Raw genomic sequence first — 42,801 nt, forward strand, 5'->3', positions numbered from 1 at the left:
ACGAGAGTGAGGGTGTGTTACAGGAACAGGAGTACCGGGTGTTGAAAGGGGAGATGTTGGCGGTGCGTGCTTTCTTGCATTTTGATATGTTGCGGTTATTCGGTCCGGTCTATAAATTGCATCCGGAGGCGGAGGCCATTCCCTACAATGAATCATCGAAAGTGGTTGCTTTACCGTTGATGACGGCAGATTCCGTGCTACATGAAAAGATTCTGCGGGATTTGGATGAGGCGGAAGAGTTACTGGCGGGTAGTGACCCGGTAATAGAGAATGGACCGATGGCTTCTCTTGAAAAAGACGAGGAGGTGTATCTGCGTTATCGTCAGTTACGGATGAATTATTATGCCGTGTTGGCGTTGAAGGCTAGAGTGTACTTGTACGCGGGAGAACAAGCGAATGCATTGGCCGCGGCTCGAAAACTGTTAGCGGATTCGAAAGTGAATGAACATTTCCCGGCGGTGGACCCGAATAAGTTGTTGGCGAACCAAAGTAATCCCGACCGGGTGTTCTCCTCGGAAGTGCTGGCAGGGATTTACAAGAAAGACCGGGTGGACATTTATACCAATTATTTCAGTGCCGAGCAAGCGGGGAATAATTACTTGCACCCTAGAAAGGATTTCGTGGGGACGAGCCTTTTTGCAGGTGAGACTCAGGATTACCGTTTCCAAACGTGGTGGCAAGTTGCCTCCGGTGTGGGGGAGAGCGGGCATTCTTTGATCAAATACAAGGGGATAGATAAGCCTAGCGGAACAACGGATACGGAATATTTCTATGCAGTCTTCATGTCGTTGATTCGGTTGAGCGAGGCGTATTATATAGCGGCAGAATGTGAACCCGTGTTGGCAGATCGTTATGGATGGCTGAACCAGATGCGAACCCGGAGAGGATTGCCCGAATTAACGGTTGTTTCGGAGGATGATTTCATGAAACGCTTGCGTTCGGAATATTTGCGGGAATTTATCGGAGAGGGTCAAATATTTTTCATGTACAAACGGCTGTATATTAATATTAACAGTGACGAGAATGGATATGATACCAACACGTATGGAGCTAAGGAAGAACGTTACGTGTTACCCTTGCCTTCCGGCGAAGTTGATAATCGTTAAATTGTAAGGTTATGAAATGGAAAATTATATTGTTTGTTTTAAGCTTGACATTTGTTTTCAGTGCTTGTGAAAAGCAAGATATTTCGGTCTTTACCACGGATGATTGCGGAATTTATTTCCAACGGGTGACCAGTTATATTTATAATAGTACCACGGAATATTACGGGGATTCGTTGGCCTATTCATTCGCCTCAGCCAAGGCGTCTATAAAAAGCGCTGTGCTGTCCGCCACGATACGGACAATGGGAAAGGTGGTTGATTACGATCGTCCTTTTAAAGTAGTGGTGGATCAAGAGGGAACAACAGCTATCGAGGGGAAACATTACGAGGTAAATTTGGATACGGTAGTTGTGCCTGCGGGAAAAAGCACGGCTTACGTGCGTGTTCGTTTCTTTCGCACGGATGATATGATGGAAAAGGCTGTTCGGTTAGCTCTTCGTTTGGAGGATAACGAGTATTTTAAGTGTTATTTTCCGGAGTATAAGAATACGAACGCTTATTCGGCCACAGGGGTGATGATTCACGGGGATGTGTTTGCCTTTTCGTTGAGCGAGATGTACACGGAGCCGAGTTACTGGGCTATGTTTGGGGGAAGTTTCTTTGGGGATTGGACGCCTAAGAAATATATCGTGGTTAATTCTGTTTGTGGGTTGACTCCTTCTGATTGGAGTAATGCCGGGTATGCAGGGACGAAGGTTCAGTATGGACGGTTCAATTTTTTTGCTACTGCGGTACAGAAATATTTACAGGAACAGGCAGATGCAGGAACTCCGGAGTTGGAGGCGGACGGGAGTTATATGCAACTTGCACCTTCTTACTCGGTTGACTATTCCCGGTATGAATAATATTAAAAATATAAGGTTATGAGAATAAATCCTATTATACTGTTTTTGTTTGTTTTTTCCTTTTGTAGTTGTTTTGACGATAAGGGAAATTATACTTATCATGAGGTGGCGGACATAACCATCGAGAACATTCCCGAAGTGGTGGAGGTGTTGGGAAATTCCGATCATATTGTTGTGAATCCGAAGGTCGTTTCTTCGCTAGAGGGAGAGATTGGTAAGGAGAATGCTAATTTTGAGTTTAGTTACAAGATTGAGAAAAAATCCGGTGGTGTATTGGTATCCGGACAACATTGGGTTGATCTGAATCCTTCGGGATCATTGGATTTGGACACGTTGGCAGCTTTTGCGGCAGACACGTATATTGCATGGTTCTCCGTGACGGACAAGCGTTCTGGTGTTCAGACGTCTAAGACATTTGATATTAAAGTTTCTTCTCCGACTTACGAGGGTTGGATGGTGCTTTGTGATGAAGGTGAGGAGGAACGTGTTCGGATGGATATGATTTCTGTGATTTCGGCAGAGCGAGTAATCCCGGCTTATGACCTGTTGACTTCTTTGGGATTGCCGGAGTTGAAACATGCCAAGGGAATCGGGTTTTATCCCAATCGATTTGCGAATCCTTCCGATCTTATTTACGTGATGTCGGCTGAGGGAACGTATATGCTGGATCGGGAAACGTTCAAAACGGATGAGTCTTTAGAGATTGGTAATATTGATTTTATTATTCCACCGGTAAATGAACATGTTGTGTGTTACACGTCGGTAAATAACGCTAGTACTGCAGGAGCTTTAGCTAATCTCTGCGTGACGGATGCCGGGAATGCTTATGCACAGGTGAGGGATTATTCCGGTCCTGCTTTTGAGTACCCGATCAACACGTCGGAACGGGGAAAGGCTCCGGAATATAAGGTCGCTCCTTACGTGGGGGTAAGTATGGCCCGTCCGGGGAATGGAGAAACAGCTTTATTGTATGACTCGGATAATAAGCGATTTGTGGGTTGGAAGTACGGGTATGTCGCTGATGCTATGCAGGCTTTGACTCCGGTTGCAGACACTGAAGACGGTTTGTTTAGTTTCAAAACGGGGATGGAATTGGTGTACATGGAAAGTACCCGGTATTCCGGTGGTTTGGTATATTCTATTTTGCAGGATGCCAGTGGAAAACGTTATATTTACGGGATCAATATGTCGAATAACGGTTTCGTACAGGAGGCGAAGTACGAGAATTTGAATGCACCCGATTTTGACAAGGCGACGATTTTTGCTTTCCATTCTCAATTCCCTTATATGTTCTATGCCGTGGGGAATAAGGTGTATTTGCATAATTTAGGAACAAACACGACATACCCGATGAATAATATTGCTTTAGGGGAAAACGAGACGGTTACGATGTTGAAATTTAACCTGTACAGGCAATGCTCGTTAAGCGATCTGAATAATCAGTCCGACGAGTTTATGGCTCGGCAGTATGAGTTGATGGTGGGTTCGTATGATACGGCGGCTCCGGATAACAATGGCGGGAAGCTAGGGTTCTATCCGGTGGATGGGGTGAATAATAGTGTGACGAAAAGGGCGGAATACAGTGGTTTTGCTAAGATAAAGGATGTCGTGTATCGTGAGCGGCGATAACGTGATAGAGAAAAAGTGTTAGAAGTCTTGTTTTAAATGACTACCCCCTCCAACTCCCCCTTACACAGGGGGAGGGATGATTACCAAGCGGTTCCCCTCCTGTGTAAGGAGGGGTTAGGGGAGGTAGTTGTTTAAAACATGATTTCTTTTCCTTTTGATAAATTCTCTTTTTACTCTTTGTTACGCGTGAGATCGGTCTACGGCTAAAGAGTGGGAAGAGATCTCTGCGAGGATGGGGGGAAATAAGGGCATACAGATTTCAGATAGGCGTGTCCCCGTCGGTGTAAAGACGTTCAATGGGAACGATTATCGAACGAGGACGAAACGTCTGTGATCTGTGCGTGTGGCCTTATTTCCCCCTGATCTGTTTTGTAACCGGGAATGTGATGTAAATAAAATGTGATGGAAGGGGAATTTGTTTTTTGTGGAAAGAAGGTTTGTTGAATAAGATTATGATTAAAATAAAAATATTTATCTTTGAACTGGACATGAGGAAAAAAGGATCGATGCAAAAAGTATGGATCAAATTGAAAGATTATAGTGGATAAAGAAAAGAGGGACACGTTTGAGTTATTGTATAAAACTCATTATAAAGAGTTGTATATTCATGCTTTAAGCTTTGTTCGGGATGAAGAAGAAGCAAAAGACATCGTGACGGATGTTTATGAATACGTGTGGAAGAATTTTGAAAAATTGGATTCTTCAGTTTCTCTGCGTCCCTTTTTATATTCTCTGGTTCGTTCCCGTTCTCTTGATTTTTTGAGGAAGGAAAAAACAAAAGAAAAGTTTTTGGCTTATAAAAAGACCTTTCCCGAAGAGGAGGAGGAATACGTGGAGTATGAGCAACTCATCGAAAAGGTGATGCATATTATTGAGAATATGCCCCAACAGACAGCTACCGTGTTCAAAAAATGTTTTATCGAGCGGAAAAAATATCAAGAGGCGGGGGATGAGTTGGGAATTTCTATTAACACGGTTCGTTGGCATATAACGAAGGCAATCAGTATATTAAGGGAACAAATGTCTGATGTCGAAATGATATTGTTATATGCGTTTTTCTTAAAAAAATAAAAAATATTGTTTTTTGACCCACATCATTTACCATGCTTTACGTGTAATAGTAAAATGAACGTGAAGTTATGAAATTCGAGAAAGAAGAAGATCGTTTAAATTTTGTCATCGAGATACTGAATCATCCTGAGTTATTGCAGGAAGTCCGGGTGCAGGAATGGTTGGCAGAACCCCGTAACAAGGATTTGTACGAGGAATGTCGGAGGTACTTGGAAGGAGGGCTTCGGCTGACCGTGGGTGATCAGTTGGATGTGGAGGGAGAATATCGGAATTTTACCCGGAAGATGAAATCCGGTGGTCGGTCTCGACGAATGACTTGGTTTTCTGTGGCTGCAGCCGTGGTTATACTTATTTCCGCCAGTTGGTGGTTGTTGGAAAATTCGTTGTCGTCGAAAAAGCAAGAGGTGATTCCGGTGGCAGAACACATTGTCCCCGGAAAAAATCAAGCTGTGTTGATTACGGAATCCGGAGAGGAACTTGTTTTGAGTGCATCCGGGAGTGAAAGTCGGGAGCTGGGTGAAGGTATCCGTGTGGAGTACGATAGTCTGAGAGGGATTAATTACAATTTGGCCAAGGGGGCTGTGGTCAGTTATCACACGCTTCGAGTACCCAAGGGGGCAGAGTATAAATTGACCTTGAATGATGGAACCGTTGTATGGTTGAATTCTGAATCGGAATTGCGTTACCCAACTTCTTTCGTGGGTGAAAAACGGGAGGTATTTTTGAAAGGAGAAGGTTATTTTTCCGTGGCTCACGATGAGAAACATCCTTTTATAGTCGTGTCTTCTGATATTTACACGAAGGTGTACGGGACAGAATTTAATGTACGTTCTTACGGAGAGGAGGATGTTCACGTGACATTGGTACAGGGCCGGGTTGCCGTGAAGAAAACGGAGAACGGTTCGGAGTATACGTTAAACCCGGGAGAGAATGCCCGCTTCACCGAAAGCATACCGGAGATCACGAAGGTGAACGTGAACAGGTATATTGCTTGGAAGGATGGGTATTTCTATTACGAGAACGAGTCATTGGAATCTATCATGGATGATTTGAAACGGTGGTATGATTTTGATGTCATGTACGTGGGGGATAAGGTTCGAGATTATCGATTTGAATTGTGGGCAAGTCGGGATAGCGAGATTTCGGTGATTACCGGTTTGTTGATGAAGACGAATCGAATTGGAGTAAAGGTAAATGGAAAGACGTTAGTCGTTTCCGAGGTAATTAGATAAATAAGTAATCATTTTAATTTATAACCAAAACTATCATTTATGGCAATACTTTTGAGTAAGAAGCGTTCCATTGACAGGAACGTTAGTAGGAGAATTGTGAAAATGTTTTTGATACAATTCGTGTTTTCCTTGTGTTTTTTCACGAGTATCGCATCCGGTGTGACTCAAAATCGGGTGGTGAGCTTGGACTTTGAAAACGTGGAATTGTCGCAAGCATTGAAAAGTTTGAGTGAAGCAGCTGATTGTAAGTTTATCTTCAATTATGATGACTTGAATAGTTATAAAGTGTCTGCAAAATTGGAAAATAAGAGTGTGGAGGAATGTTTGGATATTTTGTTAAAGGGAATGCCTTTTAAATATAGCCATGAGGGAGAATTAATTGTTATTTCCTATAAAAGTAATGACGAGAAGAAAATTTACACGGTTCGAGGAGTGGTGAAGGATGAGACAGGGATGCCTCTACCCGGTGTAGCGGTGATTCAGAAAGGTACGACGTTGGGAGCGGCTACCGATGTAGATGGGAGATTCGAGTTTAAATTAACAGAAAAGAACGTTACCTTGGTATTTTCATTTGTTGGAATGAAGACGAAGGAACTGTTGTATGATGGTTCGGATAAATTATTGGACGTGACAATGGAGGAAGAGGTTGAGATGTTGGGTGAAGTGGTGGCTACCGGTTACCAGACGATTTCTCGTGAACGTTCAACGGGTTCCGTGACGATTTTGAAAGCGGAAGATTTAGGAAAAGTACAAAGTACGAGTTTGGTTTCCAAGATTGAAGGTTTGACTCCCGGTTTGTCTACTTATGGGGATGAGTTGGAGATTCGAGGGGCATCTTCTTTCGCGGTGAGTTCAACCCCTTTACTTGTAGTAGATGGTGTGGTAATGAATCAAGCGCTGAGTTCAATTAACCCGGATGACGTGGAGACGATTACGGTATTGAAGGATGCGGCAGCTACTTCATTGTATGGAGTACGTGCTGCTAACGGGGTGATCGTGGTTACGACGAAAAGAGGTTCGAAAGAGGAAAAGTTAAATGTGAATTTGTCTGCAAATTTTTATTTCAATCCGGTTCCTAAAATAAGCTATATGGATTATGCATCGACAAGCGATATCATTGATTTCGAAATTGACTTTTTGAAAAATGAATCCTTGTACCAGAGTAATCCTGGTGAGTATTTCGATTCTAAGAATGATCCGAGTGCCTATAAAAATTATACCCGAATTGAACGTTACTATTATGAATTGTATAAAGGGAATATGACTCAGGCAGAGGTGGATGAGAAAATTAATGCCATGCGGAAAAATGATTATCGGAAAGAGGCTCAGGATATTTTAACGCATACGGCCATTACGCAGGATTATAACCTGTCACTTTCTCGCGGGGGTAAAAATTCTAATTTATTTTTCTCTTTGCGTTATCAGAATAACGGGAAATATTTGAAATCATCCAGTGCAGATAAATATAGTATTTATTTAAAAAATGAATTAGACCTGACGGATTGGTTTAAGTTGACCTTGGGGGCTAATACTTATATTACAAAGCAAGAGGCTTCGCAGGCTGGTGTTACTTATTTGGAGTTTATGCCTTATGAACGTGTGGTGACAGAATCCGGAAATCCGGTATACCAGTACAAGCATAATTTCTATCATAGTATGGAAATTAACGAGACCGAGGGGTTGGAATTTATGGGATACAATCTGAAGGAGGAGATGAACAAAAATATGCAAAAAACAAATTCTTTGTATGTAAGGTTATTTGCTCACACGGATTTCAAGTTGCTGAAAGGGCTGGATTTAGGATTGAAATTTCAGTATGAAAAAACCAACACAAGTATTATCCAATACGATGAAGCTGATTCTTATTTGATGAGGGAGATGGTAAATAGGTATGCGTCGGGGAGTGTGGGAGATTTCGAGTATAACATCCCGCAGGGAGGACATCGATCTGAACAGCATCAGAATGACGAGTATTTTAATTTCCGGGCTCAATTGAATTACCAGACTACGTTTGCCGAGAAACATGATTTAACAGTGCTTGCCGGAGGTGAGATTCGTCAAGATGCTAATGACGTGACTTATAGTGAGCGTTATGGATATGACGATCAGAAATTGACTTATAAACAAGTGGATTGGTTGACATTAAGTAATGGTGTATCAGGTCAATTGGTTAGTAGCTTACAGACGAAGAATGAGATGTTGCAAGTGTCAGATGTAAAGCATCGTTATGTTTCAGCTTATGCAAATGCAGGATACACGTATGATGCTAAGTATAGCTTGAATGCCAGCGTGCGTGTGGAGCAGGCAGACTTGTTTGGGTCAGACCCGAAGTATCGTTATCGTCCGTTATGGTCGGTTGGTGCAAGTTGGTTGATGACAAGAGAAAACTTTTTGAAGGATATAGCTTGGTTGGGTATGTTGAAGTTAAGAGCAACATACGGAATCACGGGTAATGTTGATCAATCTTCTTCACCTTATTTACTCGGGTCTTACTTTAATTCGTTATACACGCAAGCTAGTCTGACCGACATTTTGACACCGCCTAATAATATGTTGCGTTGGGAGAAGACTTCAACGTTGAATATTGGTGTGGATTTCGCTTTAATAAGTCGTTTAAGAGGATCGATGGAATTTTATCGTAAATATAGTTCTGATCTGTTAGCCAACAAGACATTGGACCCGTCACTTGGTTTCGAAACGGCAAGGGTAAATAATGGTGCAATGAGAAATATTGGATTCGAATTGTCACTTTCTTATGATTGGTTGAAAAATAAGGATTGGGATTTGAATACGACATTTACGGCAGCTAATAATAAGAATGAGATTCGGAAAGTTGGTTTCACGCCTTCTAATGCGATTGACATGTTTTTGTATCCTAATAGTAACTATTTAAAGGGGGATGCATTCAATTCTATCTATGCTTATAGATATGCGGGTTTGACGGAGAATGGCGATCCTTCCGTGTATGATGAGAACGGGGATATTAAGGCAAATGAACCGGTGCGTAATATAAATGCTCTCGTATGTGCCGGGCAGTTAACCCCAAAGTGGAATGGTGCTTTGACAGTGAACTTGAGATATAAAACATGGGAATTTTTCACGAAGTTTGTTTATTATACGGGACATTCTCTGAGAAATGATGTTACTCCGTTATATTCGATGTACAGTGATTTGAATGGTTCTTTGCATAAAGATATTGTGAATCGTTGGACAGAGGATAACAAAGATACTGATATTCCTGCAATCCGACCGGGAGGATCGAATGACCAAGAGCAACGTGAATATTTGTGGAAATATGCAGATGCCCATGTAAAGAGTGCTTCTTTTGTCAAGTGTCGTAATATAGGTATCGCTTATTCTTTACCTAAAGATTTGATTAAGAAGTGGAATTTACAAAACGTGAATATTCGGGCGCAGGTAGATAATCCTTTTTATTGGGCGGCTAATAACGAGGGAATCGATCCGGAATCGTTTAACGCAAATGGCGGTAAACGTACAGACTTTATGATGCCGACTTACAGTGTTGGTTTGAGTATTAATTTTTAAACGAGAGAAAGTATGAAAAAATATATATCAATCATTGGTTTGAGTCTGATTGTATTACTGACATCTTGTGACAACTATTTGGATTTAGTCCCGAAGGGAGAATCCGTGTTAAATACAACAGATGATTATTTGGGGTTAGTGGAATCGATGGATGCGGCTTATCCGACAGATGATTTTTGGTATTTTGCCGGTGATGCGACCTGGCCTTATAAGGATCAAATTGAAAATTACCAGTATCCATTACGTTCAATCTCTTTCTTATGGGATGAAACGGAAGGATTGCGGCAGCAAAATATGGTTTCTAGTGAACTCTACAGCAAGTGTTACTCCCGGATAGCCAATTATAATATTGTGGTGGAGAATATGAATGATGCAGAGGGGCCAGAAGCGGATAAGCGACTGGGTATTGCTCAGGCAAAGGCTATGCGTGCGTATAATTATTTCATGTTGGTGAATACTTTTGCTAAGCCTTACGTGAAGGAAACTGCTGCCACGGATAATGGTATTATTATTCACAAAAAGTTTGATTTGGAGGCGGTGAGTAAACAATACACGGTTCAAGAGGTGTATGATTTTATCATGGAAGATTTGAATTCGGCTATCGTTGATTTACCGGAAACCCCGTTAAACGAGTTCCGTCCTAGTAAGACGTTGGGATGGGCATTAAAAGCTAAGGTGCATTTGTACAAGGGGGAGCTTGATTCTGCCTTAAATGCAGGATTGGAGGCGTTGAAATCAACCTATCATAAGTTGTGGGATATGCGTCCGATGTTTTATAACGGTTTAGAGGAATTGCCTTTCGGGGATATGCAGTCGACAGGATGGAGTTCTGTTGCTATTCATTTGAAGAGTGATCCGGAAAATTTATTATATCAATTCTGTAATAATGATCAGGGAGAGCCTTCTCCTTTATTTATTCGCAAAGAGACGTTGGATCTGTTTGATAAACAGAATGATTTGCGTTACAAGACTTGTGTAAATTATGACACTCCTAATCGGCCGACAGGCGAGAGTGGGGCGAGAATGTTCGGTTCGAATCAGGTAAAGTGGAATTGTGGCGGGATACGTTTCTCTGAAGTTTATTTGATCGTGGCAGAGTGTTATGCCCGCTTAAATGATCCGGAGAATGCGATGAAGTATTTGAATGAGTTGTACGTGAATCGGGTAAAAAATAATACTCCGGAACTGACGGCTGCTAGTGCAGATGAGGCTTTCGAACAAGTACGTAAGGAGAGAAAGCGGGAGTTGATGTTCACTTATAACGGTTTCTTCGATATGCGTCGATTTAGCGTGCAATTGAACGAGACGTTTACTCGTACCTATGTTAATACAGCGGGTGAAACACAAGAGTTTACTTTGGAACCCGGTTCTCCTTTGTATGTATGGCCTTTTCCGCAGAATGCGATGGAAACAAGTAATTTGGTTCAAAATACAAAATGATGTCCCATATGAATAAAATATGTTGTGTATTTCTGATATTAACGGTTCTGGCTTTTGCCGGAACCGGATGTCAGGATAAGACGACTTCGGTTACGAAGGCGAGAGTGGAGTTTAGAAATACGGTTGAAGGAAACTTCTTTTTTATTCCGGAAGGGTCTACGGCCGGATATACGAAAATGGAACCGGATTCTTTAGGAAATTATATCTATGAGGTGGATTTGAAAGTGCCGGGGTACTTTCGTTACGTGGGGGTGAATAAAAAATTCTATTTGGTTTATTTGACTCCGGGCGCACGGATGGAGATACAGGAAGGAGCGGAAGGAGTTGTGTTTGCAGGAGATAATGCGGCCGAGAATATGTTTTTGTCTAAGAATGTATATCTAGGTTCTGTCCCAGAAGATATTCCGCTTTATTCGGCGGAATGGGAACGATTGAATACAGAAGAAGTGAATCGGTTGATTGCTAATCTGGATGTTTCTGGTTTAAACCCGGACTTTATCCGTTTACAGACATTGAAGTATCATTGCGATTTTTATTTACAAAAATTAAATGGCCCTGCTAATACTGCAATGTTTGCTCCTCAAGTGAAAATTGAACTGTCGGATAATTTTTATGATTTCGTGAAAGAGGTAAACTTCTCGGATTCTTCTCTTGTGCAGATACCGAAATGGTTTAATATGGTGTTGGGGACATTCGAGCAGATGGAAAAAAAAGGATGGATTGAGGTTTCTCCGGATAAATACATGGAAATTTATGCGAAAAGAATCGCCAACGAAAAAGTACGTTCCATGTTCTTGGTGGAGTTATTGAATTTCACGTTACAGAAAGGGTATTCTGATGATTTCCCGTCCTATCTGGAAGGGGTTCGTCAATACATAACTCACCCGGAGGCATTGGAGGCGTTACCAGCTTTGGAGGCTCGTTACCAAGAGTCCAAAGAAACTCATAAAACCATAGCAAGAGGACAGATGGCTCCGGAGTTTAAAGCGGTTGACGTGAAAGGAAAAGAATATACTTCTGCTGATTTTAAAGGCAAGGTGATGGTGTTGGATTTCTGGTTCACGGGATGTATTCCTTGTCGTGCAGAGATGCCTTACATGGAGAAATTAGCAGATGATATGCAAGGAGAGAATATTGTATTTATCTCAATGTCAGTGGATACGGGGGATGAGTTGATGGCTTTGTGGAGAAAGATGGTTAAAGATAAGAAGGGTGCCGAGTTACAGTTGAATGTGCCGGGTGGTTTTAAATCGGATTTGGTAAAGAAATATTTGATTCATGGGGTTCCGCGTATCGTGATTGTGGATAAAGAGGGGAAAATTGTGGATGCAAATGCCAAACGTCCTTCGGATCCTAAATTGCGGATGCAGTTGGAGCAATTGGTGAAATAATTGTCGAATTAATATAGAATTGATATGATGAAAAATATAAAAGCATTTGTATGTGGAACATTATTGCTTTCTATGGGCTTGATCCCATACGGTTGTTCTGATGATGATAAAAATACGTCACTTGCCGGAAATGATATTTTATCATTTTCAATTGAGGGGATTGATACGGAAGCCGTGATTGATACGGATAATAAAAGTATTTCGTATGTATTATCCGATATACCGGAGAATTACAGAGAAATTACACCTGTGTTTACTTTGTCGGAGGGGGCTTGGGCAAGTGTGAATGAGGATGAGGTGGTTAGTGGTGTGACTCCTGTGAATTTTTCAACTCCAGTAACATTTAAAATCACGGCATCAAATGGTGATCGTGCTTACTGGGATGTGAGTCTTTCTAACACGGATTACACGATAGCTTGGGGGTTGGGGGCTTGGTTGACAGAAGAGAAGAGTAACGAGGGGGTAGATCCCGAGGGCTGTTATTTGGATCAACAAAATACAGGTGATTATGCGGATCGGAATTGTGGACCGGCTGTTGGAGCGATGGCTGTTATATGGTACGGATCGCCCATGGAGGAGATGACCGTAGAGTGGGCTAGAAGTTATAGATATTTTAGTTACTATTCTTCTTCTTCAACGGATTTAAGCTGGTACCCGGGGGATGTTCGGGATTTCATTAATTTTTGTAGTAGAGGGGGAAGTCCTGCTTATCTGGAAGAAATTCCTAGTGAGAAGTATTTAGATAATACCGAGGAGGAAATGAAAGAAAAATTCCCCGTACAAGTGAAGGCTCATATCGATGCAGGGGAATTAGTGATAGTCTGTTTAAGTATGTCCTATATATCGAAGAATGAAACGGGAGATTCGGAGACTCGAGTTGATAAATATTATAGTGGAACGATGGGACATTTCTTGCTGATTAAAGGATACAAAGTAGTTGATGGAGAATTGTTCTTTGAATGTAATGATCCGTGGGGATTAGGATTGACTTATGAAGACGGTACTCCAGTAGGAGCAAATCGTTATTACCGGGCAGAGGAGTTGGCTTTAAGTGGAAATCATAATTATTATGCCGTAATCGTACAGCCTAAAGTATAGTTCGTCGTAAGAAAATGTGAATCCGCCTCAAGCTTCTGTTTCAGGCGGATTCTTTTTAATATGTAGGAAAATCATCCGTTTAGACTAAATTTTACCCGGTTTACTAGGGAGCGTCCCAGTGTGAGTTCGTCGGTATATTCGAGGTCATTACCTATGGCGATACCTTTGGCGAGGGTGCTAACCGTGATTTCATCCCGGCGGGGGAGTTTTTTGAAGATGTAGTAACCCGTGGTGTCTCCTTCTATGGTGGCTCGCAAGGCGAAAATAACCTCCTTTACGGAAGGATTGGCCACTCGCTCCAGTAGAGAGTTAATGTGAAGGTCGGATGGGCCTATGCCGTCCATGGGGGAAATAATCCCTCCTAAAACGTGGTAAAGCCCGTGGTATTGGCCGGTGGCTTCAAGGGACATGATGTCCTTTATGTTTTCCACGACACATATCGTTTGAGTATCCCGTTTCGGGTCGGAACAAATCTCGCAAGTGTCACTGTCTGAAATGTTATGGCAGTACTGGCACTCTTTGATAGATTCTTTCAAGGCGGTGATACTGGCTGTAAATTGCTTTACCTCTTCGGGGCTTTGGCGCAGCATGTGTAGCACGTAACGCAAAGCTGTTTTGCGTCCGATTCCCGGAAGGGAAGCAAATTGTTCTACTGCTTTTTCCAATAGTTTGGAAGATAAAGATTGCATGTTTTATTCCTCTTTGAATTTTAAATCCCGAATCATCATTTGAATGTCGCTTTTCCCCATGAATTCGTTTTCCTGAAGGGTGTAGCAAATATCGAAATATTCACCTTTACTGATACGGGAAAATGCCTCTCCCATACCGAAAGCTATACCACTCCGGTCGTTGCAGACTCTCGTGTCATCCACGACAACCAGTTTTAGGTGTTCGTTGTTACGTCCCACTTGTTTTGAACCAATGAAATTCGTCACGTTTTCAGTCATGAACACGGGGATCGTGTTGTTGGGACCAAACGGGGCGAACTTCTGAATCATGGCATAAAGATCCGGGGTGATGTCGTTTAATTTGATTTGGGCGTCAATATTGATCTGGGGTGTCAACATCTCTTCCGTGATCGTTTCACTCACGATTTTTTGGAATTTAGCCTTGAAAGGTTCGATGTTTTCAAGCCTTAATGTCAGTCCTGCCGCGTATTTGTGTCCCCCGTAATTTTCCAAGAATTCGCTACATTGTGAAATGGCGTAATACAGGTCAAATCCTTCCACGGAGCGAGCAGATCCGGTAGCCAAACCGTTGGATTCTGTCAGGATCACGGTCGGGCGGTAGTAATATTCCGTCAGACGTGAAGCAACGATTCCAATGACACCTTTGTGCCAGTTCGGGTTGTAAAGTACGGTTGCTTTTTGGGATTGGTCGTAGTGGGACTGATTGATGTATTCGAGGGCTTCTTCGGTGATGTCGTGATCCAGCTTTTTGCGTTGATCGTTGAAGTTGTTGATACTTGCGGCGACTTCCGTGGCTCTGGTCTCGTCATCGGCAATCAGGAGTTCAACTGATTTATTCCCCGATTCAACTCGCCCTGCCGCGTTGATTTTTGGGCCTATGCGAAAAACAATGTCATTTATCGTCAGGTCTTTACCGATTCCGGAGAAACTTAGTATCGTTTTTAATCCCAGGCTGGGTTTTCTGTTTAATTGTAATAAACCGAAATGGGCGAGGATGCGATTCTCTCCCGTGATCGGAACAATGTCACTGGCAATGCTGACACAAACCAAGTCCAACAATTTGTACAGGTCTGCCATCGGCAAGTTGTGTTTCATGCTATATGCCTGCGCCAGTTTGAAGCTGACACCGCAACCGCTTAACCACCGGTAGGGATAGTGACAATCTTTCCGTTGCGGGTCGAGGACGGCAACGGCATCCGGAAGTTCGTCCCCTGGGGTGTGATGATCACAGATGATAACATCCACTCCTTTGGATTTTGCGTAACGGACTTTCTCCACGGCTTTCACTCCACAATCGGTTACGATCATGAGTGTGATCCCGTTGCGGGCCGCATAATCGATGGCCAAGATGGAAACCCCGTAGCCTTCCGTGTACCTGTCCGGGATGTAATACTCCGGATTCTCGCATTTATTTTTCAGGTATTTATAGAGTAAAGCAACGGCCGTGGTACCGTCCACGTCGTAATCGCCGTAGATCATGACTTTTTCCTCGGTGCTGATTGCTTTTTCCAACCGGAGAACTGCTTTATCCATATCCTTCATCAAGAACGGGTCATGGAGCATGTTGAGGGTGGGATTGAAGAAAGCATGGGCCTCTTCTGCAGTGTCCACACCGCGTTGCAAAAGCAAGTTCGCGATAACATGACTGCAGTTAAGTTCTTTGGATAGTTTGTCAATTTTTTCCCACTCGGGTGGGGTGTTGATGACCCATCTTTTTTTCATTATCTCTTTCTCCTATTCTGCTACAAAGAAGCAGAAATTCCTTGGGATTTCAAAAGAATACTGATTATATTTTTTAACAGGTTTGTTCTAAATAAGGTTATACGGTTGTGTTTCAGTTGTATAAAAATAAGATTGAATTTTTGGTGATAAAATTTTAACAAAAAGCAGGGGAAATGTAAATAACGAGGGAGAGCAGCCCTTTTACTTTCTTCTTTGCACTTTATTTATTATCTTTGCACATTAATTTTTGAATAAAATTTAGAGCGGGCGTATGCCCGGTGATAAAATAGATTTTATATAACCTTTTAAAGCATATAAAAATGAGTCTTGCAGAATTAAGCGAACAGGAAATTATTCGCCGGAACTCTTTAAACGAGTTGAAAAATTTGGGAATAGATGCCTATCCGGCACCGGAATTTAAAGTAACTCACCTTTCTAAAGAGATCCTGGATAAATTTGAAAAATCACCGGAGGAATTGCAAGAGGTTGTGATTGCCGGGCGAATGATGAGCAGGCGGATTATGGGTAAGGCTTCATTTTTTGAATTACAGGATGCCGAAGGTAGGATTCAGGTCTACGTGAGTCGGGATGATGTGAGTCGGGATGAAGCTTGCACGATGTATAATACCGTTTTCAAAAAGTTAATGGATATTGGTGACATTGTGGGAGTCAAGGGATTCGTGTTCCGCACGAACATGGGAGAGGTCTCAGTTCACGCGAAAGAGTTGGTGATGTTGTCCAAGTCCTTGCGTCCACTACCGGTTGTGAAAGAAAAGGATGGTAAAGTGTTTGATGCTTTTACCGATCCGGAATTGAGATACCGTCAACGTTATTTGGATTTGATCGTGAACCCGCAGGTGAAGGATGTGTTTATCAAGCGTACGAAAATGATCAACGCCATCCGTCAGTTCTACACGGAAATGGGATGTTTGGAGGTGGAGACTCCGGTGTTGCAGGCTATACCGGGAGGGGCTTCGGCGCGTCCGTTTATCACGCATCATAATGCGCTGGATATTCCGTTCTATTTGCGTATCGCGAACGAGTTGTACCTGAAACGTTTGATCGTGGGCGGTTTTAACGGGGTGTTCGAGTTTTCCCGTAATTTCCGTAACGAGGGTATGGACCGGACGCATAACCCGGAATTTACTTGTATGGAGGTGTACGTGCCGTACAAGGATTATTTGTGGATGATGGATAGCACAGAGAGAATGATCGAGGCAGCGGCAATGGCCGTGAACGGGACAACTAAAGCTCCTTTCGGGGAGAACGAGGTGGATTTCAAGCGTCCGTTCAAGCGCGTGAAGATGTCCGAGGCGATTAAAGAATATACCGGGTTTGACATCACAGGTAAGAGTGAGGATGAGATCCGGGCATTCTGTTTGTCTATCGGCTTGAACGTGGACGAGACGATGGGTAAGGGTAAGTTGATTGACGAGATCTTCGGAGAGAAATGTGAAAGTCATTATATACAGCCGACTTTTATTTACGACTATCCGGTGGAGATGTCTCCGCTAACTAAGATGCATCGTTCAGATCCCGGATTAACGGAGCGTTTCGAGTTGTTCGTGAATGGTAAGGAGGTGGCTAACGCTTACTCCGAACTAAATGACCCGATTGATCAGTTGAATCGTTTCAAAGATCAGTTGGCACTTCAGGAAAGAGGGGATGATGAAGCCATGTTTATTGATTACGACTTTGTGCGTGCCTTGGAATACGGTATGCCCCCGACCTCGGGAATGGGTATCGGAATCGATCGGCTTTGTATGATCCTGACTAATAGCCCGTCTATACAGGATGTACTGTTGTTCCCGCAAATGAAACCGGAGAAAGTGGCTACCGTGGATACAGACGAGAAATTTATTGAGCTGGGAATCCCGGCTGATTGGGTTGCCGTGGTTCGTAAAGCCGGTTACCAGACCGTGGAAGCCTTGAAGGCGGTAGAGAATCCGAACAAGTTGCATCAGGAATTGAGCGGTTTAAATAAAAAAATGAAATTGGGCTTGAAGACCTTATCTCCGGACGAGGTAAAAAGCTGGATAAAATAGGTTCTAAGGCTTGTAAAGTTTATAAGGTCTATAAAGTTATTTTTTGGGCCTTATAAACTTTATAACTTTATGAACTTTATAAACTTATTGGTATCATGGAAATAGTTGAGAAACCAAGGATTGGAGTCGTAGGTGGGGGTAGTTGGGCTACCGCTATCGCTAAAATGCTGACAGAAAATAACGGGCATATTAATTGGTTCATGAGAAACATTGAATCGATAAAGGCCTTTAAAGTATTAAAACACAATCCGCGGTATTTGTGTGGTGTCGATTTTGATATAGACAAAATCTCGTTCTCGGATGATTTGGATTGGGTGATCATGAATTCCGATGTGATCGTGTTCGCCATCCCGAGTGCTTTCCTGCAAAACGTGGTAACTCCAAGGTTGCAAGTGTCGTTGAAAGATAAGATTATCGTTTCGGCTATCAAGGGAATGATTCCGGATGAGAATCTACTTATCGGGGAGTTCTTCCACCAGAAATATGAGGTACCTCTAGGACAGATTGTAATTATTTCCGGACCTTGCCATGCGGAGGAAATAGCTTTGGAACGTTTGTCTTATCTGACATTCTCCAGTGAGAACCTGCGGGTAGCACGGACTGTGGCTCAATTATTCGAGTGTTTCTACGTGAAAACCACGATTTCCGATGATATATACGGGGCCGAGTATGCCGCGGTGCTGAAAAACGTTTTTGCTATTGCGTCGGGAATCTGTCACGGATTGCGATATGGCGATAATTTTCAGGCCGTGTTGGTTGCTAATGCCATTCAGGAAATGGAACGCTTTGTGAATGCCGTGCATCCGATTCAACGAGATATTAAATTTTCTGCATACTTGGGTGATTTGTTAGTAACAGCCTATTCCCAGTTCAGCCGGAACCGGACATTCGGTACGATGATCGGGAAAGGATATTCTGTGAAGTCCGCGCAAATGGAGATGTTGATGGTTGCCGAGGGGTACTTTGGCGTGAAAGGAATTCATGAAATCAATCAGCAGTATAAAGTCCATATGCCCATCACGGAGGCTGTTTATAACATCCTCTACGAGCGAATCAGTCCGACAATGGAAATCAGATTGTTAACCGATGAATTGAGATAAAAATTAAAAGATAAAAGCTAAAAGTTTAATAAGAAAATTCGGAAAGTGTAAATGAGGTTTTATCATTTTCAATTTTCAATTTTCAATTTTCAATTTTCAATTAAAAAGTATGTCAAATTACAGTGCGAGGGTTTGGGAATGTGTGAAAAAGGCCTTACCCGTGGCGATAAAGACGTCAGTATGGTTTTTGAAAATCATGTTGCCGGTATCTTTGTTCGTGACCTTGCTGTCATACTTTAATATTCTGCCTTATATTTCTTCATTCGCATCCCCTTTGTTTACCTTGATCGGTTTGCCGGGAGATGCAGCCTTAGTGTTCGTTACCAGTATATTTACGAATATATATACTGTGATTGCTTTGCTTTCCACGCTTGATTTTTCCGTGCGGGAAAGTTTGATTATGGCGACGATGTGTTTGATTTCCCATAACTTTGTCGTGGAAACTATCGTGTTACAGAAGACCGGTTCGTCTGCGGTGTGGATGGTGATCTTGCGAGTCTTGGGAAGTTTCGTTGCGGCAATTGGTTTGAATTGGTTGCTGCCGGAAATGAACGGGAAGATGATGGCGGAAACGGCGGTTTCTCTCGGTTTCTGGGAGACGATGTTGCATTGGCTGGAAAGTAGTGTGATGCTGGGGCTGAAAATCGTGCTGGTGATTTCGGGGTTGATGATATTGCAACGGTTGTTGGAAGAGTTCGGTATTTTGAAAATATTGTCTGCCATGTTATCCCCGTTAATGCGCTTGTTCGGGCTGAATCCGGATGTGGCTTTCCTGTGGTTGGTGGGGAACACTGTCGGATTGGCTTACGGTTCCGCGATCATGATGGATTATGCCAAGACGGGGAAACTGGGACATCAGGAGGCAGATTTGCTGAATCATCACTTGGCGATTTCTCATTCGCAACTGGAGGATCCGTTGTTGTTTGCCGTGATGGGATTACCTGCGGGATGGTTGATATTTCCCCGTGTCGTGTTAGCCGTGATTGTCGTGTGGATTCGTCGGGGCATTTATTTATTACAGGTGCGTGTACACTCACCGGTAAAAGTTGAAAATATTAGTTTATAAAGATATGAAATACACTATTGAAGAGGTTTTGAACGAAAAGCAAGCAAAAGAATTTTTGCTGCTACCTGTATCCCTTTACAAGAATGACGAAAATTGGGTACGGCCTTTAGATAATGACATCACGAAGGTTTTCGATCCGGCAAAGAATCCGTTTTTCAAGCATGGCGAGTGTACCCGTTGGCTGTTACGGGATGAGAAAGGCCAATGTGTTGGGCGGGTGGCTTCTTTTATTGATAGAAGTTCCTGCCATTTGGATTCCTACTCGGTGGGGGGAATGGGTTTCTTCGAGTGTATTAATGATCAGGAGGCCGCTTTCATGCTGTTCGATCGTTGTCGGGCATGGCTGGAGGAACGGGGAATGGAGTCCATGGAGGGGCCGGTGAATTTCGGGGAGCGTAACGAGTGGTGGGGATTGTTGGTAGACGGTTTCAAACCGCCTGTATTCCAAATGCCCTACACGCATAAATATTATGTTCCGTTTTTCGAGAACTACGGGTTCCGTGACTATTTCAAACAATATATCTACCGGACTCGCTTGGTGGAGGAAAGTCTTTCCAAGGTAGTGGTCTGGAAGTCGGAACGGTTGTTGAAAAATGAAGATTACCGGATTATTTCCTATCGTGAAATGACTCCCCGGCAGGCGAAAGATTCTTTCCTGACGATTTATAATAAGGCGTGGAACTTGAACGTGCATGGCGTCGGGGGGATGGATAAGGAACAGGTGGAGGTGTTATTCAAGACCCTGAAACCTGTGCTTGATCCTGATTTATTGTATTTTGCTTACTATAAAGGGGAACCTATCGGTTTCTTTATCATGATTCCGGAATTGAACTATATCGTGAAACACGTGAATGGTAAGATTAGCGGGTTGGGTATTTTGAAATTCCTGTATTATCGTCATATCAAGCGGGGGCGTGTGGCCTTGGGATTGATCTTTGGAGTTGCATCCGAATTCCAGGGGCGTGGGGTGGAGGCTGCTATGATTTATGCTTTCTGTAAGAATATCATTTTGTCGAAGAAGACATATGATTGGTTGGATATGAGTTGGGTGGGAGATTTCAACCCACAGATGATGCACTTGATGGATTATATCGGAGCAAAACAATCTCAGACTTATATTACTTATCGTAAGTTGTTTCGGGATGATATTGAATTTTGCCGTTCTATCGATAAAAAGGTAAAAGACCCGGAGAGTGCTGAGTGATAAAATAGCGAGTTACTTAACTTGAAATCTAAAATTTAAAATCTAAAATAAGTATGTCTTGGTTAAGTGAGCTGTTTTTTGGACAGGGGGTTGCTCATTCGGTGTTAATGTTCGCAATCGTTATCGCTTTGGGGATCGTGCTTGGGAAAGTGAAAATTTGGGGAGTTTCGTTAGGAATAACCTGGATTCTTTTTGTTGGGATTATTTGCAGTCATTTCGGGATGCGGGTAGATGGGCATACGTTGCATTTCATGAAAGAATTCGGCTTGATCCTGTTCGTGTATTCCGTGGGATTACAGGTTGGTCCCGGTTTTTTCTCCTCTTTTAGGAAGGGAGGCTTAACTTTGAACATGCTGGCCACGGGAATCGTGTTGTTGGGGGTGGTTACCACGTATGTTATCCATGTCGTTACCGGGTTACCGATTACAACGATGGTCGGTATTCTTTCCGGGGCCGTGACTAATACGCCGGGATTGGGTGCCGCTCAACAAGCCTATTCGGATATGACGGGAGTGAATGATCCCACGATTGCTTTGGGGTATGCGGTGGCTTATCCGTTGGGCGTGATCGGGATTATCGGGTCGATCTTGTTGATGCGGGTGATCTTCCGGGTGAAGTTCGAAAAGGAGAACGAGGATTTGGAACGGCAGGACGGGGATCGGGCCAACGGGGCTCAACAGTTTTCCGTGCGGGTAACGAATCCGGCTTTGTTTGGTAAGGATTTGATGGAAATTACCCGTTTGATAAACCGAAAGTTCGTGTTTTCGCGGGTTTGCCACGAGGATGACCGGATTGAAATAGGTTCTTCCGAGACTTGCTTGCGCGAGGGGGATAAATTACTTGTCGTGGCTGCCTTACAAGATATTGATGCGATCACTGCTTTTCTCGGGGAACGGGTTGAAGTTGCTTGGGAACAGTTGGATAAGCAACTGGTGTCTCGTCGAATCGTGATCACCAAAGGAGAGGTGAACGGGAAAATGTTAGGAGAGATGCGGTTGCGGAATTGTTTCGGGGTTAACGTGACCCGGGTGAATCGAGCCGGGGTGGATTTGGTGGCTAAACCGAATTTGCAGTTACAGATCGGGGATCGCTTGACGATTGTCGGTCCGGAAGCTGCCGTTACGAATGTGGCAAAGGTGTTGGGTAACTCTTTACGTCGTTTGCGTGAACCGAATCTGGTATCCATATTTTTGGGTATATTCTTAGGAATTTTGCTGGGGAGTATTCCATTTACTTTCCCCGGTATTCCTCAGCCGGTAAAGCTGGGATTAGCGGGAGGTCCGTTGATTATTTCTATCTTGATCAGTCGTTTCGGTCCTCAATACGGTTTGGTGACTTACACGACTATGAGTGCCAATCTGATGTTGCGGGAAGTGGGGATTGCCTTGTTCCTTGCGAGTGTCGGGTTGGGTGCAGGCGATGGGTTTGTGGAGACCATTATTGATGGAGGTGGTTATGCCTGGATTGGTTACGGTTTTATTATTACCGTGGTTCCTTTAATTATTATCGGGATAATTGCCCGCACCATATATAAAGTGAATTATTTCACGTTGATGGGGTTAATGGCCGGAAGTATGACCGACCCGCCAGCATTGGCTTACTCCAATGGAATCGTGGGAAACGATGCTCCTGCCGTGAGTTACGCCACGGTGTACCCGCTCACGATGTTCTTGAGGGTACTGACGGCACAGATGTTGGTTTTATTTTTTGTTTAGCGGTGATGCTCGTGTAAGATTTATTTCAAATGAGCCCGAATTCGGCTTAATGACTGAGGCGTGATGTTTAGGTATGAGGCGATTTCTTTTAACGAAACTCGTTGTAAGAGTTGCGGGAATTCTTTTATTAGCATTTGATACTGGTGGCCTTTATCGGCCCAGTAGTACTCGATAAAATAATGTTCGTACTCCTGCATGGTCTTTTCCATCAGTTTGCGTCCCCAGTTTGCCAATTCCAGGGAATGAAGGAAGAGGTATTCCAAGTGAGAACGGGAGATTTTCACGAGCGTGGAAGATTCGAGGGTTTCTAGCGTGAATTTAGCTATCGGTGTTTGTGACAGGTCTGGCATGGTGGCGGCCATATCTCCCTCGAATGCAAACAATAGGGTAAACTCCTTACCTTCCCGTTCGATAAATCCACGGACAGAACCTTTTTCCACGAAATAAATATAATCATTGCGTTGCCCTTCCTGCACGATGGGTTCTTTTTTGTTGAAAGAGATGGTTATTGCATCTTTAAGGAGAAGGAGGATACTATCCGAGGATAGTTTGTATTGTTGTTGGAGTATATCTGAAAATGTCATGTCATGATGTTTTGAAAGGTTATAGGACGATCCCGCCACCGATTACCCGGTCTTCCCGATAAAAGACAGCCGGTTGTCCGGGGGCAATAGCCCATGCGGGAGAGGAGAGTTGTACGTGTAATGTCCGGTCGGGTTGGAAAGATAGTTGTACGAATCCTTCCGGGTTCAGCCCGATACCTCGTACTTTAACTTCTATGTCTTGTGAATGAATTTCTTCGGGATTAATAAAATGAACTTGCCCGAGAGTAAAGGTCCTTCGGTGTAGGCTTGCCTTATCTCCCACGACGATTTGGTTCGTGGATGGGGATAGGCGTGAAACATATTGTGGGAATTGTTCCTTGGGTGGGATTCCTCTCTTTTGTCCCACGGTGTAATTCACGATTCCGGTATGTTCTCCCACGTGATTTCCGAATTCATCCACGATCCGGCCGGGTGTGAAACAAGAGTCTGTCCCCGGCTGGCGGGCGATGAAATCCCGGTAGTCTCCTTTCTCAAGAAAACAGATACTCATGCTTTCCTGTTTTTCAGCCAAGTGGATAAACCCGTGTTCTTTGGCCATTTCCTTTACCTGTGTTTTCGTGTAATCTCCTAATGGGGGGATGGCCCGGCATAGAATTTCTTCCGGTACGCCCCATAAGAAGTACGATTGGTCTTTATTCGGGTCAACTCCTTTATGGACGTAATAATGGTTCGCGAAAGGGAGAATCCGAATGTAGTGTCCCGTGGCGACATGGTGTACTTTTAGTTCGTTTGCCAAGTCTCGAAGTAGATTCCATTTGACAAAGCTGTTACACGTGGCGCACGGGTTGGGGGTAATTCCCGAAAGGTAACCTTGGATGAAGGGTTGGACCACCTGTTCTTGGAAAAGTTGTCTACCATTTAACCGGTAGAGTTTGATGCCCGTTTGTTTACACAATTCCTCGACTTCCGGTTCTTGCGAGGAGCCGACCCGTGATTCCCATAATTGCAGGTGGACACCAATAACTTCAAAACCCTGTTGTTGTAACAGAAGTGCCGTAACGAAACTATCCACGCCTCCGCTGAGACCAACTACAGCTTTTTCCATGTTCCTTTTTATTGAAGTCGGGGGACAAAAATACGGTTTAATTTTAGAATTGTCATGAGGTTTTGTATTTTGTTGGATGAATTTGTTGCTTGAACTCCTGATACTTGTGGGATAGCAAGTATTTTTTAGGCAATATTTTTTACGTGTACTTCCGGATGGGACTTGTTTTTCTCGTTTAAATTACCTTAATTTGCAGCACGAAATACGGGAGTGGCTCAGTTGGTAGAGCATCGGTCTCCAAAACCGAGGGTCGGGAGTTCGAACCTCTCCTCCCGTGCTGAAAGAGGTTGTTACGGCAACCTCTTTTTTCGTGTGTTATGCCATTGGGATAATGTCTGTCGCTTGTTGATCATGACTTTTATCGTAGTTGCAAGCCTGTCTCGCCTGTATCTTGGCAGGAAGTTCAGGTTTGATTGACTATAACTTGTCGGCTGAGGATCGATGACTTATCGGTAACTTATCGATGACTTATCGTTAAGTTAGTAGTGAAGGTACGGCGGGAGACGGGAGAGAATGTACTGGAATATAGTGAAATAAGTGATGGAACATGATGGGAAACTGCGAACTTTACTTGTATTGTATTGAACATTAATTAAGAATCGTGTTAATGAATGTTGCGAATCGTGTCTATGCGCAACTCGATTTTGCCGTTTCCCCGGATATGTATACTTTTGTCATCACTAAAAAATAGAGGAACTATGACGAAGTTGGTAATTTTTGATCTGGATGGAACATTGTTGAATTCTTTACAGGATTTGGCGACGAGTACGAATTATGCTTTACGGCGACATGGGTATCCGACACATGAATTGCCTGCTTTTCGTTATTTCGTGGGAAACGGAATTGACAAGTTGCTTGAACGGGCATTGCCGGAGGCAGAACGCTCGCACGAGAATATGTTGAAGATCCGGAAAGATTTCATGGCTTATTATGCCGAGCATAAAGCTGACTTTACGGCTCCTTATGATGGGATTTGTGAGTTACTGAAGACGCTGAAACGTCGTCATTTATTGTTAGCCGTGGCTTCTAATAAATATCATGCGGCTACAAAAGAGTTAATTCCGGAATATTTCGGTGAGGGACTTTTTGATTTTGTTTATGGACAACGGGAGGGGATTCCCGTGAAACCTGATCCCACGATTGTCTTCGATATTATGAAAGAGGCAGGAGTCACGAAAGAGGAGGTCCTTTACGTGGGAGATTCCGGCGTGGATATGCAAACGGCAGTAAATAGCGGTGTAACTTCGATCGGGGTGACATGGGGATTCCGTGATCGGGAAGAATTATTGGCAAACGGGGCTCAATACATTGCCGACGAACCTTGCGAGATTATGAGGTGGGTTCGTTAGTGAATGGAGTAGAGGTGAAATATTTATAAAGAAGTGGAGCTTTTTAAAAATAAACTCCACTTCTTTGTTCGTTTAATATTTAAACGAACTTCCGCCCAGGAATTCTCGGAGAATGGAAGTCGGTGGTATTTCACGGGTAGGTACGGCTTGGACGTACGAGAAGAACTTCAACAGGCGTTTCGCCTTGGAGTGTTCCGGGTATTTTACCAGCACTTCTTCCAATAATGGAACGGCTTGTTGCTTCAAGGCTCCCAGTTCGTACACGAGTGCCGAGTTAAACATGACATCGGCCTCTTCCTGATAGGGGGTGATGTGTTTCTGTTCACCGGAAAGTACGCTTTCCCATCTTTTTAAGGTGTCGAGAGCCGAATATCCCCGGTATTTGTGATCCCGAACCATACGGCGGATCAAACGGTTATCCGATGGGTTGATAATGTTGTGATTATCGATAGAGATCACCGTAAGAGCCGAAATAAATATTTTGAATAGGCTTTCATGAGGCAGATATTCGGTTAATTTGGGGTTCAGCCCGTGAATACCTTCCACGATAACCACGTTATTACTGCTCATCTTTAATTTCTCTCCGTCGTAGAAACGTTGACCTGTTTCGAACGAGAATTTGGGTATTTCCACTTCTTCACCTCTCAATAAACTCATGATGTTATCGTTGAAGGTGTTGATGTCCAAGGCGTCGATCGTCTCGAAATCGTATTCTCCTTTTTCATCCCGGGGAGTATCTTCCCGGTTCACGAAATAATTATCCAGAGATAAATTGACGGGTTTGATGCCGTTCACTAATAGCTGGATGGCTAATCGCTTTCCGAACGTGGTCTTGCCCGAAGAGGAAGGACCGGCAATAAGCACAACTTTTACCTTTTTCTGTTTCTTGATTTGGTCAGCGATCTGGGAAATCTTTTTCTCGTGCAGGGCCTCGCTTACCTTAATCATATCCCCGGCGTGTTTATGTTCGATGGCTTGGTTTAAATGCCCAATTTGCATAACCTCGGAGATCTTTCCCCAGCGTTTGAACTCGCTGAACGTGCTGAACAGCTTTTCTTGGGGTACGAACGGGACTATTTGTGTCGGGTTCGTGCGTTTGGGTGGCATTAATAACATTCCATCCTTGTAATCCATCAGGTCGAATACTTTCAAGCATCCGGTGGAAGGAGCCAGCGTCCCGTAGAAATAGTCACAGGTGCCGTCAATGGAATAAACGGAGGTAAACATCTTTCCTCGTGTGGAAAGTAATAACTCTTTATCCTTTAGACCCTGTCTGTTAAAAAGTTTGATTGCTTCTTCCGTGGGAGTTTCCGTACGCATGATCTCGTAATCGTGGTCGATGATGCGTTGCATTTCTTTTTTTATCTCGGTGATCCTGTCCCCGGTGAGAACGAATTCCTTGTTTGCCAGACGGCAGAATATTCCGTTAGAAAGGTGATATTCCACGACAAGCGTTTTTTTCGGGTAGAGATTATGTATCGCCTTGTAAAGTACGAAAATAAGAGAGCGTAAGTACACGCTATATCCATCCAACGTGGTGACATCGACGAAATTCACGTATTTGGGGTTATATATCTCGTAATGCAGGTCCTGCACCTCGTTATTAACTAATGCCCCCAGAATGTTCTGATGATTCATAGGGAACACGATTTTCTTGAATTCTTTTAAACTAGATCCCGTGGGTATCTGGTATTCTTGTCCATTGTTTTCACAAAAGACGGTTATTTTATTCTTTTCCATGTTGGGAGTTTTTTTACATCCAATATAGGCAGGGTGGTACAAATAGCGTGCCGAATATTTTTACTTGTATGCCTGCTTGTTTTCGGGAATGGCAATATAATACGTTTTATGTTTCCCGACTTTTAACGAGGTCTGCCGTAACCAGGGATTAAAGCGTTTCAACGTTTTATAGGATATTCCGTGTTCTTGTGCGAAATCCGCCAGATCCTTTATATTTTTGGTTACTTTGACCTGCGTGGTCGGCTCCACGGGATACAAGTGATCCACGTAAAAATCGTACAGGTGAGGTTCTTCCATGATTTGCTTTAAAGCCAACATGCGGTACACGTATCTCCCGGTTTCCTCACCTAGCAGGAGGTCGTAAAAGTTTTTTTCTTTTTGTCGGTCCATTTGTCTGGAGAGCATATTCATACCTCCGTTATAAGAGGCGGCGGCCAGTGTCCAGGAACCGAATTTTTGGTAGGCTTTTTTCAAATAGGTACAAGCGGCCCGGGTAGCCTTTTCCACGTGATAGCGTTCGTCCACGTCATTCGTCACCTCTAACCCTAGTTCTTTAGCCGTCGCACTCATGAGCTGCCATATTCCTGCGGCTCCGGCGTAAGATACGGCCAGTGGGTTCAAACTACTCTCGATGACGGCTAAGTACTTGAAATCATTCGGAACTCCTTCCGCTTTTAGGATGGGTTCGATGATATGAAAATAGCGGGGGGCGTTTTTTAAAACTTGGATCGTGTGTGAATGTAAGTAGGTGTTCACGATTAACTCTTTTTTGAATGCCTCTGCCACGTCGATTCTTTCCAGTGGGACCTCTTCCCCAGCCAGGCTGAATGTTGTCGGGAAGTCCACGTCTGATGATTTCATGAGGTGGAATGGTGGTTCCTCGTTCTCTTCATGTTCCTTCTGATCATGATAAACGTAATATCCGATCGCCGCACTATTTAATAAGACAAGAATTGTCAGAAATGCAAGTAAAATGTTCCTTTTCACAACCAATGATTTTATGTTCTTCGAAAATACATCTTTTTCTTGATTTTTACGGTAAAATGGAGAAAAAAGTGTGTGTAGAATCGCTAAGAATTGTACTTTTTAGGCGGGAGGGGGATGGTTGTGGGAGGGGAACTTGGGGGTATATGGTTGAGGATGAGAGGTGCTATGTTAAAATAAAGAGGCTGTGTCAAAAGGTATTTTATCCTCCAAAACTCCTCCGTCACTTCGTGCCACCTCCTCTATAAACAGAGGAGGAGCTGGTGACTCTTCCCGAAGACAGGGAGTATTTCAACTCTCCCTCTGTTTATAGAGGGAGTACGGCGAAGCCGGGAGGGAGTTTGAAAAATGACTTTTGACACATCCTCTTTTATTTTACCATTCAACAGCATCGCGGTTGATCGGCATGGTCATGCATCTTGCACCACCACCTCCGCGGGGAAGTTCTGATCCCTCGATGGTGATCATGTATTTTTCGTATTTGCTCAGATCGACTTTGTTGCTGATCACGTCGTTAGCACGAATAATCTCGAAACCGGCATTGTTCATGGCTTCAACGGTATAATTGTTGCGTGCGTAGCCTAACACTTTACCCGGGGCCACGCAGAAGAAGTTTGCACCACTATGCCATTGTTCTCTCTCCATGTTCCAAGTTTCGTCTTCTCCACCGCAATACACGGGTTCCAAGTCCATACCCAGTTTTTTCAGGGCGTGTAACAATGTCTTTTCCCGGCGGATGCTGATTAGTTTCCCGTGTTGAATCTTGATGTGAACCGTCTGGTAATTGCCCGGACTCATGATCAAGGGTTCGTAAACCATACATTTGTCCTTATCCAGGAAAGTGAACACCATATCCAGGTGAATGAAGGATTCCGGGGAATGGGGTAGTTCCTGTACAAGAATATGTTGTACCTTGTCTTCGTTTCGGTTGATAAAGTTATACATCAAGGCGTCGATAGCGCGGGTTGACGTGCGCATACCGTTACCGATAACCAATATATCATCCCGTGCAATCTGTACATCACCGCCTTCGATGGTTAATTTACGAAGGGGATCAGATTCCGTGTTCAAACTTAACGTTTTGGTGTTAAATCCGGGCGTGAAGTCAAAAATAGATTGCATGATGATTGCCTCACGATCACGAACAGCGTTAGCCATCCTACCAATAAGTACTTCGTTGTACATACTCATGGAGGCGTCGCGGGTGAAGAAGAAATTATGTAACGGGCGCAAGTCGTACCAATCTTTATTCAAGAATTTGGTCAACGTGTCGCGTTTCATTTCAACCCCTTCGATCAGCAAACGGGCCAAATTTTCTGCATCTTCATCCAACAATTGATCTTTAATTGATCCTTTGGGAGTTACTTCGGCAATAAAAGGCTCTATCTTTTCGATGCGGTTCAACACTTCCAGTTTGATGGCATCGTCTTTTAAAATGTTTGTCAGGAGGTCTTTGACCTGGTAGGTTTTCGTGATTTTACCTAAAACCTCACTGAGTTGCTTGTATTCTTTTCGTGCGATTGATAAATTTAGAATATCGCTATAGAGCGCCCTCTCAGCGTTCTCGGGAGTCATGTTTTCTACCTCCTCGCCTGGTGTATGGAGTATTACTCCATTCAGTTTTCCGATTTCGGATTGAACATTTACCTCTACAATCTTAGACATATATGTGTTTTTTTGATTACATGGCAAAATTACGATATAAAGGTTGATAAACCTTATAAATCACCACTATAATTATGCAAAAGGTGAAAATAAATATGCACTATTTAAAAGGAGAAAGGGATACATGACGTACCCCTTTCAATATCTCGAAGAGTTGTCCGGCCTCTCCGAGCTGGTTGCATCTTAAATATTTTGAGTATACAATTCGAGTTTTTCCATCACTTTCAGAATTGTCTATATACATCCATTTCAATCGTGGAATATTTCACCTAAATATTCTTTGCAAAATTATAATTTAAAATTGATAATAACAAATAAACGTCAACATAATTATCGGTTGGTAGGGACTATTGGTGTAATGCTTTGTTTTGTGTTTGTAATACAAGAAACCACCCCAAGATAACCTGGGATGGCTTTTGATAACCCAAACGGAATTTTGCAAATGATGGGTTATTTTTTATGTGTGAACTTTAGAATCTAAATCCAATTTTCAACATCGGGTTAGATAGAAAATCAAATCCGTGAGTGTCTGATGATAGGAGTTTCAACCCGACTTGTGGTCGGATGTTATATACCGTGTAGTCATAGGCAATCGGTCGAATTTCGATAGAAATAAAAAGTGCTTTGGAGACGAAATAATCGAATCCGGTGACACCGGCAACCCGGTACCCGAAAGCTTCTCCAATAGATTTTCCTAGATAGGATTCGTCATCCGCTTTTGCTTCTTGTTTCCCGTAAGAGAATCCAAATTCACCTCCATAACGGAAAAATAGTTTGTCATATTTGGTTTTCACGAATCTTTCCGCTCCGAGGACGATAGAATATTTTATTTTATCTTTTGATGTTACGAAATTGTAATCTGGAATGTCTCCGGTTTCGAATTTTCCATCCGTGCTGTTACCGGGTAAAGCTTGGTACTCGGGATTATGCTTGAATGAAAATCCTCCCATTGCTTTCAGCGCCCATTTTTTCGCAAACATCCATCTGAATTCGAAATTCAGTGACAACTGTTTATCGAACCAGCTGGTTTGTGGGGCGGAGATATTGTAGGTGCTCAAATCCGGGGCCGGGGCTTCCATGCCGACAAACGAGCCTACACCTAAATTTAAAGAGACGGATTTGTCCCCTTTCTTTGGTGTAAAATCATCTTTTGTTTGTGCGTTGGCAAGCAGTACCGATCCTGTCATGATGATAGCAATTGTCAATACTCTTTTTAGCATATATACAAATTTAGTGAATGTCAGTGGGGATTTCCCCACTGGCATTGGGTTTTACTTATTCGGCAAGTGCTGCTTCTGCGGCATCAATAGCTGCTTGTAAACGGTCAACACGTGCTTGTAGTTCAGGTTGGATTTCTTTGAGTTTTGAAATCTCGTTGTTGAGAACATTAATTTCTGCCTGGTATTCTTCATTTTGTATTCTGATGTAAGCTTCTAATTCTTCGTTCTTTTCTTCGTCACTTGCAAGAGCATTGAATTCTTTGATGGATTGCTCTGCTTTAGCGATGGCTTCTTCTGCTGTTTTTATCTCTTTTTTGTAGGTCTCTATTTGCTCATTGATGCCTTCGATGTCTGAAGAAGTTAGAATTTCCAACAGGTGATTAATACGCTCTATTTGAGAGCTTAATTCATTAGCTTCTCTTATTAATGTGGTGTATGCTGAATTCTCTAAAGCCGCTTCTGCTTCTTCTTTTTTCTGTTCAGCCGCCTCAATGTTGGCTACCGCTTCATCCCAATCTGCTTTGGCTTGATTCATCTCTGCCAGTAACGTTTCGGTTGTTTTGGCTGCATTGTCAACGATCGTGTTGAATTCATCGGCTAGTAACGTTGCGATTTCTAATTCATCAATTGCTTTTTGTACCTTAACAACAAGTTCACCTTGATTGATTTCCGAAACAGCAGCAACAGCATCATTGTATGCTTTTTGTGTGATTGTGACATTTTCTTTTGCCTTTTCGTATGCTGTTTCATTTTCTTCAAGAGCTTTGGTGGCATCAGCGATATCTTTTTTAGCTGTTGCTAATGCGGCATCGTTTGCTGTTACGGCATCGCTTGCTTTAGTCAGTTCAGCTAAAGCTTTTGCTTCATTTGTCTTGGCAACACCCAATAAAGCTTCTAGCTCGGCTTTCTTCTCAGGAGTAAGATCCGGATCTTTCAGCTCGTTGGTATATTTTACCACCACGCCTTTTTTCGCATCGTAATCTGTTTGGGCAGCAGTCTTTTTATTATTTAATTCGCTTACTTTACTTTCGTAAGTAGCTTTGTCTTTTGTCGCTTTTTCAAGTTTCGTTTTTTGTTCGTTGATTATTTCTTCAAGTGGTGTCAAAGCAGCTTTTGCAGCTTTTGCAGCTTTCTCTAATTTTCCTAAATTTGCTTTTGTTTCAGCTAGTTCTTTTTCAGCTTCTTCTTTTGCTGTCGTTTTCATTTCAATAGTGGTTGCTTGTTTCTCTTTCTCGGCAGTAATCTTGGTTGTGATATTTTGTTCAAATTCAGGATATCCTGGGAAAGAGAATGTTCTTTTAGTTCCTTTGCTTGTTATAACTGTTATTTCGAACGGAGAGACCAATTTTTTCGTGGGATTGCTGTTGTAATCCTCTTTTGCTTTTTCGTAAGCCTTTTCTTTGGTACTAGCCTCTTGCTTGGCCGTTTCCACTGCTTGTTCTGCATCACAAATAGCTTTCAATAATTTTTTTGCTTCGTCAGCAGTATTGATCATTTCTGCCGTTTTGGAATCAAGCTCTTTGGTAAGTTCTTCAAGCTTTGTATTAAGTTCATTGATTTTTTTTTCAATAGCGGCGTCTGTCAGCGTTTTTGAGGCTTCAAGCTCAGCAATAGCTTCTTTTGCAGTGGTTACTTTTTCTTGATTTTCTTTTATTATTTCTTGGAAACTAGCGAGGTGCACCTCGAAATTATCAGAAATGAGATTCTTGTACCGATTTACTCTGTCTTCGTTATTGGCGATTTCGTTTTGATTATTACGAAGTTTCCGCAGGGCTTTGACATAGTCTGCATACATTTGCTCTAGTTCCGGGTTGAGTTTACCGGCAATAATGGCGGCATTTAATTTGTTCAAAAAATCTTGTTGCTTGTATGCTTCCTCGGCTTTACGAGTTTCGTATTCAAGTTCATAAATTTTTTGTTGATATTCATTTGCTATTTCTGCTGCTTTTGCTTCATTCCGAATCTTTTCAGCTTCTGCAAGTAGTTTTTCAGCTTCAGCTTCCGTTTTGGCTGCATTGGCTTCTGCGATCAAACGTTCAATTTCAAGGCGAGCTGTTTCATTTTTAGCTTCATTCTCTACTTTCAATTTTTCGATTTCTGCCAGTAATTTTTGAGCCTCTCCTTGTGCTTGCAGCATTTCGGCTTGTGCCTTCAGCCATTCCGTTTTTGCGGTACGGATTTGTTCAACTGTAGCAGATTCTTTGTCATCCACGCAGGATGACAATAAGGCGACAGTTATCAACACAAATAATAAACTTATTTTTCTCATAACACCTTGTTTTTTAATTAAACATTTAATAATTCAATAATTTATTTAATACATTTACAAACGCCTCGTTGTATTTTGTTGACAAAAGTATGGTATAAAATTTACATGTGCAAATAATATTCAACATTTTTGTAGTTATATATTACCTTTATTAAAACTTTTCTCATGATAATTCTCGTAATTTTGAACTATGAAATTGGATATAGGAGAGATTATAAGGCAAGAGTTCGAGAAAAGTGGTTTGAGTGCCAGCCAGTTCGCTCGTATGATTAACAAAGAAAGGACGTTGGTATATCATCTTTTCAAGCGTCAATCTATTGATACAGATTTGTTGTATCAGATTTGCATGGTGTTGAATGTGGACTTGTTTAGTCTGTTCTCGGAGAAGTTGAGACAAGAAAATAATATTATTGGGGCATGTCATTCCCAAAAAGCAGAGAGTGTATCGTCCAAACGAAAGATTATGCTGGAGATAGAATTGGATGATGAAGAGTATCAAAAAATGATCCAAAAAGCATTGAACATATAGCCCTTCAATTATTCTTAATTCCGGAATTCGATACAAACAATTGTTTCCACGCTCATAGGTAGTCGGGGAAATAGTGATTTGTCCCAGTAAAGTGGGCATTCAAATGAAATTTCTATCTGATGGGGTTATTATCCTGTTTTCAAATTGTTATGATAGACTTATTCGGATGTTAATAATTACTATTGTAATTTAATATATTGTTATTTTGATAGGAGCGGAATAGGGGAGGAATGGGAGCGGAATGGGAGCGGCTCGCAATATGATAACAAGATAATCCTGTTTTGGTAACGTTATTTTACATTATTTTGCATTGAATTTTTGTAGAACACCCCTAAATCCGTGAGTGTTGAAACACGAATTTAGGGTATTCTTGAATAATTCTCGTTTTGTTGGTTGCCCTCGCTTTTGCGAATATCAAGGATGCGGATTTATCCGGAATATAACCGCGTGTGGTTTATATATCCAGTTTCACCACGGTAATTCCCGAGCCTCCCATTTGTACGTGTTCATCCCCGCAGGAACCCACGACCGGATTGGTCTTTAAAAAATCCCGTATGATTTGTCGGAGGGCTCCTGTACCTGTTCCATGCAAGATGCGTAGGTCTTTCATGTTTAGCATAACGGCATTGTCAATGAATTCCGATACTTTCATGAGCGCCTCGTCTCCCCGTAGTCCTCGTACGTCGATCTCCGGTTTGAAATCCATACGTTTCTGGCTGATGTTTTCCAGGTAATTGGAAGAGGGGCGTGGCGTCCTGTTTTGCGTGATTTTCTTGGCTGCACTGTTCGATATTTTCGAGAGGCGTTCCACTTTCACGGTGGTCATGAGACCGCCGAGAGCGATAACCGCGTTTTTCTCGTTAATTTCGATAATTTCACCCACGGCTTTATTATCCAGTTGCACGAGATCTCCTTTGCTGAAAATTGGCGCCTGTTGCTGTTGATCGGTCTCTTCAGACGTGGAGGTTTGGGAGCGTTTCCCTTTTTCCTTTTGTTTCTTTTCCCGGTTTTTCAATTTCTCGATTTTTCTCTTCAGTCGTTCTTCCTCTTCTTCTTCGCTGAACAGTAACCGTCGTTTTTCTTCCTCGAATGTTTGGCGAGCCAGTCGGGTTTGCTCCTTTTCGGCTTGACTTTCTTTGATTTGCCGGATGGTATTTTCTATCGTTTTGTTCGCCCCGGAGATGAGTTCTTTGGCTTTCTCTTGGGCTTCTTGGATAATTGTTTTCCTGAGTTTGGAGGCATCGTCCAGTTCTTTTTTATAACGTTCTAGCACTTCTTCCAAGCGTTTTTCATTTTCATGGATGCGTTTCCGTTTTTCTTCCCAGTAACGTTTATCCCGTAGGATTTCTTTCAAGTGCTTGTCGAAATTTACCCGGTCTTCACCGATCTTGCTGGCGGCATCGTCCAAAATCTCTTTGGGTAACCCGATTTTCTTGGCGATTTCAAATGCAAAAGACGAACCCGGTTTTCCGATTTCCAGTTGGAAAAGCGGCAACATCCGATGGCTGTCATAAAGCATGGCCCCGTTTGCAATTCCGGAAGCTGAAGAGGCAAAATGTTTTAAATTGGTGTAGTGTGTCGTGATGACACCTCTCGTTTGGTTATTATTTAAAGCATTTAAAATGGCTTCAGCTATCGCTCCGCCCAGCATGGGTTCGGTTCCCGTACCGAACTCGTCGATCAGGATAAGCGTGTCCTGCGAGGCGTAACGGATGAAATTCTTCATGTTTACCAGATGCGAGCTGTATGTACTCAAATCATTTTCAAGAGACTGTTCGTCTCCCATGTCAATGAGTATTTTGTGGAATATCCCGAATTTACTGGATTCTTCCACGGGTACGGGTACGCCGCATTGGAACATATATTGTAATAAACCGGCTGTTTGCAGGCAGACTGATTTACCACCCGCGTTAGGACCGGAAATCAGGATGATTCGCTGATCTTCATTTATTTCAATATCCAAAGGAATAACCTCTTTCCCGTTTGCTTTCAAGCTTAAGTAGAGTAGGGGATGTTTTGCTCTGTACCATAGCATGGAAGGGGTATCTTCAAAGAGAGGCACAATGGCATTCACCCGGATGGCAAAGAGTGCTTTTGCTCGCACGAAATCCACGAATGCCATGAAATCATAGGCCGGGATCAAGTCATATATATAAGGACGCAAGTCGTCGGCAAATTGCCGGAGAATACGGGTGATTTCCCGTTTCTCTTCCAGTTGCAGTTCCCGGATTTCATTGTTCGTCTCGATGATTTCCGCGGGTTCGATATAAGAGGTTTTCCCGGTGGTGGATTCATCATGCACGATACCATTTAATTTCCGCTTGAAGGCGGCAGGCACGGGAATCACCATTCTACCGTCCCGGATAGCAATGTTGCTGTCCTTGTCGGCCCATCCTTCCTCCTGTGCTTTCTGCAACAGGGATTGCATACGTCGGGAGATTCCGGATTGCTTTTTAGCAATGCTATGACGTATGTTGCCTAAAGCGGGTGAGGCGGTATCCTTAATTGTCCCGAATTTTGAAACGATCGAGTCCAGACGTTGCAGGATATAGGGGAATACCCGTACGTCTCCGGCCCGGGCTACCAGATGAGGGTAAACTTCTTGTTTGGTGTTGAAGAAACGCATGATGGCGTTCAGCGACTCCAGTGAATTTTTTAAGACAACCAGCTCGTTTACTTCCAGAAACAAACCCTCTACTTTTATACGCAGCAAGAAGGGACGGGCATCATGGTAATAGGAGACCGGAAAGTTCTCTTCCTCTTGACAGATCCGCATGAATTCGGAGGTTTCGGCCAAAGAGGTTTCGATCCATCCGGCATTGGTGGAGAACTTGATGTCGCTGACCAGTTCCCGGCCCATGTCACTCAGGCAGTTATTGCTGATAAGTTGTCTTATTTTGTCGAATTTTATTTTAGATTCAAAATTTTCGGGATAAATCATATTGAATTGAAAATTGAAAGTACAAAATTGAAAATTACTTGTTCGAGATCATGAACTTGTGTGTCGTTCCCTGATCTGTTTTGATGAGGACGTAATCATCCGGCTTGATCTTGTCCGCGTGTTTCGGGAGATACCGAATGATGAGATTACCCATCATTTCCTTGCCCAATGTGAGGGGGGTACAGTCCACTTCCAGGTAGTCGGGTTTGAAAATCGACAGGATCGATATGTTCTTTTTGCCCGTGTTGATCAGGTTTATGATCTGGTGTTTCGTCTCAGCCTGTTTTAAGTGGATCGTGTCCGTGGTGAAACGTAAGTTACCCACCACGATGGGGTAGGTTGTCGGGATGTCAACCGATTTCGTGATGACTTCTCCTTCTAAACGCAATACGATGTTCGGGGGAGTGGCGTTCGTGTACACGATAATCTTTTTCGAGAACACGCCGGGGCGGTCTTTCGGGTTGAACGTGACGGTGACCACGCTACTGTCTCCGGGAGGAATGGGTTTCCTGTTCCATTTGGGAGTAGTGCAACCACACGTGGTTTCGATAAATTTTATCAACAGGGGTGCTTTCCCTTTGTTTGTAAATTTAAATTCGTGAGTTACTTTTCCCCCGTTTTCCTGCACGAGTCCCATGTTGAACGTGGTCTTTTCAAACGCGATCTTGGCTCGTTGAGCGAATGATAGCGTGGGGATGAAAAGTAATATTACATATATAAATATCTTCATCTGTATTTCTTTTTGTTTGTGGAAAATTGGAATACAAAAATACAAAAAGGGTTGGAAAAGATTGGTTTATGTCGGAATAAAACGTATCTTTGCGGCGTTAAAATTATTATTAAATATAAAAGACTGTACATCATGTATTTGACATCAGAAAAGAAAGAAGAACTTTTTTCACAGTACGGGAAGTCTAATAAAGATACCGGCTCTGTTGAGTCACAAGTAGCTTTATTTTCCTACCGTATCGCTCATTTAACTGAGCATTTAAAGAAAAACCACAAAGATTTCGCTACTCAAAGATCTTTGATTAAATTGGTTGGAAAACGTAGAGCGTTGCTTGATTACATGAAGAAGAGAGATATCGATAGATATCGTGCTATCGTTAAAGCATTGAATTTACGTAAATAATTACATAAAAACGACCCGGGTCGTCCGGGTCGTTTTACTTTTAATCCTCCCCTCCTCCTCCTTTTATCTAAAAAGAATTCCGTTAAAATGTTTAGTATTTTAACAGTTTTATTATTTCTATGAACATTATTGAAAAAAGCATTACCCTGAAAGATGGTCGGGTAATAACATTGGAAACCGGAAAATTAGCCAAACAAGCGGACGGTGCTGTCATGCTGAAAATGGGCAACACGATGTTGTTGGCTACGGTTTGTTCTGCGCAAGAGGCCGGTCCGGACGTGGACTTCATGCCTTTGTCGGTAGATTATAAAGAAAAATTTTCAGCGGTAGGACGTTTCCCCGGTGGTTTCACCCGTAGAGAGGGAAGAGCTTCCGATTACGAGATTTTGGTATCCCGTCTAATTGACCGGGCTCTGAGACCTTTGTTCCCGGATGATTACCATGCAGAAACTTTCGTGCAGGTAACGTTGTACTCGGCTGATGAAGAGTCTATGCCGGATTGTTTGGCCGGATTGGCTGCCTCTGCAGCTATTGCCGTGAGTGATATTCCTTTCCACGGTCCTATTTCCGAGGTACGTGTAGCTCGTGTGAATGGGGAATTTATGATTAACCCTACCAAGAGCGAGTTGGCAACTGCCGATTTGGATATTATGGTTGCTGCAACCTACGAGAATATCATGATGGTTGAGGGTGAGATGAACGAGGTTTCTGAGAAAGAAATGCTCGACGCTATTAAATTTGCTCATGAAGCTATTAAAGATCATTGTTTGGTTCAAATGGAATTGGCAAAAGCCGTGAATAAAGAAAAACGGGCTTATTGTCATGAAGTGAACGATGAAGAGTTGCGTAAAGACATCTGGGCTAAATGTTACGATAAAGCGTATGCTGTTGCCCGTCAATGTAATGCAGACAAGCATTTACGCGAAAAGTTATTTACCGAAGTGAAAGAAGGATACTTGGAATCACTTCCGGAAGAAGAGAGAGATGCGAAGAAGAATATGGTTGCCCGTTATTATCATGACGTGGAGAAAGAGGCTGTACGGAGAATGATTTTGGATGAGGGGTTACGTCTGGATGGACGTACGACCGAACAGATTCGCCCGATCTGGTGTGAGGCCGGACCTCTTCCGGGACCTCATGGTTCTTCTATCTTTACCCGCGGTGAAACGCAATCATTGTCCACGGTAACTTTAGGAACCAAGCTGGATGAAAAGATTATAGATGAGGCTACTGAACAAGGAAAAGAAAAATTCTTGTTGCACTATAACTTCCCGCCGTTCTCAACGGGAGAGGCAAAAGCCAGTCGCGGTGTGGGTCGTCGTGAAGTAGGACATGGTAATTTGGCTCATCGTGCGTTGAAACGTATGTTGCCGGACAACTATCCTTACACGGTACGTGTTGTTTCTGATATTTTGGAATCTAACGGTTCATCTTCCATGGCAACGGTATGCGCCGGAACTTTGGCATTGATGGATGCCGGTATTCCGATCAAGAAACCGGTAACGGGTATCGCTATGGGATTGATCACCGATAACGAGAAATATGCCGTGTTGTCTGACATCTTGGGTGACGAGGATCACTTGGGAGATATGGACTTCAAGGTAACCGGAACGGTAGACGGTATCACCGCCACCCAGATGGATATTAAAGTAGACGGTCTTCCTTACGAGATTCTGGAGAAAGCTCTGGATCAAGCCCGGAGAGGTCGTTTACACATCATGAATATTATTAAGGAAACCTTACCTGAACCTCGTCCTGACTTGAAACCGCACGCACCGCGTATGGTTACGCTTACGGTGGATAAGGATCAGATCGGAGCGATCATTGGCCCCGGAGGAAAGATTATTCAGGATATTCAGGAGAAATCCGGAGCGGTTATCGTTATTGAAGAAGTGGGTAATCAGGGTATCGTGGATATTGCTGCCACCAATGCAGAATCTATCGAGATTGCCGTTGCCCGCATCAAGGCTATTGCTTGCAAGCCTGAAGTCGGAGAGATTTACGAGGGAGTTGTAAAGACAATCACCGCTTTCGGTGCTTTCGTGGAGTTCTTGCCGGGTAAAGACGGTTTGTTGCACGTGTCCGAGATCGATCACAAACGCGTAGAGAAAGTGGAGGATGTATTGAAAGAGGGAGATCGGGTACGTGTGAAATTGATCGATATTGATCCGAAAACCGGAAAATTCAAACTTTCCCGTAAGGTGTTGTTGCCTAAACCGGAAGGTATGGAGCAAAATGATCGTCAAAATCGCGGTGAACGCCAAGATAGAGGCGAACGTCAAGATCGCGGACCGAGACAAGATCGGGGAGATCGTCCCCATCGCGACAGAGGTCCTAGACCGGAAAGAAAAGAAAATCAAGAATAATATGTAAGTCATTGATTTTGTCATTCTGAATGGAGTGAAGAATTTCCTCGAATATAAGGGGAGATTTTTCACTCCGTTTCTTTTGTCGTCGAAAATTGATTTTATTCCCGTGTCTGTGGAATTTGGAAGAAAACGGGAAGATGCAGGATAAAATAAAAAAAAGATTATCTTTGTTTGAATTTTGTTTATTGGCTATTATATCCGGCTGCATATATGAAAGTGTCAGAAGATATTGATGTTCAGATGTTGAACGAGTTCAAGCAAGGGCGTTTGGAGATGTTGTACAGGCGTCTGTATCCAGCACTATTGTTGTATGCCGTGCGGTATGCGGGAGAACAAAATAGTTTTCTGGCCGAGGATTGCGTGCAGAATGCGGTGTTCAACGCTTGGAAAAGACGACTGCAATTTGAGTCGGTGGAGTCATTGAAATCTTTCCTTTATATTTCTATCAAGAATGAAATTGTTAGCCTTCACCGGAAGGCGAAAGCGAGTGAGCGTTATTTGTCACAACTGGAAGAGGACGTGTTTTTTCAGAATAGCGTGATTGACCAGGAGACTCAATTATTACTATATTATGCTATCCGGAGTTTACCGGAAAGGGAGCGACAAATTTTTGAATTGAGTTTTATTGAAGGGTTGAAAATTACGGATATTGCTGAACAATTGAACGTGTCGGAGAGTACGGTGAAGAAGACGAAGGCCAAAGCGTTGGATATTTTACGGGAAAAGTTGCCGAGAGAGTTATTTTTATTCTTTTTTGTTTTGAAAAGCTGATTTCTATTTTGTCAGTTAAAATTTCTGTATCGTTATCTTTCTGAATATGTATTATTTACGACATATTTTTGTTCGATAGATAATTTTTTCTGAAAATAAATGTGAATTTTTTACCCTTTTTTTAAGTGATTGCGTTCTATGGATGATTCAATTAAGAAACAGGATATAAAGTGTGATATAATGGAAAAATTAGAAGAACAGGTCTTTAAAATTTCACGGTTGATCTTCAAGGAGGTGACGGGGACGATTTCGGATGAAGAGCAACGCTATCTGGAATGGTGGCGGGGAAGGAATCCGGATAACGAGCGGTTGTATCGTGAGTTGAAGGATGGGCAGCGAGTGATGGGTGAGGTGAAACAGTTGGAGGGAGTGGAGGTGATACGTCCATTGGAAGGGATGCACCTGCGTATTCGTGAGGAAGAACGACGATTGAGACAGAGAAGATGGCAGTGGGGAGTGGCTGCCGCGGCTGTTGTGGCCGTGTTCGTGGGGTGTTTTTATTTGTTCCCGGTCGATGATAGACAGGAGTCCATGCCTTTGGCAAAGACGGAACAACCCATTAAAGCCGGGGGTGTACGTGCTGTTTTGAGATTGGAAGATGGACGGGTGGTTGATTTGGAGACTTTGGCAGAAGGAGTGAAAGTGGGAGGTATGGATGCCGTGAAGATTGATGAGCGGCGATTATCGTACGCGGGACAAGGAAAGGTTGAGGGAGAGAAAAGAAAGAAATTAGTGTATAATGAGGTGGAAGTACCGAGGGGAGGAGAGTTCGATTTGATCTTGGCGGACGGGACTACCGTGTGGTTGAATGCAGGGAGTAAGTTGCGTTATCCGGTGGAGTTCGTAGGCAAAGAACGACGGGTGTTCTTGGAGGGTGAGGCCTATTTTTCGGTGACTAAAGATGCGGATATGCCGTTTCGGGTGGAGATATTGCAACAGACGGTAGAGGTGTTGGGAACCGAATTTAACGTGTCCGGGTATATGGATGAGGCGGCGATTTACACGACCTTGGTGACCGGAAAAGTAAAGGTGGCAACTGATAGCGGGGAAAATATGGTACTTGCACCTGGGGAACAGAGTATGTTGGATTGTCGGGACGGGCATCTTGACAAACGGGAGGTGGATGTAGAGAAAGTGATTGCTTGGAAAAAGGGAATGTTTATTCTTGAGGAGCAAACTTTGGAGCAGATCATGCAGAAATTTGCAAGGTGGTATGATATGGAGGTTGTGTACCGGGATGATGAGTTGAAAAACATTATCTTTAAAGGGGTCGTGCCGCGGTA

General features: G+C 43.0%; 31 protein-coding genes and 1 tRNA gene (1 of these 32 cut by a window edge). 21 read left to right on the top strand and 11 right to left on the bottom strand.

Annotated elements, in window-relative coordinates; all coding sequences use genetic code 11:
- The 9 genes from AB5542_RS02310 to AB5542_RS02350 form a co-directional block, all read left to right on the top strand.
- Positions 1–1,106: the 3' portion of a RagB/SusD family nutrient uptake outer membrane protein gene (locus AB5542_RS02310; protein WP_279039606.1), read on the top strand. The gene continues 370 nt to the left of window position 1, outside the view; 1,106 of the gene's 1,476 nt are visible here — the last part of the coding sequence; the start codon falls outside the window, past its left edge; it ends in the stop codon at positions 1,104–1,106.
- Positions 1,107–1,117: 11 nt separating this feature from the next.
- Positions 1,118–1,951 carry a DUF4843 domain-containing protein gene (locus AB5542_RS02315; protein WP_279039604.1) on the top strand — a complete coding sequence of 278 codons (834 nt, stop codon included), beginning with the start codon at positions 1,118–1,120 and terminating at the stop codon, positions 1,949–1,951.
- Positions 1,952–1,969: 18 nt separating this feature from the next.
- Positions 1,970–3,580 (top strand): PKD-like family lipoprotein, encoded by a 1,611-nt coding sequence (locus AB5542_RS02320; RefSeq protein ID WP_279039602.1) that lies wholly within the window; start codon positions 1,970–1,972, stop codon positions 3,578–3,580.
- A 540-nt stretch (positions 3,581–4,120) separates the two neighbouring features.
- On the top strand, positions 4,121–4,651 hold the full coding sequence (locus tag AB5542_RS02325; protein WP_270544644.1) for a sigma-70 family RNA polymerase sigma factor: 531 nt from the start codon (positions 4,121–4,123) through the stop codon (positions 4,649–4,651).
- A gap of 68 nt (positions 4,652–4,719) precedes the next feature.
- Positions 4,720–5,883: a FecR family protein gene (locus tag AB5542_RS02330; protein ID WP_087421107.1), complete on the top strand. Its 1,164-nt coding sequence runs from the start codon at positions 4,720–4,722 to the stop codon at positions 5,881–5,883.
- Between the two features lie 39 nt (positions 5,884–5,922).
- Entirely contained in the window at positions 5,923–9,429 is a 3,507-nt protein-coding gene (locus tag AB5542_RS02335) for a SusC/RagA family TonB-linked outer membrane protein (protein WP_279039600.1), read from the top strand.
- A 12-nt stretch (positions 9,430–9,441) separates the two neighbouring features.
- Positions 9,442–10,869 (top strand): RagB/SusD family nutrient uptake outer membrane protein, encoded by a 1,428-nt coding sequence (locus tag AB5542_RS02340; RefSeq protein WP_270544647.1) that lies wholly within the window; start codon positions 9,442–9,444, stop codon positions 10,867–10,869.
- Between the two features lie 8 nt (positions 10,870–10,877).
- Positions 10,878–12,260, top strand: a complete 1,383-nt coding sequence (locus AB5542_RS02345; RefSeq protein ID WP_270544648.1) for a TlpA family protein disulfide reductase — start codon at positions 10,878–10,880, stop codon at positions 12,258–12,260.
- A gap of 24 nt (positions 12,261–12,284) precedes the next feature.
- Positions 12,285–13,358 carry a C39 family peptidase gene (locus AB5542_RS02350; protein ID WP_087421111.1) on the top strand — a complete coding sequence of 358 codons (1,074 nt, stop codon included), beginning with the start codon at positions 12,285–12,287 and terminating at the stop codon, positions 13,356–13,358.
- Between the two features lie 71 nt (positions 13,359–13,429).
- Here AB5542_RS02350 and recR read toward each other — a convergent pair whose 3' ends face one another.
- Both recR and recJ read right to left on the bottom strand, forming a co-directional pair.
- Positions 13,430–14,047 (bottom strand): recombination mediator RecR, encoded by a 618-nt coding sequence (gene recR, locus AB5542_RS02355; protein WP_087421112.1) that lies wholly within the window; start codon positions 14,045–14,047, stop codon positions 13,430–13,432.
- Positions 14,048–14,050: 3 nt separating this feature from the next.
- The gene (gene recJ, locus AB5542_RS02360) at positions 14,051–15,769 is read right to left on the bottom strand and encodes a single-stranded-DNA-specific exonuclease RecJ (RefSeq protein ID WP_087421113.1); all 1,719 of its coding nucleotides are present in this window, start codon (positions 15,767–15,769) and stop codon (positions 14,051–14,053) included.
- A 320-nt stretch (positions 15,770–16,089) separates the two neighbouring features.
- On the opposite strand from recJ, the gene lysS reads away from it, so the two are divergent.
- The 5 genes from lysS (at position 16,090) to AB5542_RS02385 (ending at position 22,899) form a co-directional block, all read left to right on the top strand.
- Complete coding sequence (lysS, locus tag AB5542_RS02365) at positions 16,090–17,814, top strand: lysine--tRNA ligase (protein WP_279039594.1); 1,725 nt, start codon at positions 16,090–16,092, stop codon at positions 17,812–17,814.
- Positions 17,815–17,909: 95 nt separating this feature from the next.
- Positions 17,910–18,914 carry an NAD(P)H-dependent glycerol-3-phosphate dehydrogenase gene (locus tag AB5542_RS02370; RefSeq protein ID WP_087421115.1) on the top strand — a complete coding sequence of 335 codons (1,005 nt, stop codon included), beginning with the start codon at positions 17,910–17,912 and terminating at the stop codon, positions 18,912–18,914.
- Between the two features lie 109 nt (positions 18,915–19,023).
- A complete protein-coding gene (locus AB5542_RS02375; RefSeq protein ID WP_270544651.1) occupies positions 19,024–19,980 on the top strand; it encodes a nucleoside recognition domain-containing protein in 957 nt (318 codons plus the stop codon).
- A gap of 4 nt (positions 19,981–19,984) precedes the next feature.
- On the top strand, positions 19,985–21,184 hold the full coding sequence (locus AB5542_RS02380) for a hypothetical protein (RefSeq protein WP_279039591.1): 1,200 nt from the start codon (positions 19,985–19,987) through the stop codon (positions 21,182–21,184).
- Positions 21,185–21,237: 53 nt separating this feature from the next.
- Positions 21,238–22,899 (top strand): putative transporter, encoded by a 1,662-nt coding sequence (locus tag AB5542_RS02385; protein ID WP_279039589.1) that lies wholly within the window; start codon positions 21,238–21,240, stop codon positions 22,897–22,899.
- 20 nt (positions 22,900–22,919) lie between these two features.
- On the opposite strand, the gene AB5542_RS02390 is transcribed toward AB5542_RS02385, so the two are convergent.
- Together AB5542_RS02390 and mnmA are read right to left on the bottom strand one after the other, a co-directional pair.
- Positions 22,920–23,483, bottom strand: coding sequence for a Crp/Fnr family transcriptional regulator (locus AB5542_RS02390; RefSeq protein ID WP_279039588.1), 564 nt, complete (start codon positions 23,481–23,483; stop codon positions 22,920–22,922).
- 19 nt (positions 23,484–23,502) lie between these two features.
- A complete protein-coding gene (mnmA, locus tag AB5542_RS02395; RefSeq protein ID WP_279039586.1) occupies positions 23,503–24,549 on the bottom strand; it encodes a tRNA 2-thiouridine(34) synthase MnmA in 1,047 nt (348 codons plus the stop codon).
- Positions 24,550–24,753: 204 nt separating this feature from the next.
- Between mnmA and AB5542_RS02400 the strand changes: the two genes are divergently transcribed.
- Positions 24,754–24,826 (top strand) — tRNA-Trp (locus tag AB5542_RS02400).
- Between the two features lie 421 nt (positions 24,827–25,247).
- Positions 25,248–25,898, top strand: a complete 651-nt coding sequence (locus AB5542_RS02405) for an HAD family hydrolase (protein WP_118304850.1) — start codon at positions 25,248–25,250, stop codon at positions 25,896–25,898.
- Positions 25,899–25,970: 72 nt separating this feature from the next.
- On the opposite strand, the gene AB5542_RS02410 is transcribed toward AB5542_RS02405, so the two are convergent.
- From AB5542_RS02410 to AB5542_RS02430, 5 genes are all read right to left on the bottom strand, one after another.
- A complete protein-coding gene (locus tag AB5542_RS02410) occupies positions 25,971–27,638 on the bottom strand; it encodes a nucleoside kinase (RefSeq protein ID WP_118304849.1) in 1,668 nt (555 codons plus the stop codon).
- A 60-nt stretch (positions 27,639–27,698) separates the two neighbouring features.
- Positions 27,699–28,625, bottom strand: coding sequence for a lytic transglycosylase domain-containing protein (locus tag AB5542_RS02415; protein ID WP_118260250.1), 927 nt, complete (start codon positions 28,623–28,625; stop codon positions 27,699–27,701).
- A gap of 372 nt (positions 28,626–28,997) precedes the next feature.
- A complete protein-coding gene (locus AB5542_RS02420; RefSeq protein ID WP_087422467.1) occupies positions 28,998–30,287 on the bottom strand; it encodes an arginine deiminase family protein in 1,290 nt (429 codons plus the stop codon).
- Between the two features lie 470 nt (positions 30,288–30,757).
- The gene (locus AB5542_RS02425) at positions 30,758–31,507 is read right to left on the bottom strand and encodes a BT1926 family outer membrane beta-barrel protein (RefSeq protein WP_279041074.1); all 750 of its coding nucleotides are present in this window, start codon (positions 31,505–31,507) and stop codon (positions 30,758–30,760) included.
- Positions 31,508–31,562: 55 nt separating this feature from the next.
- Positions 31,563–33,776 (bottom strand): hypothetical protein, encoded by a 2,214-nt coding sequence (locus AB5542_RS02430; protein ID WP_279041076.1) that lies wholly within the window; start codon positions 33,774–33,776, stop codon positions 31,563–31,565.
- A 190-nt stretch (positions 33,777–33,966) separates the two neighbouring features.
- Between AB5542_RS02430 and AB5542_RS02435 the strand changes: the two genes are divergently transcribed.
- Entirely contained in the window at positions 33,967–34,305 is a 339-nt protein-coding gene (locus AB5542_RS02435) for a helix-turn-helix domain-containing protein (protein ID WP_087422464.1), read from the top strand.
- Positions 34,306–34,759: 454 nt separating this feature from the next.
- On the opposite strand, the gene AB5542_RS02440 is transcribed toward AB5542_RS02435, so the two are convergent.
- Both AB5542_RS02440 and AB5542_RS02445 read right to left on the bottom strand, forming a co-directional pair.
- The gene (locus AB5542_RS02440; protein ID WP_279041078.1) at positions 34,760–37,246 is read right to left on the bottom strand and encodes an endonuclease MutS2; all 2,487 of its coding nucleotides are present in this window, start codon (positions 37,244–37,246) and stop codon (positions 34,760–34,762) included.
- A 34-nt stretch (positions 37,247–37,280) separates the two neighbouring features.
- A complete protein-coding gene (locus AB5542_RS02445) occupies positions 37,281–37,976 on the bottom strand; it encodes a DUF1573 domain-containing protein (RefSeq protein WP_118304274.1) in 696 nt (231 codons plus the stop codon).
- A 132-nt stretch (positions 37,977–38,108) separates the two neighbouring features.
- Here AB5542_RS02445 and rpsO point away from each other — a divergent pair, with 132 nt between their 5' ends.
- From rpsO to AB5542_RS02465, 4 genes are all read left to right on the top strand, one after another.
- Positions 38,109–38,378, top strand: a complete 270-nt coding sequence (gene rpsO, locus AB5542_RS02450; RefSeq protein ID WP_087422516.1) for a 30S ribosomal protein S15 — start codon at positions 38,109–38,111, stop codon at positions 38,376–38,378.
- A gap of 119 nt (positions 38,379–38,497) precedes the next feature.
- Complete coding sequence (pnp, locus tag AB5542_RS02455; RefSeq protein ID WP_270545205.1) at positions 38,498–40,744, top strand: polyribonucleotide nucleotidyltransferase; 2,247 nt, start codon at positions 38,498–38,500, stop codon at positions 40,742–40,744.
- Between the two features lie 213 nt (positions 40,745–40,957).
- On the top strand, positions 40,958–41,518 hold the full coding sequence (locus tag AB5542_RS02460; protein WP_087422459.1) for an RNA polymerase sigma factor: 561 nt from the start codon (positions 40,958–40,960) through the stop codon (positions 41,516–41,518).
- Between the two features lie 180 nt (positions 41,519–41,698).
- Positions 41,699–42,801: FecR family protein (locus AB5542_RS02465; protein ID WP_368242973.1), on the top strand; the 1,103-nt coding region annotated here is incomplete at its 3' end.

Source organism: Butyricimonas sp. RTP31003st1_G1_RTP31003_210430 (assembly GCF_040920905.1).
In the GTDB taxonomy this organism is placed as follows: Bacteria; Bacteroidota; Bacteroidia; order Bacteroidales; family Marinifilaceae; genus Butyricimonas; species Butyricimonas paravirosa.

What these genes read in the sequence shown, in the direction of transcription:
- rpsO (WP_087422516.1), top strand. Translation starts at nt 38,109, where the DNA reads ATGTATTTGACATCAGAAAAGAAAGAAGAACTTTTTTCACAGTACGGG.
- AB5542_RS02345 (WP_270544648.1), top strand. Translation starts at nt 10,878, where the DNA reads ATGAATAAAATATGTTGTGTATTTCTGATATTAACGGTTCTGGCTTTT.
- AB5542_RS02460 (WP_087422459.1), top strand. Translation starts at nt 40,958, where the DNA reads ATGAAAGTGTCAGAAGATATTGATGTTCAGATGTTGAACGAGTTCAAG.
- AB5542_RS02315 (WP_279039604.1), top strand. Translation starts at nt 1,118, where the DNA reads ATGAAATGGAAAATTATATTGTTTGTTTTAAGCTTGACATTTGTTTTC.
- AB5542_RS02425 (WP_279041074.1), bottom strand. Translation starts at nt 31,507, where the DNA reads ATGCTAAAAAGAGTATTGACAATTGCTATCATCATGACAGGATCGGTA.
- AB5542_RS02445 (WP_118304274.1), bottom strand. Translation starts at nt 37,976, where the DNA reads ATGAAGATATTTATATATGTAATATTACTTTTCATCCCCACGCTATCA.
- AB5542_RS02320 (WP_279039602.1), top strand. Translation starts at nt 1,970, where the DNA reads ATGAGAATAAATCCTATTATACTGTTTTTGTTTGTTTTTTCCTTTTGT.
- recR (WP_087421112.1), bottom strand. Translation starts at nt 14,047, where the DNA reads ATGCAATCTTTATCTTCCAAACTATTGGAAAAAGCAGTAGAACAATTT.
- AB5542_RS02340 (WP_270544647.1), top strand. Translation starts at nt 9,442, where the DNA reads ATGAAAAAATATATATCAATCATTGGTTTGAGTCTGATTGTATTACTG.
- AB5542_RS02420 (WP_087422467.1), bottom strand. Translation starts at nt 30,287, where the DNA reads ATGTCTAAGATTGTAGAGGTAAATGTTCAATCCGAAATCGGAAAACTG.
- AB5542_RS02405 (WP_118304850.1), top strand. Translation starts at nt 25,248, where the DNA reads ATGACGAAGTTGGTAATTTTTGATCTGGATGGAACATTGTTGAATTCT.
- recJ (WP_087421113.1), bottom strand. Translation starts at nt 15,769, where the DNA reads ATGAAAAAAAGATGGGTCATCAACACCCCACCCGAGTGGGAAAAAATT.
- lysS (WP_279039594.1), top strand. Translation starts at nt 16,090, where the DNA reads ATGAGTCTTGCAGAATTAAGCGAACAGGAAATTATTCGCCGGAACTCT.
- AB5542_RS02375 (WP_270544651.1), top strand. Translation starts at nt 19,024, where the DNA reads ATGTCAAATTACAGTGCGAGGGTTTGGGAATGTGTGAAAAAGGCCTTA.
- AB5542_RS02370 (WP_087421115.1), top strand. Translation starts at nt 17,910, where the DNA reads ATGGAAATAGTTGAGAAACCAAGGATTGGAGTCGTAGGTGGGGGTAGT.
- AB5542_RS02330 (WP_087421107.1), top strand. Translation starts at nt 4,720, where the DNA reads ATGAAATTCGAGAAAGAAGAAGATCGTTTAAATTTTGTCATCGAGATA.
- pnp (WP_270545205.1), top strand. Translation starts at nt 38,498, where the DNA reads ATGAACATTATTGAAAAAAGCATTACCCTGAAAGATGGTCGGGTAATA.
- AB5542_RS02440 (WP_279041078.1), bottom strand. Translation starts at nt 37,246, where the DNA reads ATGATTTATCCCGAAAATTTTGAATCTAAAATAAAATTCGACAAAATA.
- AB5542_RS02350 (WP_087421111.1), top strand. Translation starts at nt 12,285, where the DNA reads ATGATGAAAAATATAAAAGCATTTGTATGTGGAACATTATTGCTTTCT.
- AB5542_RS02385 (WP_279039589.1), top strand. Translation starts at nt 21,238, where the DNA reads ATGTCTTGGTTAAGTGAGCTGTTTTTTGGACAGGGGGTTGCTCATTCG.
- AB5542_RS02430 (WP_279041076.1), bottom strand. Translation starts at nt 33,776, where the DNA reads ATGAGAAAAATAAGTTTATTATTTGTGTTGATAACTGTCGCCTTATTG.
- AB5542_RS02435 (WP_087422464.1), top strand. Translation starts at nt 33,967, where the DNA reads ATGAAATTGGATATAGGAGAGATTATAAGGCAAGAGTTCGAGAAAAGT.
- mnmA (WP_279039586.1), bottom strand. Translation starts at nt 24,549, where the DNA reads ATGGAAAAAGCTGTAGTTGGTCTCAGCGGAGGCGTGGATAGTTTCGTT.
- AB5542_RS02390 (WP_279039588.1), bottom strand. Translation starts at nt 23,483, where the DNA reads ATGACATTTTCAGATATACTCCAACAACAATACAAACTATCCTCGGAT.
- AB5542_RS02410 (WP_118304849.1), bottom strand. Translation starts at nt 27,638, where the DNA reads ATGGAAAAGAATAAAATAACCGTCTTTTGTGAAAACAATGGACAAGAA.
- AB5542_RS02380 (WP_279039591.1), top strand. Translation starts at nt 19,985, where the DNA reads ATGAAATACACTATTGAAGAGGTTTTGAACGAAAAGCAAGCAAAAGAA.
- AB5542_RS02335 (WP_279039600.1), top strand. Translation starts at nt 5,923, where the DNA reads ATGGCAATACTTTTGAGTAAGAAGCGTTCCATTGACAGGAACGTTAGT.